At 35.9% G+C, this 57,671-nt stretch carries 60 protein-coding genes, 1 tRNA gene and 1 riboswitch (1 of these 62 only partly in view); of the genes, 45 read left to right on the top strand and 16 right to left on the bottom strand.

The window, feature by feature from the left end:
- The 5 genes from ACFX40_RS14205 to ACFX40_RS14185 all read left to right on the top strand — a co-directional run.
- Positions 1-980: the 3' portion of an SIS domain-containing protein gene (locus ACFX40_RS14205; protein WP_098658376.1), read on the top strand. Its footprint begins 7 nt before the window's first position; 980 of the gene's 987 nt are visible here — the last part of the coding sequence; its start codon lies beyond the left edge, outside the window; its stop codon occupies positions 978-980.
- Positions 981-1,096: 116 nt separating this feature from the next.
- Entirely contained in the window at positions 1,097-2,383 is a 1,287-nt protein-coding gene (locus ACFX40_RS14200; protein WP_098333165.1) for an ABC transporter substrate-binding protein, read from the top strand.
- Positions 2,384-2,398: 15 nt separating this feature from the next.
- On the top strand, positions 2,399-3,280 hold the full coding sequence (locus tag ACFX40_RS14195; RefSeq protein WP_043982525.1) for a carbohydrate ABC transporter permease: 882 nt from the start codon (positions 2,399-2,401) through the stop codon (positions 3,278-3,280).
- Positions 3,280-4,164: a carbohydrate ABC transporter permease gene (locus ACFX40_RS14190; RefSeq protein WP_098249697.1), complete on the top strand. Its 885-nt coding sequence runs from the start codon at positions 3,280-3,282 to the stop codon at positions 4,162-4,164. Before ACFX40_RS14195 ends, ACFX40_RS14190 begins: the two co-directional genes overlap by 1 nt.
- 15 nt (positions 4,165-4,179) lie before the next feature.
- Entirely contained in the window at positions 4,180-5,022 is an 843-nt protein-coding gene (locus tag ACFX40_RS14185; protein WP_098249696.1) for a fructoselysine 6-kinase, read from the top strand.
- A gap of 41 nt (positions 5,023-5,063) precedes the next feature.
- Here ACFX40_RS14185 and ACFX40_RS14180 read toward each other — a convergent pair whose 3' ends face one another.
- Positions 5,064-5,795, bottom strand: a complete 732-nt coding sequence (locus ACFX40_RS14180; protein WP_028408486.1) for a GntR family transcriptional regulator — start codon at positions 5,793-5,795, stop codon at positions 5,064-5,066.
- A gap of 294 nt (positions 5,796-6,089) precedes the next feature.
- Here ACFX40_RS14180 and ACFX40_RS14175 point away from each other — a divergent pair, with 294 nt between their 5' ends.
- The 4 genes from ACFX40_RS14175 to ACFX40_RS14160 all read left to right on the top strand — a co-directional run bounded on the left by ACFX40_RS14175 (position 6,090) and on the right by ACFX40_RS14160 (position 9,026).
- Positions 6,090-7,109, top strand: a complete 1,020-nt coding sequence (locus tag ACFX40_RS14175) for an STAS domain-containing protein (protein ID WP_025751876.1) — start codon at positions 6,090-6,092, stop codon at positions 7,107-7,109.
- 188 nt (positions 7,110-7,297) lie between these two features.
- Positions 7,298-7,726, top strand: a complete 429-nt coding sequence (locus tag ACFX40_RS14170) for an SRPBCC family protein (RefSeq protein WP_028408484.1) — start codon at positions 7,298-7,300, stop codon at positions 7,724-7,726.
- Positions 7,727-8,062, top strand: a complete 336-nt coding sequence (locus ACFX40_RS14165) for an ArsR/SmtB family transcription factor (RefSeq protein ID WP_060745603.1) — start codon at positions 7,727-7,729, stop codon at positions 8,060-8,062. It abuts the gene before it with no gap.
- A gap of 184 nt (positions 8,063-8,246) precedes the next feature.
- Entirely contained in the window at positions 8,247-9,026 is a 780-nt protein-coding gene (locus ACFX40_RS14160) for an MBL fold metallo-hydrolase (RefSeq protein WP_028408482.1), read from the top strand.
- Between the two features lie 76 nt (positions 9,027-9,102).
- Here the strand turns inward: ACFX40_RS14160 and ACFX40_RS14155 are convergent, their stop codons facing one another.
- Positions 9,103-9,906, bottom strand: coding sequence for an alpha/beta fold hydrolase (locus ACFX40_RS14155; protein ID WP_176526441.1), 804 nt, complete (start codon positions 9,904-9,906; stop codon positions 9,103-9,105).
- 334 nt (positions 9,907-10,240) lie between these two features.
- Between ACFX40_RS14155 and trhO the strand changes: the two genes are divergently transcribed.
- The 6 genes from trhO (at position 10,241) to ACFX40_RS14125 (ending at position 16,009) form a co-directional block, all read left to right on the top strand.
- Positions 10,241-11,209 carry an oxygen-dependent tRNA uridine(34) hydroxylase TrhO gene (gene trhO, locus ACFX40_RS14150; RefSeq protein WP_028408480.1) on the top strand — a complete coding sequence of 323 codons (969 nt, stop codon included), beginning with the start codon at positions 10,241-10,243 and terminating at the stop codon, positions 11,207-11,209.
- 207 nt (positions 11,210-11,416) lie between these two features.
- Entirely contained in the window at positions 11,417-12,274 is an 858-nt protein-coding gene (locus tag ACFX40_RS14145) for an SMP-30/gluconolactonase/LRE family protein (protein WP_025751869.1), read from the top strand.
- Positions 12,275-12,498: 224 nt separating this feature from the next.
- Complete coding sequence (locus ACFX40_RS14140; protein WP_081085230.1) at positions 12,499-12,861, top strand: group I truncated hemoglobin; 363 nt, start codon at positions 12,499-12,501, stop codon at positions 12,859-12,861.
- A 140-nt stretch (positions 12,862-13,001) separates the two neighbouring features.
- Positions 13,002-14,438 (top strand): 4-hydroxyphenylacetate 3-monooxygenase, oxygenase component, encoded by a 1,437-nt coding sequence (gene hpaB / locus ACFX40_RS14135; RefSeq protein WP_377255318.1) that lies wholly within the window; start codon positions 13,002-13,004, stop codon positions 14,436-14,438.
- Positions 14,439-14,586: 148 nt separating this feature from the next.
- Positions 14,587-15,393, top strand: a complete 807-nt coding sequence (locus tag ACFX40_RS14130; RefSeq protein ID WP_377255316.1) for a DUF817 domain-containing protein — start codon at positions 14,587-14,589, stop codon at positions 15,391-15,393.
- Positions 15,394-15,448: 55 nt separating this feature from the next.
- The gene (locus ACFX40_RS14125; protein WP_377255314.1) at positions 15,449-16,009 is read left to right on the top strand and encodes a tubby C-terminal domain-like protein; all 561 of its coding nucleotides are present in this window, start codon (positions 15,449-15,451) and stop codon (positions 16,007-16,009) included.
- Positions 16,010-16,039: 30 nt separating this feature from the next.
- Here ACFX40_RS14125 and htpG read toward each other — a convergent pair whose 3' ends face one another.
- Positions 16,040-17,917: a molecular chaperone HtpG gene (gene htpG, locus ACFX40_RS14120; protein ID WP_377255311.1), complete on the bottom strand. Its 1,878-nt coding sequence runs from the start codon at positions 17,915-17,917 to the stop codon at positions 16,040-16,042.
- Between the two features lie 211 nt (positions 17,918-18,128).
- A riboswitch (ZMP/ZTP riboswitch) is annotated at positions 18,129-18,207 on the top strand.
- Between the two features lie 167 nt (positions 18,208-18,374).
- On the opposite strand from htpG, the gene ACFX40_RS14115 reads away from it, so the two are divergent.
- The 4 genes from ACFX40_RS14115 to ACFX40_RS14100 all read left to right on the top strand — a co-directional run bounded on the left by ACFX40_RS14115 (position 18,375) and on the right by ACFX40_RS14100 (position 21,939).
- The gene (locus tag ACFX40_RS14115; RefSeq protein ID WP_057243561.1) at positions 18,375-19,574 is read left to right on the top strand and encodes a phosphoglycerate dehydrogenase; all 1,200 of its coding nucleotides are present in this window, start codon (positions 18,375-18,377) and stop codon (positions 19,572-19,574) included.
- Positions 19,575-19,707: 133 nt separating this feature from the next.
- Positions 19,708-20,160, top strand: a complete 453-nt coding sequence (locus ACFX40_RS14110; RefSeq protein WP_028408473.1) for a hypothetical protein — start codon at positions 19,708-19,710, stop codon at positions 20,158-20,160.
- 278 nt (positions 20,161-20,438) lie between these two features.
- On the top strand, positions 20,439-20,981 hold the full coding sequence (locus tag ACFX40_RS14105) for a DUF6143 family protein (protein ID WP_050688904.1): 543 nt from the start codon (positions 20,439-20,441) through the stop codon (positions 20,979-20,981).
- Between the two features lie 808 nt (positions 20,982-21,789).
- Positions 21,790-21,939, top strand: coding sequence for a hypothetical protein (locus tag ACFX40_RS14100; RefSeq protein WP_013057122.1), 150 nt, complete (start codon positions 21,790-21,792; stop codon positions 21,937-21,939).
- A gap of 117 nt (positions 21,940-22,056) precedes the next feature.
- On the opposite strand, the gene ACFX40_RS14095 is transcribed toward ACFX40_RS14100, so the two are convergent.
- Positions 22,057-22,128, bottom strand: a tRNA-Ala gene (locus tag ACFX40_RS14095).
- A 106-nt stretch (positions 22,129-22,234) separates the two neighbouring features.
- Positions 22,235-22,783: an HD domain-containing protein gene (locus tag ACFX40_RS14090; protein ID WP_060745598.1), complete on the bottom strand. Its 549-nt coding sequence runs from the start codon at positions 22,781-22,783 to the stop codon at positions 22,235-22,237.
- A 225-nt stretch (positions 22,784-23,008) separates the two neighbouring features.
- Between ACFX40_RS14090 and ACFX40_RS14085 the strand changes: the two genes are divergently transcribed.
- Both ACFX40_RS14085 and ACFX40_RS14080 read left to right on the top strand, forming a co-directional pair.
- Entirely contained in the window at positions 23,009-24,310 is a 1,302-nt protein-coding gene (locus ACFX40_RS14085; protein ID WP_098331725.1) for a GH25 family lysozyme, read from the top strand.
- 181 nt (positions 24,311-24,491) lie between these two features.
- Positions 24,492-24,722, top strand: a complete 231-nt coding sequence (locus tag ACFX40_RS14080) for a hypothetical protein (protein ID WP_016764194.1) — start codon at positions 24,492-24,494, stop codon at positions 24,720-24,722.
- 157 nt (positions 24,723-24,879) lie between these two features.
- On the opposite strand, the gene ACFX40_RS14075 is transcribed toward ACFX40_RS14080, so the two are convergent.
- A complete protein-coding gene (locus tag ACFX40_RS14075; protein WP_098525035.1) occupies positions 24,880-25,779 on the bottom strand; it encodes a DMT family transporter in 900 nt (299 codons plus the stop codon).
- A gap of 136 nt (positions 25,780-25,915) precedes the next feature.
- Between ACFX40_RS14075 and pdxR the strand changes: the two genes are divergently transcribed.
- The 5 genes from pdxR (at position 25,916) to ACFX40_RS14050 (ending at position 32,071) form a co-directional block, all read left to right on the top strand.
- Complete coding sequence (pdxR, locus tag ACFX40_RS14070; protein ID WP_377255307.1) at positions 25,916-27,349, top strand: MocR-like pyridoxine biosynthesis transcription factor PdxR; 1,434 nt, start codon at positions 25,916-25,918, stop codon at positions 27,347-27,349.
- A 512-nt stretch (positions 27,350-27,861) separates the two neighbouring features.
- Entirely contained in the window at positions 27,862-28,494 is a 633-nt protein-coding gene (locus ACFX40_RS14065) for a hypothetical protein (protein WP_098331728.1), read from the top strand.
- A 138-nt stretch (positions 28,495-28,632) separates the two neighbouring features.
- On the top strand, positions 28,633-29,478 hold the full coding sequence (locus tag ACFX40_RS14060) for a DUF2971 domain-containing protein (RefSeq protein WP_098331729.1): 846 nt from the start codon (positions 28,633-28,635) through the stop codon (positions 29,476-29,478).
- 65 nt (positions 29,479-29,543) lie between these two features.
- Positions 29,544-29,741 (top strand): ChaB family protein, encoded by a 198-nt coding sequence (locus tag ACFX40_RS14055; protein WP_013083246.1) that lies wholly within the window; start codon positions 29,544-29,546, stop codon positions 29,739-29,741.
- Positions 29,742-30,136: 395 nt separating this feature from the next.
- Positions 30,137-32,071 carry an alkyl/aryl-sulfatase gene (locus ACFX40_RS14050; RefSeq protein ID WP_377255305.1) on the top strand — a complete coding sequence of 645 codons (1,935 nt, stop codon included), beginning with the start codon at positions 30,137-30,139 and terminating at the stop codon, positions 32,069-32,071.
- Between the two features lie 9 nt (positions 32,072-32,080).
- On the opposite strand, the gene ACFX40_RS14045 is transcribed toward ACFX40_RS14050, so the two are convergent.
- A complete protein-coding gene (locus ACFX40_RS14045) occupies positions 32,081-32,236 on the bottom strand; it encodes a hypothetical protein (RefSeq protein ID WP_169305162.1) in 156 nt (51 codons plus the stop codon).
- A gap of 198 nt (positions 32,237-32,434) precedes the next feature.
- Between ACFX40_RS14045 and ACFX40_RS14040 the strand changes: the two genes are divergently transcribed.
- Positions 32,435-33,727, top strand: a complete 1,293-nt coding sequence (locus ACFX40_RS14040; protein ID WP_102812744.1) for a Glu/Leu/Phe/Val family dehydrogenase — start codon at positions 32,435-32,437, stop codon at positions 33,725-33,727.
- Between the two features lie 236 nt (positions 33,728-33,963).
- A complete protein-coding gene (locus tag ACFX40_RS14035) occupies positions 33,964-34,524 on the top strand; it encodes a nitroreductase family protein (RefSeq protein WP_377255302.1) in 561 nt (186 codons plus the stop codon).
- 300 nt (positions 34,525-34,824) lie between these two features.
- Here ACFX40_RS14035 and ACFX40_RS14030 read toward each other — a convergent pair whose 3' ends face one another.
- Together ACFX40_RS14030 and ACFX40_RS14025 are read right to left on the bottom strand one after the other, a co-directional pair.
- On the bottom strand, positions 34,825-35,310 hold the full coding sequence (locus tag ACFX40_RS14030; RefSeq protein ID WP_063247971.1) for a hypothetical protein: 486 nt from the start codon (positions 35,308-35,310) through the stop codon (positions 34,825-34,827).
- A gap of 21 nt (positions 35,311-35,331) precedes the next feature.
- Positions 35,332-35,745, bottom strand: a complete 414-nt coding sequence (locus ACFX40_RS14025) for a thiol-disulfide oxidoreductase DCC family protein (protein ID WP_060745590.1) — start codon at positions 35,743-35,745, stop codon at positions 35,332-35,334.
- 365 nt (positions 35,746-36,110) lie between these two features.
- Between ACFX40_RS14025 and ACFX40_RS14020 the strand changes: the two genes are divergently transcribed.
- Together ACFX40_RS14020 and ACFX40_RS14015 are read left to right on the top strand one after the other, a co-directional pair.
- Positions 36,111-36,878: an ABC transporter ATP-binding protein gene (locus ACFX40_RS14020; RefSeq protein ID WP_377255299.1), complete on the top strand. Its 768-nt coding sequence runs from the start codon at positions 36,111-36,113 to the stop codon at positions 36,876-36,878.
- Positions 36,875-39,382: an ABC transporter permease gene (locus ACFX40_RS14015; protein WP_377255296.1), complete on the top strand. Its 2,508-nt coding sequence runs from the start codon at positions 36,875-36,877 to the stop codon at positions 39,380-39,382. Before ACFX40_RS14020 ends, ACFX40_RS14015 begins: the two co-directional genes overlap by 4 nt.
- 135 nt (positions 39,383-39,517) lie before the next feature.
- Here the strand turns inward: ACFX40_RS14015 and ACFX40_RS14010 are convergent, their stop codons facing one another.
- Together ACFX40_RS14010 and ACFX40_RS14005 are read right to left on the bottom strand one after the other, a co-directional pair.
- The gene (locus ACFX40_RS14010) at positions 39,518-39,982 is read right to left on the bottom strand and encodes a hypothetical protein (protein WP_098525030.1); all 465 of its coding nucleotides are present in this window, start codon (positions 39,980-39,982) and stop codon (positions 39,518-39,520) included.
- Between the two features lie 38 nt (positions 39,983-40,020).
- The gene (locus ACFX40_RS14005; protein ID WP_060745586.1) at positions 40,021-40,521 is read right to left on the bottom strand and encodes a hypothetical protein; all 501 of its coding nucleotides are present in this window, start codon (positions 40,519-40,521) and stop codon (positions 40,021-40,023) included.
- A gap of 123 nt (positions 40,522-40,644) precedes the next feature.
- Here ACFX40_RS14005 and ACFX40_RS14000 point away from each other — a divergent pair, with 123 nt between their 5' ends.
- On the top strand, positions 40,645-41,451 hold the full coding sequence (locus tag ACFX40_RS14000; protein ID WP_377255293.1) for a hypothetical protein: 807 nt from the start codon (positions 40,645-40,647) through the stop codon (positions 41,449-41,451).
- A 163-nt stretch (positions 41,452-41,614) separates the two neighbouring features.
- Here the strand turns inward: ACFX40_RS14000 and ACFX40_RS13995 are convergent, their stop codons facing one another.
- The gene (locus ACFX40_RS13995) at positions 41,615-41,839 is read right to left on the bottom strand and encodes a hypothetical protein (protein WP_255257657.1); all 225 of its coding nucleotides are present in this window, start codon (positions 41,837-41,839) and stop codon (positions 41,615-41,617) included.
- Positions 41,840-42,690: 851 nt separating this feature from the next.
- Between ACFX40_RS13995 and ACFX40_RS13990 the strand changes: the two genes are divergently transcribed.
- From ACFX40_RS13990 to ACFX40_RS13935, 12 genes are all read left to right on the top strand, one after another.
- Positions 42,691-43,104 carry a GRAM domain-containing protein gene (locus tag ACFX40_RS13990; RefSeq protein ID WP_098792225.1) on the top strand — a complete coding sequence of 138 codons (414 nt, stop codon included), beginning with the start codon at positions 42,691-42,693 and terminating at the stop codon, positions 43,102-43,104.
- Positions 43,105-43,450: 346 nt separating this feature from the next.
- Entirely contained in the window at positions 43,451-43,642 is a 192-nt protein-coding gene (locus tag ACFX40_RS13985) for a hypothetical protein (protein ID WP_098333143.1), read from the top strand.
- Positions 43,643-44,070: 428 nt separating this feature from the next.
- Positions 44,071-44,400, top strand: a complete 330-nt coding sequence (locus ACFX40_RS13980; protein ID WP_098331740.1) for a hypothetical protein — start codon at positions 44,071-44,073, stop codon at positions 44,398-44,400.
- A 129-nt stretch (positions 44,401-44,529) separates the two neighbouring features.
- The gene (locus ACFX40_RS13975; protein WP_098249669.1) at positions 44,530-45,345 is read left to right on the top strand and encodes a protein-glutamine gamma-glutamyltransferase; all 816 of its coding nucleotides are present in this window, start codon (positions 44,530-44,532) and stop codon (positions 45,343-45,345) included.
- A 433-nt stretch (positions 45,346-45,778) separates the two neighbouring features.
- Positions 45,779-46,252 (top strand): DinB family protein, encoded by a 474-nt coding sequence (locus tag ACFX40_RS13970; protein WP_098249668.1) that lies wholly within the window; start codon positions 45,779-45,781, stop codon positions 46,250-46,252.
- A 133-nt stretch (positions 46,253-46,385) separates the two neighbouring features.
- Positions 46,386-46,601 (top strand): DUF378 domain-containing protein, encoded by a 216-nt coding sequence (locus tag ACFX40_RS13965; RefSeq protein WP_013057146.1) that lies wholly within the window; start codon positions 46,386-46,388, stop codon positions 46,599-46,601.
- A 134-nt stretch (positions 46,602-46,735) separates the two neighbouring features.
- Positions 46,736-46,921: a hypothetical protein gene (locus tag ACFX40_RS13960; RefSeq protein WP_013083262.1), complete on the top strand. Its 186-nt coding sequence runs from the start codon at positions 46,736-46,738 to the stop codon at positions 46,919-46,921.
- A 15-nt stretch (positions 46,922-46,936) separates the two neighbouring features.
- Complete coding sequence (locus tag ACFX40_RS13955) at positions 46,937-47,215, top strand: hypothetical protein (RefSeq protein ID WP_060745577.1); 279 nt, start codon at positions 46,937-46,939, stop codon at positions 47,213-47,215.
- Positions 47,216-47,312: 97 nt separating this feature from the next.
- Positions 47,313-48,119, top strand: a complete 807-nt coding sequence (locus ACFX40_RS13950) for a cobalamin-binding protein (protein ID WP_098525023.1) — start codon at positions 47,313-47,315, stop codon at positions 48,117-48,119.
- 18 nt (positions 48,120-48,137) lie between these two features.
- Positions 48,138-48,563, top strand: coding sequence for a 3-hydroxyacyl-ACP dehydratase FabZ (gene fabZ / locus ACFX40_RS13945; RefSeq protein ID WP_028408452.1), 426 nt, complete (start codon positions 48,138-48,140; stop codon positions 48,561-48,563).
- Between the two features lie 136 nt (positions 48,564-48,699).
- Positions 48,700-48,975: a hypothetical protein gene (locus ACFX40_RS13940; RefSeq protein WP_016764214.1), complete on the top strand. Its 276-nt coding sequence runs from the start codon at positions 48,700-48,702 to the stop codon at positions 48,973-48,975.
- 176 nt (positions 48,976-49,151) lie between these two features.
- On the top strand, positions 49,152-49,772 hold the full coding sequence (locus ACFX40_RS13935; protein ID WP_098249664.1) for an NUDIX hydrolase: 621 nt from the start codon (positions 49,152-49,154) through the stop codon (positions 49,770-49,772).
- Positions 49,773-49,807: 35 nt separating this feature from the next.
- Here ACFX40_RS13935 and ACFX40_RS13930 read toward each other — a convergent pair whose 3' ends face one another.
- Positions 49,808-50,452, bottom strand: coding sequence for an SDR family oxidoreductase (locus ACFX40_RS13930; protein ID WP_013057153.1), 645 nt, complete (start codon positions 50,450-50,452; stop codon positions 49,808-49,810).
- Positions 50,453-50,863: 411 nt separating this feature from the next.
- Here ACFX40_RS13930 and ACFX40_RS13925 point away from each other — a divergent pair, with 411 nt between their 5' ends.
- Complete coding sequence (locus ACFX40_RS13925; protein WP_377255290.1) at positions 50,864-52,375, top strand: class I adenylate-forming enzyme family protein; 1,512 nt, start codon at positions 50,864-50,866, stop codon at positions 52,373-52,375.
- A gap of 35 nt (positions 52,376-52,410) precedes the next feature.
- On the opposite strand, the gene ACFX40_RS13920 is transcribed toward ACFX40_RS13925, so the two are convergent.
- Positions 52,411-52,869: a MarR family winged helix-turn-helix transcriptional regulator gene (locus ACFX40_RS13920; RefSeq protein ID WP_013057155.1), complete on the bottom strand. Its 459-nt coding sequence runs from the start codon at positions 52,867-52,869 to the stop codon at positions 52,411-52,413.
- Between the two features lie 398 nt (positions 52,870-53,267).
- On the opposite strand from ACFX40_RS13920, the gene ACFX40_RS13915 reads away from it, so the two are divergent.
- Positions 53,268-54,230 (top strand): VanW family protein, encoded by a 963-nt coding sequence (locus ACFX40_RS13915; RefSeq protein ID WP_377255287.1) that lies wholly within the window; start codon positions 53,268-53,270, stop codon positions 54,228-54,230.
- A gap of 43 nt (positions 54,231-54,273) precedes the next feature.
- On the opposite strand, the gene mbcS is transcribed toward ACFX40_RS13915, so the two are convergent.
- Together mbcS and ACFX40_RS13905 are read right to left on the bottom strand one after the other, a co-directional pair.
- On the bottom strand, positions 54,274-55,854 hold the full coding sequence (gene mbcS, locus ACFX40_RS13910; protein WP_377255285.1) for an acyl-CoA synthetase MbcS: 1,581 nt from the start codon (positions 55,852-55,854) through the stop codon (positions 54,274-54,276).
- Positions 55,855-56,008: 154 nt separating this feature from the next.
- A complete protein-coding gene (locus ACFX40_RS13905; RefSeq protein ID WP_043982576.1) occupies positions 56,009-56,707 on the bottom strand; it encodes a hypothetical protein in 699 nt (232 codons plus the stop codon).
- Positions 56,708-57,671: the final 964 nt, after the last annotated feature.

Raw genomic sequence — 57,671 nt, 5'->3', positions numbered from 1 at the left:
GAACAGTAGTGAATGTAAAAAGTGATGTGCAAGCCGTATTAAACGAATTAAAAAGCAAGCAAATTCGTAATGTGTTTTTCGTCGCATGTGGAGGATCTTCTGCGATCATGTATCCAGCTAAGTATGTACTAGATCGAGAAGCTCAACATATTACATCCGATTTGTATAGCTCGAACGAATTTATCCACCGCAATCCGCAGCAGCTAGGAAAAGACTCCTTAGTTATTCTATGTTCCATGTCAGGAACAACTCCTGAGACTACAGAAGCAGCTAAGTTCGCTATAAGCAAAGGCGCTTATGCTGTAGCCTTAACAAATGAACCTACTTCACCTTTAGCACACAGCGCAGATATTTTTATTAAGTATGAGTGGGGCAATGACATCGATGCTTTTGAAACAAACTTAGGCGTTTTATATCAGCTTGTATTTGGTCTCTTATACGTAGCAGAAAAAAATGATAAATTTGCAAAGTTAGTTACTAGCTTAGAAAATCTACAGTCTGTTTATGAAAAAGCTCTAGAATACGAAGCGAGCAACGCAAGAAAATTTGCTGAATCACATAAGTCTGAACCGGTTATTTATACAATGGCCAGCGGTTCGAACTATGGAGCAGCCTATTCATTCAGCATCTGTATCTTGATGGAAATGCAATGGATTCATTCTCACGCTATTCACGCTGGAGAGTATTTCCACGGTCCATTCGAAATTATTGATGAAAACGTACCGTTTATCATCCTAGCTGGACTAGATGAAACAAGACCTTTAGAAGAACGCGCCTTATCATTCTCTAAACGATATGGAAAGAAATTAACTGTTCTAGATGCAAAAGCATATGACTTCGAAGGAATTGATAAAGATGTGCAAGGGTATATCGCTCCTCTTGTATTAAATCGTGTACTGCGTCAGTATGCCGAAGAATTAGCCGAAGCACGCAATCACCCTTTAAGTAAAAGACGCTACATGTGGAAAGTAGAATATTAATAATCTCCTAATAAAGATAGAAATCTGTATATTTTCCTTACGAGTTATACTATAATGTTATAAAACATTATAGTATAACTTATATATGAAAGCACTTACAATAAGGGGGTTTCTATATGAAAAAGACAAATTTAATCTTAGCCTCACTTTTAAGTTGTTCTTTAATGCTCGGGGGGTGTGCTGGAAAACAAACGTCTTCAGACTCAGACACAGGAAAGACAACATTAACATTCTTTCACAGATGGCCAAAAGAACCTGAAAAAAGCTACTTTGAAGAAGTTGTAAAAGAATTTGAAAAACAGCACCCTGATATTGATATTAAAACAGAAGCCGTCTTAAACGATTCATATAAAGACAAAATTAAAGTTATGACAGGCACTAATACCCCTCCTGATGTGTACTTTTCTTGGAGCGACGAGTTTGCTAGACAATTTGTCAGAGGAAACAAAGCCTTAGATTTAACCTCTTATTATAAGAAGGATTCAGCGTGGTCTTCCAAGCTTGTTCAATCTCAAATTAAACCATATACCGTTAATAAGAAAATTTACGGTGTTCCTGTCACAATGGACGGGAAAATGTTTTTTTACAACAAAGATATCTTCGATAAATTAGGATTAAAAGCGCCTACAAACTGGAACGAGCTACTAAATATTTTAAGCGTGTTAAAAAAGAAGCATTATACAGCTTTAGAATTTGGAAGCCAGGATACGTGGACCATTTCTCACTACGTAGGAACCTTAAATCAGCGCATGGTAAAGCCCGACGTTCTTTCAAAAGACTATAATTCAAAAACTGGGACATTCACGGATAAAGGCTATGTAAAAGCTCTAGAAAAATTAGAAGAATTAGTTCCTTACTTTAATAAAAATACAAACTCGATTGATCATGAATATGCAAGACAACAATTTTCAAATGGAAAAGCAGCTATGTTTTATGCTGAAACTGCTGAAATTAAGCTTTTCGGTCCAACGAAATTTAAGATTGGCATGTTTAATTTTCCTAAAGTGGAGGATGGAAAAGGAAATGCTACTAATTTAACTGGATCACCTGAAGGGTTTATGATTTCTTCTAAAACCAAGCATCCAAAAGAAGCGATGGAATTTCTTGAATTTTTAACATCAAAACAAATGGGTGAAAAGCTAGTAAAAGAAGTAGGGAAATACAGTGCAGTAAATGATACAGCGAACAGCATTAATTCAACACCGGAGCAATTAGAAGCAGTAGATAATATTTTACAAGCCAAAGAGATGGCTCCATGGTTTGATATGGCAATCGATGCTCGAATTGCAGATGCTTATTTAACAGGGGCTCAGCTGATGCTAAATGGTGATAAAACACCTAAAGAAGTAATGAAAGATGTGCAAAAAGCTGCAGCGAGTGTTCGTGCTGAATCTAAAAAGTAAGGAAGTGAAAAAGCGATGTTAAAACGCAATAAGCTAACCCCTTATTTATATCTTCTTCCTGCTTTTGCTTTTTTACTACTCGTGTACATCCCTATTTTTCAGAATATTTGGGATAGTCTTTATGAGTGGAGCACATTTTCACCAGACAAAGTTTTTGTAGGAATAGATAATTATGTGCACTTATTTAAAGACCCTGTCTTTTATCAGGCACTCAAAAATAATATTCTTTATGCGGTCATTTCAATTATTTTTCAAGTGGGTGGCGGTCTAATTGTGGCTGCCGTTTTAGAAGATAAACTTATTCGAAGGTTTTCTCCTTTTTTTCGAACGGTTTATTTTTTACCAGTAGTCGTTTCGATGACCGTTATTGCCTTGTTGTTTACTTTTTTTTACAATCCTGAAGTAGGGCTTTTAAATCAAATGCTCAAAATGATCGGATTAGACTCATTGGCAAAACCTTGGCTAGGAGATAGTAATACGGCTATTTATGCAGTTATTGCTGTATCTCAGTGGCAATCTATCGGCTATATCGCCATGCTGTATATTGTAGCGATACAAAAAATCTCACCTGAATTGTATGAAGCAGCTGAAATAGACGGCGCTAATAAATTTAAAATGTTCTTTCATATTACTGTACCGCAAACAAAAGAAATGACATTTGTTGCTGTTATTTTAACGCTTACTGGTGCTTTTACAGTATTTAATGAACCTTATATTTTAACAGGAGGCGGACCGGGTACATCATCTGAAGTACTAAGTACGTATTTATACAAAACAGCCTTTTCGAAAGATATGATGGGCTACGCTTCCTCAATTGCTACTGTCATTTTAATTATTACACTGCTGATTTCTCTTGTTCAAATGAAAGCATTTAAAACAGGAAAGGAAGACGCTTGATGCAGATGCCTAAAACAAATGTCACCTTACCTAATGTTGTCAATACAGCCACTAGAGAAAGAAAAAAGAAGAGGTACACAGGTGTAACGATAGTATATGTCGGATTGATCGTCTATTTTATCGTCATTGCGTATCCTTTGCTTTGGATGATTATAAGTTCTTTTAAAAGCACGGATGAAATCTTTACTCACAGCTGGTCTATGCCGCATACTTGGCTAATTGAAAATTACGTGACAGCGTGGAAAAGTGGAATATCTTCTTACTTTTTAAACAGTGTGATCGTCACGGGCGCGTCTTGTTTTTTGACGGTCCTGGTCAGTGCATTAGGAGCTTATGGACTATCACGCTTTGAGTTTCAAGGAAAAGCTTTTGTCCTCATTATATGTCTCGGAGGGCTTATGCTTTCTCCTCAGGTAAGTTTAATTCCTTTGTATAGCATTATTCAAAAACTTGGAATCTATAATACACACTTGGCACTGATTCTGCCTTATGTTGCTTATCGAATTCCTTTAACCATCTTGTTAATTCGAGCTTATTTTCTTTCGATTCCAAAAGAACTGGAGGAAGCGGCTCGGTTAGATGGATGTACAAGCTTGGGGATTTTATTTCGAATTTTCATTCCAATGAGCACGCCCATTTTATTAACAACGACAATTTTGACAGCTTACTACACATGGAATGAATTTATGTTTGCCATTATCTTTATCGACGATGACAGTTTGCGTACAATCCCAGCAGGATTAATGCAATTTAGAGACGCTTTGCAAACAGATTGGGGGGTATTACTAGCTGGACTGACCATTTCAGCAGCACCGATTGTTATGTTGTTTTTGTTTATGCAAAAATATTTTATCCGTGGCATTGCTAACGGAAGTGTTAAATAATAGGAGGACAAGCAGATGAAACTAATTGGAGTAGGGGATAATGTAGTAGATTACTATAAAGATCAAGGAAAGATCTATCCAGGCGGCAACGCGCTAAATGTGGCCGTATTTTGTAATAGATTGAGTCATAATCAGTCTTCCTATATGGGAATCGTAGGGAATGACGAATCGGCAGAACATGTAGTAAATACTCTGCAGCAAGAAAAGATGGAGATTAGCAGAGTAAGAAGAGCTGTAGGAGAGAATGGAATGGCGGTTGTAACACTTGATGAACAAGGTGATCGAATTTTTGTAGGATCAAATAAAGGGGGCGTTCAATCTAGATTAAAACTAATGCTGAATGAATCGGATTTAACCTATATCCGCCAGCACGATCTTCTTCATACGAGCGTTTTTAGTCATTTAGAATCTGACCTTCCGTTGCTACATAAAATCATTGATATTTCCTTTGATTTTTCTACAAGATACGATGAGGAATATTTACAGCAAGTATGTCCATATATCAGCTATGCATTTTTCTCAGGAAGCAGCCTGCCAGAAGAAGAGTGTATGGATTTAATAAAGCGAGTACACCTGTTAGGAACCAGTGTCGTATGCGTGACAAGAGGAGAAGATGGAGCTTTATTATCAGTCGAAAACCAATTATTTAAACAGCCTATAATCTCTACAAAAGTGGTCGATACATTGGGTGCTGGAGATTCTTTCATCGCCGGTTTTCTTTCTTCTTATCTACTAGAAAAAAACATAGCAAAAGCTCTCCATAATGGAGCATTAGTGGCATCACAAACTTGTCAAAATTACGGAGCTTTTGGATATGGAAAAGAATATCATACAGACTGTGCGATGGTTTTAAAATGAATAAAATAGCGCCTTTGCTTTTGAAGCAAGGCGCTATTTTATTAAGAATTAGAACTGTCTATAGTGAACGTAACGCGATTCGCAGGATAGTGTAGAAAAGATGAATGAATCGGTCTTTTTTGTGCATCATACGCCACTTTTTCCACTTTAAACAGCGGCTCTCCGACTTCACATTCTAAATGTTTTGCTTCATCCACATTTGCAAATACCATGTTCAATAATTTTTTATTATGAACCGGAGCAATATTGTACTTGTTTTTTATAGTATCGTACATTGAAACTGAATTATGGACGTGCTGATCTAAGTGTGGTAACAATTCTAAGGAGTAGTGAGAAATTTCTAAGGTAAGAGGCTGGTCGTCATAATACAGGATGCGCTGCAGTTCAAGGATTTCACTTTCTGGAGGGATGGATAACATCTTTGCCACATGAGCTTTTACAGGTTTTATACCAAAAGACAAAATTTTAGTCTGCGGTACTTTCCCTAATTCCGACATATACTCTGTATGTCCATTAACGGCAAACAGCTCTCTCTTAGCTTTTGGATATTGAACAAAAGTTCCTTTTCCTTGCTGACGTATCAGAAGGCCTTCTTCTACTAAATCTAATACGGCTTTTCTTACCGTAATCCGACTTACTCCGTATATATCGCACAAATCCGTTTCAATTGGAAGTTTTTCACCCGGAGTATAAACTCCTTTATTAATATCTTCTGTAATAGCCTGTTTTAACTGCATATATAAAGGCGTAGAGCTATGAGTATTTAGCTTCATCTTTTTCCTCCTCTTTCCTAAATACTTTCTTTTGAATATAATTATATTATAACGTAATGTGATGTTATATTACAATTTGCTTTTCTTCCTTTTTATCATGTATGTTTGATACAAAAGAAAGAAAAGTTGGCGAATTCAAAGTTCTATAGCATTCACCTTTCTTTTCTATTAATTGAAAACATGGGTAATGGTTAGACAAGCAATAGAAAATATGCAACAATTTTTATTACCAGCTTCTTCAACATAAGATAAAATATAAAGAAGGTAAGAACTTTATAAAAAGGAGATTCCGCCATGGGTGAAAAAAAGAATATTGATATAGGTGGTCTTAGTTTTGCTTGGGATTTAGAAAAAGGACAATTTAGCTTTGAAGGAGAAGATGCGATCCTTTTTTGGATTTCTTCTGCGATGAAAACATTGTTTGACACAATCGAAGAAATATCTGGAGAAGAGGCAGCTTCTGTAGTACTGGAAACCACTGGTTTCCGACAGGGATTAGTAGTAGGAGAGTACTTTCAGAATATGAAAGGCGTAACGGTTTTTGAAGCGGCTGAGTTAATTACCAATACATACGCTTCGGCTGGATGGGGAAAAACTACTATCAAATATTTAAATCCTGAAAGTAAAACTCTATCTGCTGAATTAAAAGACAGTTGGGAACATAAAATTAACGTCGCGCAAAAGAAAACAAAGGGAGGAAATTTTCTTCCGGCCCATTATGCAGGGATTTTTACAGGACTATTCGGAACAAATATTTGGTACAAGGTGATTCAACATCAAATAGAAGGGCATGAATGCACTACAGTAGAATACTTCCCTTCTAACATTGATATCACTCAAAATATTCATCAATTAGCCAGAAGAAAAGAAGCGCAGAAAATAGAACATTTGCAAAACATTGTAGCAGAAAAAACAGCAGAGTTAAAAGATCTTATTAAAAAGCTTTCTTCTCCTATTATTCCGGTTTTGGAAGGCATAGTCGTCGTTCCTTTGATTGGCAAATACGACGAGGATCGAACGGAAGATTTGATTGTCAATACATTAAATAACCTTCCAAAACATCAGGCTAATTATCTTGTGCTGGATTTAACCGGATTGGATAAAGAACTTACTGAATATACGGCAAGTCTTATTGAAAAATTAGGTGCAGCAGCGTCCCTGATTGGTACGAAAACAATTTTAGTAGGGATTTCTGCCGACTTAGGCTTAGTTATATCAGAGACCCATATTGATTTATCAAAATATGATTGTTTTCAAACATTGCAGCACGGCATTCACTATGCGTTGGCACAAAGCGGACGAAGCATCGTTTAAAAGATATATTTGAAATATAACAAAATGCACTCATTCAGCATCATAACAAATCTCTTTATCAAAGACTGGAAATGTATTGAAGGATTTCATTTTTTAAAAGAGGAATTGACATAACACTAAAAGGTGTTATATTATTTTTATATAAAACCTTTTAGTGTTATTTTTTAAAAAGGAGAATGAAGATAACGATGAATGATAAAAGTGTAGTAGAAGATGTAAAACAGACGATAATATTTAACGCGCCGATTCAAAAAGTTTGGGATAAAGTAGCAACCGCAGAAGGGCTCCAACAATGGTTCATGCCTAATGATTTTCAGCCTCAGGTAGGATATGAATTTCATTTACAATCGCCTTTTGGACCATCTCCGTGTAAAGTATTAGAAATAGATGCACCAAACTATCTTTCTTTCTCTTGGGATAAGGATGGATGGGTCGTTTCGTTTACCTTAAAAGAAATGGGTAATCAAACTGAATTTACGCTTATTCATAGCGGGTGGAAAGAAGCTGAAACACTTCTTGAAAAAGCAAACGAAAAGAGTTCAGTGGTACGAGATAGAATGAGCTACGGGTGGATTAGTCTCGTAAATGAAAAACTTCGAAAGGTTGTTGAAAACTAAATGACTTCATCAGCTGCCAAGCATGATATCTTTCAAGCCATTGCTGATCCTACTCGAAGAAAAGTACTTGAGCTGCTTTCTGAAAAAGAATTGCCTATATCAGAAATAACGTCTCATTTTTCAATAAGCCGTACCGCTATTGTCAAGCATCTTCATATACTTTCAGAAGCAGACTTAGTCCATGGACAAAAAAAAGGCAGAGAAAAAGTGTATCATCTTCAGCCAGAGCCTTTAAAAGAAGTACAAGATTGGCTTTCTTACTACGAGCAATTTTGGACGAACAAATTATCTATTCTTCAGCATATTGTTGAAAGAGATGAAGAAAGAAATCAATAGAAAAAGCATAAAAACGTTTTTTATAGGGAATATAGCAAAGCCAGTCGTTAAAAAGACTGGCTGTTTTACATAAAAGCTGGTTTTATTCTAGAAGGACAAATAAAAGAACGATGCAGAACAACATAGGACATTTCTTGAAATAAAAAGATAGACCTTTAGAAGAAAAAAAGGGGGAAACAGAGCAATGAACAAGCTTTTATTTTACGGGACGAGCGATGCTCAAGGAGTGCCTCGATTATTATGTGACTGTAAAGTATGTACACAAAAAGATCAATTAAATCAGCGCACAAGGCCCAGTGCACAGTTTACAATGGACGGTAACGTGTTTTTGATTGACGTATCACCTGATTTTAAACATCAATTTCATTTATACAATAACAAAAAAATCCCTTCTACTGTATTTATTACGCATCCTCACAATGATCATGTGGCTGGTTTAGGAGATTTAGCTGACTTATGCTATTGGAATAATGTAAATACAGAAGTCGTAGGAGCGCCTGAAGTCATCAGCGAGTTAACCGAAAGATTTCCTTATCTCGCAAAAAGAAAAGGGCTTACCTTTAAAGGAACGTTAAAATGGGATAGTGGAGAAACAACGATTACGTTTCATAAAGTAAATCACGGATTTAACGGTCATTCCTACGGCATTGTAGTTCATCAAAAACAAGGTGAACGCTGGGCGTATGTATCCGATTCTTTTAATGTGACCAAAGAACAGTGGCAGCCCTTTTACCACTTAGATTTACTGATATTTGGTACATCTTTTTGGAAAGAATATCTTCAAAAAGAAAAAAGATCCGTATATGACGTGACAGAGGCAATGGAGATTAAAGCGAAGCTGCAGGCCAAAAACATGGTATTTACTCATTTATCACATGATATCGATATCCGAAAGCACGCCGAGATGCTCTCAGATGAAAACGTAAGCTTTGCCTATGACGGACGCGAGATTTTATTACCCTAAAGCAATACATAAACGCATAAAAGGTTTCATTTAAAGAAGCAGCGTAGCTAAAGCGCTGCTTCTTTAAGTTTGTAAATTAGATATGTTCGATAAAGTTGCTCACAACTTTGTTAAATCGATCGCTTTCTTCAAGAAAAGGGCAGTGGCAGCTGTTCTCAAAAACTTCAAGTACAGAACCTGAAACCAGCTTTTGAATATGTCTTCCAGCTGCTACCGGAATGAGCTTTTCATCTTTTCCAAAGCACAGTAAGGTAGGGATTGTAATAAACGGGAGAAAATCTCGATAGTCCACAATGGATTGATCAAACAAAATAGCACTGGCTATCGACTCAGGCATTTTCGTTACTTCTTTCATAATCCAATGTTTATCTTCTTCAGTTAATTCATCCTTAAACATAAGCGGAATAAAATTTTCTAATGTACTTGCTCGATCAAGTTGAATACCCTGCATAAGCGAAATAAGCGCAGGTAAATCAAATGCACCGATCGGAAAATCTGGCCATTTAAAGTCTGAAGCCATTTCATCTACAATAACATTCCCTTTTACATTTTCTTGACCAAATTGTTTCAAATATTCCCACACAACAAAAGCACCCATTGACCAGCCTACTAATATGACGTCTTTTAATTGATGAGTGGTTATAAACTCATGCACATCACGAGCATAAGTGGAAATTGTATGGCCGTATGGAGTATGACTTGAATTTCCATGTCCTCTTAAATCCAAAAGAATAGTTTGATACTGTTTCGAAAAAAAAGAAAGCTGGTTGTGAAAAAAACGACTGCTCATCCAAACTCCGTGAATGAAAATAATAGGTGTTCCTTCCCCTTGTTGTTCATAGTACAAAGTTGCACTGTCTTTTAATGTATAAAAAGGCATTATTTTCGCCCCCAATTTCAAAGATTTATATCTCATCATGTATGCGCGGGAAAATTCAGGTAGAACGTATCGCGTCAATAAAATTTTTATTGAAGAACAAATCCTAGAAGTGGACGCTTTGATATGTTATACTATTACAGGCTTAAATACTGTATGTTTTTGAAACAATCATTCACTGTAATACTTTTTAGATAGAAGCATCCTCATAAAAAGGATGTTGTTTTTGTCGTAATGTACCTTTAAGTAATGAATTGTTACCATCAATTCGGTTCACAATAACCGACCTACATGCATTATATCTTGCAAATATAAACAGATAGGTGGAAGAAGCAACATGACTGAAAGAAAACCATATCAAGTACTACTATATTATTTGTACACTCCAATTGAAAATCCTGAAGAGTTCACAGCTCAGCACTTGGCATTTTGTAAAGAGCTTGAATTAAAAGGACGCATTTTAATTGCGGCTGAAGGGATCAATGGAACGGTATCAGGAACAGTTGAACAAACAGATAAATACATGGAAACGATGAAAAATGATCCTCGTTTTGAAGGTATTGTATTTAAAATAGACGAAGCAGATGAACATGCGTTCAAAAAAATGCACGTGCGTCACCGCAAAGAATTAGTAACTCTTCGATTAGAAGAAGATGTGAATCCTCTTCGGGTAACGGGTAATTACTTAAGCCCAAAAGAATTTCATCAAGCGATGCAAGATGAGAATACGGTCGTAATTGATGCACGAAACGATTATGAATACGATTTAGGTCATTTCCGAGGAGCTGTTCGTCCGGATATTCGAAACTTCCGTGAGCTTCCTGAATGGATTCGCGACAACAAAGATCAGTTTGAAGATAAAAAAATCTTAACTTATTGCACAGGCGGTATTCGTTGTGAAAAATTCTCTGGGTGGCTTCTTGAAGAAGGTTTTGAAGACGTAAGCCAGCTTCACGGAGGTATTGTCACATACGGAAAAGATCCTGAAGTACAAGGTGAACTATGGGACGGTCAGTGCTATGTGTTTGATGAGCGCATCAGCGTACCAGTTAACCAAAAAGAGCATGTGATTGTCGGAAAAGACCACTTTACCGGCGAGCCTTGTGAACGCTATGTTAACTGTGCAAACCCAGAATGCAATAAGAAAATCTTAGCTTCTGAAGAAAATGAACACAAATATTTACGTGCTTGCTCACATGAATGCCGAGTGAGCCCTCGTAACCGCTATGTAAAAGAACATGGTTTAACAGAAGAAGAGTTTGCAGCACGTGTTAAAGAGCTTGAAAAAGAACACGTAACTTTATAATAAAAAAAAGCAGCACGCTATACAAAGCGTGCTGCTTTTTTATGAAAAGATTCTCTTAGAACCTGGTGTTTAAAGAATGTCATACAACGGGTATTTATGAAAAAGGAAAGATATTCCTAACTTTTTCTATTTGTTTAAAAGAATGTTTTTTTGAGAAAGCGATTATAAAAAAATGATTGTACATAAAAACGAAAAAGGAGCTTGAAAATGGAAGCAAAAATTGAAAAAAAGTACGATGGCCGTTTGCTTGAAGGACCCCTATGGGATGAAGAAAATCAAAAATTAGTGTTAGTAGACATCTTAGATAAAAAGCTTCTTACGTACGATCCAAAAACGACAACCTTAGAAGATATTGCTCTTCCTTCAGTCGTTACAAGCGTTTCTAAAACCAATCATTCAAAATTGATTGTCTCTACCCGTAATCAGCTGCTTTTAGTTGATAAAAACAAAAAGAATCATGAAGAGTATATCCGTTTAGATACTCTTGAAAAAACCATGCGTTTTAATGACGGGAAATGTGATCCATATAATCGCTTTTGGATTGGAACGATGAGTGAAGAAGATGAAGAAGGAAAAGCCCAGCTTTACGTAGTAGATGAAAAAGGTGTCATTAAGAGCGCTAAAGAAGGATTAAGCGTGTCAAACGGGCTAGCTTGGAATCGAACAGGAGACAAATTCTTTCTGGTTGATTCACCGAAAAATAAAATTATGTCTTATTCATTTTCGAAAGAAACAACAAGGCTCGAAGATGAAAAAGTGGTGATTGACCTTTCGGACATGGACGGGTTTCCTGATGGAATGACAATTGATGAACACGATCGATTATGGGTAGCGCTTTGGGGAGGTTCGAAAGTCATTTGTGTAGATCCAGATAAAGGAGAAATTATAGAATCTATTCACCTTCCTGTTTCCAATGTAACCTGCTGTACATTTGGAGGAGACGATTTACAAACCTTATTTATCACCACAGCTAAGGAAGAAGAAAAATACGAAGAAGCCGCCGGCTCTCTTTTTTCATGCCGAGTAGGAGTAAAAGGCGTCCCTGCTTATACTTACGTATATTAGATAAGCGCTTGGAAAAATGTAATGATTCCTAAAGCCAAGTAACGAGAGATGTTACATACAGCTTCTACAATTCCTTTACGTTGTGTTCACTTCTTTACATTTTATTCTTTATGAGGAAGAGGAATAAAATATGGGGACAACGAATTTCCATAAAGAAGCCTTTTAAAGAATATGAACACTTCTATTAGGTAATAATGGGAAAAGGTACAAAAGGAGGAATTGTTTTGGAACAAACATTGTATGAAAAAGTGGGCGGACAAGAAGCTATTGACAAAGTAGTTGATTATTTTTATTCTGAACTCGTGTTAAAAGACGAAACGGTCAGTCACTTTTTCGAGCATACGGACATGGATAAACAGCGTCGACACCAAGCCAAGTTTATAAGTTTTGCCTTAGGTGGACCGAATCAATATTCAGGAAAGTCGATGGCCAAAGCACATGCAAATATGAATATTCAACCCGAACATTTTAATGCAATTGCTAAGCATCTTCACGATGCACTTGCTCACTTTAATGTTGAAGAGCCTGATATTGACCAAGCATTAAGTAAAGTTGAATCCCTAAGAAATGATATTCAATATAAATAAATCATAAAAAAGAAGGTTACTGTGACCTTCTTTTTTTTATGCTCAAAGCTGTGATGTATGAAGGAAACATGGAAAAGATATCGTAATATGATAAAAATGCAATAGGTGAAAATATTTATTGAAAGTCTGGGAGTGGGAGTATGTCAGCAATTAATGGGAAGCAATACGTAGAGAGAATTAATCAATTAAAAGCAAATGTATGGGTTGATGGCAAGCTCGTAACAGGCGATATATCAGAACATCCGGCTTTTAAAGGAGCCATTAACAGTCAAGCTAAGCTTTATGATCTTCAGCATGACAAAAAAATTAAAGATATCATGACATATCAATCTCCGGCTTCTAAAGAATTTGTTGGTACATCTTATTTACAGCCTAAAACAAAAGAAGAGTTAAAAAAAAGACGAGAGATGACCCAGCAATGGGCGCAATTAACCCATGGTATGATGGGAAGAAGTCCAGATTATATGAATACCGTATTAATGGCTTTTGCATCCTCTGCAGAACTCCTGAGAGGAACAGAAAACTGCTTTCCTGAAAACATCCTTTCTTATTATGAATATGTGAGAGAGCACGATTTATCGCTCACTCATACATTCATCGATCCTCAAGTCAATCGAATCCAATTTTATTATGAGCAAAACGACGAACCGATAGCAGCAAAAATAGTTGATAAAAACAATGAGGGAATCGTTATCCAAGGCGCGAAACTGCTTGCTACACAGGGCGGAATGACGGATGAGCTGCTCGTACTGTCTTCAGCGGGCATTCAAGGAAAAGAAAAAGGATTTGCTTTTTCGATTCCAAGTAATACAAAAGGAATTAAATTTATTTGTAGAGAATCATTTGCAGGAAAAGAATCGACGTTTGATTATCCATTAAGTTCTAGATTTGAAGAAATGGATACAGTTGTTGTTTTTGACCATGTATTAGTACCGTGGAACCGCGTTTTTTTCTATGAAAATGTAGACGTATCAAATACATTCCTTGCTTCTAGTTCCTTTTCAGCTTTTGCTCTGCATCAGGTAACTTCAAGGAGAGTTGTCAAAACAGAGTTTGTATTAGGGATTGTACAATCTCTGATTGAAACCATTAACATTACGGATTATCCGCATGTGCGAGAAAAAGCAACGGAGCTTATTATTGCTTTAGAAACAATGAAAGCTCTCGTGATGAAAGCAGAAGAAGAAGCGGAAATTGATCCATGGGGATACATGCGTCCGAATGAAACTACACTTCGTATTGCCGCAAATATATTTTCAAAAACATATCCTACCTTTACAGAGATTATCCAGCTTTTAGGTGCAAGCGGACTAATGGTAATACCAACAGAAAATACGTGCCGCTCATTGGTTAAAGAAGATATTACGCGTTATTTACAAGCTAAATCGAGAGGGGCAGAAGATCGAATTAAGCTTTTTCGACTAGCGTGGGATTTAACTATGAGTCCGTTTGGCACAAGAGAAACACTGTATGAACGTTTTTTCTTTGGAGAGCCTGTACAGTTAACCAGTTATCTGTACTTATCTTATGATAAAGAGCGCTATGTACAGAGAGTAACCGATTTTTTGAAAAGTTAACGGAGAAAACGAATCTCCGCTGGGTATGATAGTTTAGTTACCAAAACAGCGGAGATGCTTATTGAATAAATTTTAAAAATCTGCAATAATTTTCAAGGAATCATTTCTGTGAAAATACTAAGGAATACTATAAAGGTAGGATGTGACAATGAAGCAATTAATCTATTTTGGTTTAGAACAAGCAAAATCTTGTGTTTTTCCTATTATCATTTTTCTTACGTTGGCTATGACAAAAATAATTGAAGTACCGTTTATTTCTAGATATGACCTTATTCTATTAGTCTGTCTAGGAACTCAAGTTTTAATGGTAATGTTTAAACGAGAAACGCTTGATGAAGTAAAAGTCATCGCAGTATTTCATTTAATTGGACTAGCGTTAGAACTCTACAAAGTTCATATGGGCTCATGGAGCTATCCGGAAAAAGCTTTCACTAAAGTCTGGGGAGTTCCGCTGTACAGCGGATTTATGTATGCTAGTGTAGCCAGCTACATGTGCCAAGTGTGGAGAAGGCTTGAATTAAAGCTTACGAACTGGCCTTCTACATGGGTTGTCAGTATACTAAGTGCGGCTATTTACCTTAACTTTTTCACGCATCATTTTATTTACGACTTCCGCTGGTTTTTAAAACTTTTTACTTTACTTATTTTCTATCGAACTTTTGTATATTTTACAGTTAACAAACGTACATATCGCATGCCTTTAGTATTGTCTTTTGTACTGATTGGCTTTTTCATTTGGATCGCTGAAAATATCGCAACATTTTTCGGAGCATGGCAGTATCCAGATCAACAGCAGCAGTGGACAATGGTTCATATAAGTAAAATTAGCTCTTGGCTTCTTCTTGTGATTGTTAGTTTCTTGATTGTTGCTTTACTAAAGCATTTAAAAGAAAATCAAAGCCAATTTAAACAAAGAAAGAAATCAAAAGAAACAAACGAAATATATGAAAGATAGAAACATAACTATGTACACGCTGTTAATATGAAGTGCAGAACCTTTGGAGGCTTATATGCAAGAATATATTTTTTATCTTCCCTATTTTAAATCAGCGGGGAAGACCATAGCAGTTACAAATGAAAATGGAGAAAACGTCGGACAGCTTAAGAGAATGCATAAAAATATGTGGACGAAAAGTATTGATTTTTTAACTCGTGATGGACTTCCAGTGTTAGATTCTATTTCTTGGTTTCCTATCTTTTCCTGCGGCTTAAAGGTACATTTACAAGTTCAATGGGAAGGAAGAACGGTGTTTATTGATCACGTAAAAAAACACCGGTGGGTGATAAAAGAAAATGGAAAAACAGTGGGAGATCTATTAGGTAAAGGAATAATTAACAACGAAGGAGCACAAGAAATTAGATGGGAAAATAACGTCTACATGTTAAGCAGTCATGAAGCTGTAGAGGAAGCGTGTATTTTTAATCAAAAAAGAGAAAAAGTCGCAGAGTTTAAATCAGACCTTTTTCATTTTAAAGAAGGCAAACACTCAATAAGAGTAACAGAAGAACTGCCCGTACCCATTTTTATCGCTTCTTACTATATAACTACTTTTATTATGCCATACATATAATCAGGCGCAGAATCATTCTGCGCCTGATTTTTATATCATGATTTTACAAATATCATTTGTGAATTCAACGGGATCACTAATAGATAAACCTTCAATTAGAAGAGCTTGGTTATATAATAAATTTGTATAAAGGTCTAATTTCCCTTTATCATTTTCAAATGCATCTTTTAAAGAAGCGAATACATCATGATGTACGTTAATTTCTAACACTTTTTCTGCTTTTACATGCTGATTATCAGGCATAGCACTTAAAATTTTCTCCATTTCAATCGTTACTTCACCATCAGCTGATAAGCAAACGGGATGTGTTTTTAAACGTTTAGACGCGCGCACATCTCCTACTTTTCCCGCCAAAGCTTTTTTCATATAGTCAAATAGCTCTTTATTTTCTCTTTCCTCAGATTCATTGAGCTCTTCTTCTTCTGCTTCAATCCCTAAGTCACTGCTTGAAACAGATTTAAATTCTTTTTCTTCGTACGTCATTAACATTTTAATTGCAAATTCATCGATATCTTCTGTAAAATACAGAATTTCGTACCCTTTATCTGCAACCAATTCTGCTTGAGGAAGCTTTTCAATTCGGTCATACGATTCACCTGATGCATAATAGATATACTTTTGATCTTCAGGCATGCGCGATACATACTCATCTAGTGTTACGAGCTTTTTCTCTGTAGAAGAATAGAATAAAAGCAGGTCTTTTAATACGTCTTTGTTGCTGCCAAAGTCACTGTAAACGCCGTACTTCAACTGGCGGCCAAATGATTCATAAAACTTCTCGTACTTTTCACGTTCGTTTTTAAGCAAGCTTTTTAATTCATTTTTGATTTTCTTGCCGATGTTTTTGGCAATCAGCTGAAGCTGGCGGTCTTGCTGCAAAATTTCACGTGAAATATTAAGAGATAAATCTTCAGAATCTACCATACCTTTTACAAAGCTAAAGTAATCTGGAAGAAGATCTGCACATTTATTCATAATTAAGACGCCGTTTGAATACAGTTCAAGCCCTTTTTCAAATTCTTTTGAGTAGTAGTCAAACGGACTATTTTCTGGGATAAATAAAATGGCATTGTAGCGAATCGTTCCATCCACATTAATATGAAGGTGAGTGAGCGGTTTATCAAATCCGTAGCGCTTTTCTGAATAAAACTGCTCATAGTCTTCTGAAGTCAATTCATTTTTATTTTTCTTCCAGATCGGTACCATACTGTTGATAACTTGCTCTTCTGTATAATCTTCTAGCTCGTTATCAGCACCTTCTTTAGGACGTTTTTCCGTTATGTCCATTTTAATCGGGTAGCGGATAAAGTCTGAATACTTTTTAATGATCTCTTTTAAACGATACTCTTCTAGATACTCATCATATGTTTCATCTTCTGTATTTTCTTTAATTTTTAAAATAATTTGAGTCCCAACCGTTTCTTTTTCGCAAGGTTCGATTGTATAACCATCAGCACCGGTAGATTCCCATTTATAGGCTTCATCACTGCCTAACGCTTTACTAATCACCGTCACGACATCTGCCACCATGAACGCTGCGTAAAACCCAACGCCGAATTGGCCAATAATCGTGTGCCCGTCCTTTGTTTCATTTTCGTTTTTAAACGCAAGGGAACCACTTCGCGCAATTGTGCCCAAGCTGCTTTCAAGCTCTTCTTGCGTCATGCCAATTCCAGTATCCGTAATGGTTAAGGTACGGTTAGTTTTATGTGGTGTTACTTTTATGTAATAGCTTTCTTTGTTAAAACGCAAGGAGTCGTCTGTTAAGGCTTTGTAATAAATTTTATCGATTGCATCGCTTGAATTTGATAGAAGTTCTCTCAAAAATACTTCTTTTTGAGAATAGATGGAATTAATCATCATCTCTAATAATCGCTTTGATTCGGCTTTGAATTCTTTTTTTGACATAAGAAGTTCTCCTTTCCAAATAGGGCTTATAAAATAATTAGCACTTGAGTGGATAGAGTGCTAATCACTCTTTTTATTTAACATGTATTAGGATATTTGTCAATATATTAGGAGATTCGCTAAAGAGATTAAAAATTAGACTGAAAAAAGCAAACTTTTAAAAAAAAGGTTGAACGTTCTGAAAGAGTTTGCTAGAATATACTTAATTTCAAAGACTATATGTGACTGGCGAAACGCGGATAACCGTGAGGAAGCATATAGTGACGTAGCCGTTCGCCTGGGCAGAGGTAAGGGATTAATACATATCTCTTACCTCTTTCTGTTTAGGGGGAGAGGATATAGAAGTTATCACACATGTAGGTTGAAAAACCAGACTTTTTAAAAAATTAAAATTAAGTTCCTTTATCCAAAGGTAAAAACATGTAAAACTACGATGATAATCAGAGGAGAGTACAAAATGAGCACATTAACATTAGAAAAAGTACAAACAATCAAAACATTAAACAACATTGCACAAAAAGGTCTAAATGTTTTTAATCAAGAAGGTTATCAAATTGACAACGACAGCGAAAATCCAGATGCGATTGTCGTGCGTAGCTTTAACATGCACAGCATGACATTTGACCAAAATTTAAAAGCTATTGCACGAGCTGGAGCAGGGGTTAATAATATACCGGTGGACGCTTGCACGGAGCAAGGTATCGTTGTATTTAATACGCCAGGAGCTAATGCAAACGCAGTAAAAGAAATGGTTTTAACTACAATTATGGCTTCTTCTCGTAACTTATTTGCTGGAGTTGAATGGACAAAAGGATTAGATGGCCAAGGTGATCAAATTCCTAAATTAGTTGAAGCAGGTAAAAAACAGTTTGTTGGAAAAGAAATCAAAGGTAAAACGTTAGGCGTTATTGGTTTAGGTGCAATTGGTGCTCTTGTAGCAAACGATGCGCTTGATTTAGATATGGACGTAATTGGTTTTGATCCATTCATTTCTGTTAATACAGCTTGGAATTTGTCTCGCAACGTACAGCGTGCAATGTCTCTAGAAGAACTATTTGCAGCATCTGACTATATTACGGTTCACGTTCCATTAACGGACGATACAAAAGGTGTTTTCAATAAAGAAACGTTTAGCATCATGAAACCTGATGTTCATATTTTGAACTTCTCACGCGGTGAGCTTGTAAACGAAGAAGATATGAAAGCTGCTCTTGAAAGTGGAAAAGTTGGACGATACATTACAGATTTCCCAAATCAAAATGTCTTGAACATGAAAAATGTTGTGCCAATTCCTCATCTAGGGGCATCAACTCAAGAATCAGAAGAAAACTGTGCGGTAATGGCAGCACGTCAAGTGAAAAATTTCTTAGAAACTGGAAACGTTAAAAACTCAGTGAACTTCCCGAATGCATCTCTTCCTTACACTGGGAAAAAACGCGTAGCTGCTTTCCATCACAACGTGCCGAATATGGTAGGACAACTTACGCAAGTATTCTCAAACTACAATTTAAACATCGCAGATATGGTGAACAGAAGCCGCGGTGAATATGCGTATACAATGATCGATATTGACAATCAAGTAAGTGACGAGATTGTGCCTGAGCTAGAAGAAAAAATTGGTCAAATTGAAGGAATTATTACAAGTCGTATTATCTAATTTGGTTACCATCATATTCTAGTGTTGCAGCCCTAACTTAGAAAAGTTAGGGCTGTTTTTACATAGTGTTTATCTTCATATCATTTCCTTCATTCCCATAGCATATATAAATACCTTTAAAGAGGTGAACGTTTTGTCAGGAGAACTGATCGGAATTTTGATAGGGTCGCTCATCGCGCTGGCAGGAACATTCATTACGTCTGTCGTAGCCATAGTGATGTCGAAAGAGCAATACAAGCAAGAGCTTCGCAAAGCATTTATCCAAAAGAAAGTTGATGCCTATACCCATGTGTGTCAAGTTATTCTAGCTATAAAAAACGATTTACTTACAAAAACTGTTTCTTCAGCCGGATTAAACTGGACGGCTCAATCTATTAACAAACTAGCAGATGTGTGTATTACGGAAGGGCTATGGATCGATGAAGAAGACAGCAAAAAGCTGGAGGTTCTGCAGAAGCAGCTTTCAAAATTTGTATTTGATGAAATAGAACTGTCTAGACATGATATTCTCACAGTCTGTTATGAAATTATTGAATATTGTGAAAAAAAGGTAAGGATTCTTCATTTTATGACTACAAAAGAATAGGTGATTACTACTTTAAGAAGTGATAGTAGAAGTATTAAAATAGCATCGAAGTATAAAGTCAAAAAAACAATCCGTTTATACACCAGCAGTCAACGAGGGCATTAGGAAGGTAAAGGCCAAGAGGGAATTTTATTTTGTAAAAGCGATAGGAAAAGATAGGCTCAGTACCGGGTCTATCTTTTTGCGTTTATATAAAGAGTAAATATATTTATATATGCATGTGTCCAAGCATTTATAGAAAAACCTCATAAAATATAGTACAGAAAGGAGATGATTGTATGTCAAATTACGAGTCGAGTAAACCTTATATTAAAGCTGTTAATATACCTAATCCTTTATATCAATCTTTAAAAGGAGACTATTTTGTTGGACAAACTGAGCCTATTCGTTTTGGTGGAAATAGAAATGCTTGGGGCGGGTTAGTTAACCCTTCCGGCTCCGGAGTAGATTTATTTGTGAATGCTTTTACTATCACTAACTATTCCAACGAACCTTTTACTGCTGAAATTTGGTTTAACTCTATCCCGCCTGGAAAAGGAACAACTTCAGATAATGTGAGTCCAGCAAATACTACAATACGTTCAAAACCAAAAGGGAAAATTAAATTTGCAGAAATGGTAAAAGGCTTTCCTACTAAAGGGGTAAACGTATTTAACCGTGTTGTTCCGCCGAAAAGTACATTAGTAAGTGATGAAGACGGCAAATTTATCTTTCCAAACAACGGTTCATACGTTATTTTCTTAGTTTCTCCGGGAAACAAAGAAATTGAAGCTGAAATTGCATATGGATGGTTCGAGAAAAAACGTAAAAAGGACTGTTAACTAAATAGGTCTTAACGATTGTATAAGCAGTGTATGAGCTATTTCATATTTCATACAGTTCTTAACAAACAGTAAGTGTCTATGAAAAGAACTTTGCAGCAAAATACAAAGTTCTTTTTTTATAGCTTGCGTTTTTTCGTTCAATTGTGGATATAACTAAAGAAAAACAAAGCAAGCAAAAGGATAATTCCAACTACACAAGCCATTTGAATGGTATTTAAGGATGTTGATAACTAAGGGATTAAAGCGATAATACATAAAACTAAGCTACCTAGTACAATGGCAAAACGAATAACAAAAACGACTGTTATAGAACGAATGCCACATACAGCTGATATACTAATCACTTCTTTGTAGAATTAAGTAACCTTTTCGTCCAGGGTATAAGCATGCTTAACATCTCACGTTAATGTCTACATTCACATTATCTTAAGTTTCAATTCATACTGGCTTCATATAAATTAATCATACTGAATGTATTAATAAAAGATATGAGGTGGGACAATGTTAAACAAGCTTTTTAAACTATTTACAACAGAAACCGAGATATCTAAAGATAAAGAAGTAGATCTCCACGAAGAGAACGATTTTACCGAAGTTTGTGATGATTATTTCATTATAGATGAGTACTAGAAACCCTATAAAACGCTGCAAAATTGAAAGAATTGATTGAGTATATCTGTATAACCAGTAATTGTACAAGGGTCGTAAAGGTATACTTTTACGGCGAATTAATATTGATGAATTGCTTTTTACGTGAAACAATGTGAAAAAAATGGGCATCCTAGAAGCAAAAGGAGGGGATAGAATGGGCAAAGAACCAAATGATGAAACAAGTGAAGGGCTGAATCAGCTTTTTGAAATCATCAATGCAAAAGGCGACGAGGGCGAACTTAGAGAAATTGTAAGCAGGAGCAGTGAAAAAAATAATCATAAAAACCATGAGGATCAATCGTAAAAAGAAAATAAAAAACCTCTTCATGGAAATCATGAAGAGGTCAGATGAAATAGTATTGCAACCATTCCATTCTGCAGAGTTTTAAAGTGTTTTAAACTCTTGATGCGACTGGTTTTATGGAACTGATGGGATTCGAACCCACGACCCCTTGTCTGCCAGACAAGTATTCTCCCACTGAACTACAGTCCCGATTATGTAGAGTCTTTATTGCGTGTTGACTCTACTATATTTTAATACGTATGCCGCGCGTTCGCAATAGTTATTTTCAGTGTTTTCTAATTTCTTCATATGAATATTAACTTCTAAAAAAATCATTTACTTCTTGTTTGTACGTATAAAAAAAACTTGGAATTTGGCTTGGTTCCAATCCTTTTGCAGCGTATTTGCTGATGGATTCGTAGTACCATTTCTGCTTTTCGAATCCTCTTTTAAAGCTATTCCAAATCGTATCTCCTTGCTGATCGTAGCTTTCTTTTAAAGACCGTAAATTGTCTAATTTATCTGCTACAATTAAAGATTTCACTTCAAGAGAACCAGTTTTCACAATTTGAATTGTATGCTGTTTACGTTCTTCCCAGCTTTTTGATTTATTTTCTGTATGAGCTTCAACAATCCCCGCTACCTCTAAACCAAATCTTTGTACAATTTCTTCGAGTGTTACACTTGTATCTTCTACAGCATCATGCAGATAAGCTGCTGCAATTACTTCTTCACTAAAACCCGCTTTTTCTAAAATATTACCTACGTTAATAGGGTGAACAATATAAGGTTTATCGGACAGTTTGCGCATTTGGCCGCTATGAGCGTGTTCTGCATATCTACGTGCTTCTTTTATTAAAGACATCATATTCCTCCACTTTTTATTCAGTATATCTTCATATTATTAGTATAAACGAATATAGCTTTCCTCACTTTATAAAATTGCACAAATTCATTTCTTATAATAAGGGAAGGCTACCAAAATCCCTTCATATTGTAGTTTTTTTATAAAGCCTAATATCTATTTAATAGGCCTGTATCAGTTGCCATTTCCTTTTTTATTCATAGTTTGTATGAAGGAGTGATAGCAATGCAAAACCGTAATAATCAAAATATTAAGGTCATTGATGTTTCTCATCACAACGGAACAATTGATTGGGCAAAAGTGGCGTCGGATGGTGTAAAAGGCGCGTATATTAAATTAACAGAAGGTACAACCTTCTTAGATAAAAAATCATATGATAATTATATAGGTGCAAAAAATGCAGGTCTACGTGTAGGCTTTTATCACTTTGCTCATGCTGATAATGATCCCATTGCAGAAGTTAATTTCTTTTTAAATAAATTAGGCAGCATGAAGGTTGATTTGCCTCATTGCTTAGATTTGGAAGAAAATAAAGGGAAAACAAAAGCGCAGGTCACAGCCTTTGCAGTTAGATGGATGGAGTATATTGAAAGGAAAACAAGCATTACGCCTATTCTTTACACGGGGTATAGTTTTATTAAATCCAATTTTACAAGCGCTGTGGCAAGATATCCGCTATGGATAGCTCGTTACAGTGGAAGTAACCGCTCTAAGGGATTTGCTAACCCAGGTGATACGGCGATTTGGGATAGATGGTCTATGTTTCAATATACAGATCAAGGAAAAGTAAACGGGATTAAAGGCAATGTTGATATCAATGAAATGGACCTGGATTTCTTTAATAGTATTAATACGGGCGTGACGGTGGTGGAAAATAATAAGCCATCAGCACAATTGCAGCAAGGTGATAGCGGACTAGCTGTAAAAGAACTGCAGCAAAACTTAATTAAATTAGGATTTGAACTTTCCCAGCAAGGAACCGATGGTCAATATGGCAGCGAAACTGTTGCAGCTGTTAAAGCTCTTCAAGAAAAGTATGGATTAACGTCAACTGGAAAAGCTGATGAGAAAACATTAGCTAAAATAATGGAATTGCTTAAGGGTGTAAGCAATTCTGTCGAAGAATCATTACCAAAGGTTACTTCACTCGGAGATAAATATTCTTTTCAAGTAAAAGCGAAGAAGGATATTGGAGTCTACAAATATGCGAATATAACAGAGAATTTTAGAACTATAAAAAAAGGCACGGTATTTAGTGTATATGGCTATACGAATGCAGCATGGGCTGTTCCAGGCGGATTTGTGCAAATGAAAGACGTAGAACCTATCCCAATTACAATTAAAACAGGCGGATTAAGTAAAAATATGGAAACAGAGTTTCGTGCTTTCTTAAAAAATGAAGGAATCGACAGTGAATTACACGTACATGCAATAGGTAATCCGTCCGCTGAACTTACCGCAGCTGGGCTAGATTTTGTAAAAGTTAAACAGTTTTTAGATAAAAAAGGCTGGTACTACAAGCAATAAACTCCCGCTCCGAAGAGCGGGGGTTTATTTTGGTATTTTGTAAAAAAAGAATAGCAGAGATGAATTAAGTAATTAAAATATGTTCTAAATAACAAAGTAGGTGATAACAAAAAAGTTTCTATGTATAGTTCACCTCTAACAGTCATATTTTTAGTCAACGGCTCATGGAGGGTGAATGAATATGAAAAATACGCAGATTCGAATTGAAACACTATCCTATCACTATGAAAGTATTATGGTGAATGATGAAGTAGAGCGTGCGATAAAAAGTATCGAAGTGACGTATCGAGCATATAAACATAACCACGTTTTAAACGGACATGTAGTACTTTCAGGAGAAGAGATTTACGATCTTCAGCAGCTGACTCACGCAGTGGCTGGGAAAATAAAAGCGGAATTAGAAACTACATAAAAAAGCGCCTTTCTTTAATCTTGGTTTAAGATTTAAAGAAAGGCGCTTTTTTATTAATTGTTAATTAAACTGCAAAAAGAAGAAATTAAAGTATGTTCTAAATAAAATATATAAATAAAAAACATAGCCTCTAAGACAATTCCTTAAAGCATACACATTATCTTTGCATTGTGAACTTTGTCTCTTTTACCACTACTTTTCTTTTACTATGTGTAAGCAACACGCCGCATAACGTAATGATGCTTCCCACAATGGAAGCTGCACTCGGGATATCTTTTAAAAGCAGCCACGCTAAGAAAAAGGACAGCGCAGGAGTTAAGTAAAGAGAAATGGCAGCCTCAGCAGAACCTATACGCGATGTCAGATAAGCGAGTACCATATAGGGAATAACGGTTGGAAATAATCCTAAATATGTCACGCTTATCGCTGATCTGACAGAGATATGTGCAAGTTCTGTTTCTAACCCAGGTAAAAAAACAAGCATAGAAATTGTAGCCCCCCAAATACTGTACGTCACAAAAGAAAGAAAACCATACTTTTTTAATAAATTTTTTTGACATACTATATAGATGCTTTCTGCAAGGGCAGCTAGCAGAATCAGTAAGATTCCATTAATTGAGTGTACAAAGTTCTCTTTGCTGAAGGTTAAAAGTGCAATACCTGCAAAGCTTACTGCAGATCCAATCCATTTTCTTTTTCCGAACTCCTCCTGAAAAAGAAAAATAGCTAAAAGCGAAGAAAAAATAGGAGTAGTCGAGACCAGTAAACTCGCAATACCCGCACTCACCGTTTTTTCTCCAATGTTTAATGCCGTGTGATATACGGTAAAACCTAAAAAACCGAGTGCTAAAAGAAGTGGAATATCTTTTATATCAGGCAAGCGCATGCGTGTACCTATTGCAATAACTAACAGTACTAAAGAAGCAATACTTAACCGAACAAAAGCAAGGTGCTGAGGAGAAAACGATTCCAGCCCTATTTGAATAACTGGAAATGCTGAAGCCCATAAGCTAATCATCAGTATATGTAAGAACACCAGACTAAACGTTAATTTCATGCCTATTCATCTCCATTTTTCATTTTGAATCCAACCAGTATCTATTGTGGTTCCCATGTTAATAAACATTTGATAAAATGTCTTCAACCAGTTTAAAAGCAATTAACCCAACCACTTTAAAAACAGGAGTAAATGTATGAATCAAGGAAACAGTTCAAGTTATCCAAAATACAAACACATCATTGATTTTATGAAAGAGAAAATTGCGCGTGGAGAATGGCCGATTGGAAGTAAAATTCCTAGTCAGCGAAAGCTTGCTGCTATGTTCGATGTTAACCGAAGTACGGTCATCACGGCATTAGAGGAATTAACAGCGGACGGTTTAATTGAAGGTAAGATGGGAAAGGGAACAATCGTTATAAATAATACATGGACACTTTTGGCTACGACTCCGCCCGATTGGAATGTTCATGTGAAATCAGGTATGCATCGTCCGAGTCAAGCAATGGTACAAGATATTAATGAATCCGAATTTAACTCAAACCTTATTCAATTAAGCAAAGGAGAGCTTTCACCTGACATATTCCCTAAAGATAAAATGAAATACGCTATGGAAAAAGTAGCAAAAAACATGGAGGTTCTGGGATACGAAGAACCAAAGGGATATTTTCCTTTACGAAAAGAGTTAAGTGCGTATATGAAAACAATGGGTATTGAATCTTCTCCAGATTCTATTTTAATTGTTTCCGGCGCTCTTCAAGCTCTTCAGCTTATTTCAATTGGACTGCTGCAAAAGAACTCTTCGGTTTTGCTAGAAAAACCTTCTTATCTATACTCCTTACATGTATTTCAATCAGCGGGAATGAAACTCAAAGGTCTTTCTATGGATGAGGAAGGAATAAAAGTAACAGCTATAAAACGCGCCGACCCTCAAGAAGGGCAAGCTATTTTATATACAAATCCATGTTTTCATAACCCAACGGGAACATTAATGTCACAAAAAAGGCGTTACGATTTGCTGAAAGAATGTGAGGAACATCAGCTTCCTATTATTGAAGATGATTTATACCGCGAATTATGGCTAAATAAACAGCCTCCGTTGCCATTAAAGGCTTTAGATAGAAATGGACACGTGTTATATGTTAGCAGTCTTTCTAAAACATTAAGCCCGGGATTACGTATCGGATGGATAGTCGGCCCAGAACCAGTCATTGAGCGTTTGGCGGATATTAAAATGCAAACGGATTATGGATCTAGCTCATTGTCTCAAAGAGTGGCAGCAGAATGGTTTAAAAATGGCTTATATCAACAGCATATGGAAACGGTACGAACCGAATTGCGAACAAGAAGAAAAGTTATGCTGAATGCTTTAGAAACATATGCAGGAGATGTAGCGACATGGACGAATCCTGAAGGAGGCTTTTTTATATGGGTGCATATTCAACCTTCTATTTCAATGAAATCTTTATACTCTCGTGCTTTAAAAAGAGGGATATTGCTTAATTCCGGAAGTATCTATGCACAAGAAACCGGCAGTTATCTCCGGCTTTCTTACGCCTATGCCTCTTTACCAGATATCGATAGAAGCATTAAAATTCTTGCTGAACTTATTCGGGAATTGCAAGTATAGTAAAAAAAGGAGTAGTGGATTACCCACTATTCCTTTTTGCTTGTATCAAACTCTTCTTCCTATAAAAAACTCCAAGTAACAACTGACTATATATTACCGTCTATAAATCCATGTTATTTTTTATGATAAAAATAAGTTAAGAAGACTTTTAATTTGCTTTCTGTACGTTTTACATGTAAATCGTGAATGGTTTTAACTACGTAATCATTATCAAACATTTCCAACACCTCAATTATCGTTAAGTTTCCTGTTTGTTATAGTTTATGAAATAATCAGACGCATATCATCCGCCATCAGCTGTAACTTTGCGGTTCATCTTTTACAACTAAAGGCTGAAACGTACGCTCATAATTGAACGCACGAATAACAGGATATGCAAAAAAATGAAAAGTGTGCACGTTTTGTTTAAAAAAGGCTATATCTAAAAAAAAGAAAATTGTCACACACATTTATGAATATGTATCTACTAAGTAAGAAGACTTTTTTAGTTGGTGGGATTGAAGGTGAAAAAGATGGATGAATTATTTAAAGATCTTGATGTGTACAGAACGCAAGAAGAAATGAAGCAGTATTTTGAACATACGCAGCAAATGATTCATCAAAACAGAGAATATATAAAATTAGCCCGACTTAAAAAAGGGCGTTTCAAAAAGTTTTTTGAAGAGTTTTATCCGCTTTATTGCTTCAGCCAATCTTCCTATTGTCCGAGGAATTCAAAATTGAAGCTTATTATTGGAAGTCAAGGATACGACGGATTAATTCTTCAGCCGGATGGTACTGAAAAACGAATTGAAATTACTTCTTACAAAGATGGGAAACTGGAATTTGAAGATGCACAGAGGGTCAATTCAGGAAATTTTGCTCTACCCCGTATCCAGACGGAAGGTTCTGTAGAAGAGTATATAGAAAAAGTGCTAGAAAACATCCAAAAAAAGAGCAAAAAAGATTACAGTGGAGCATCCATTCTATTTGTTGTACACACATTTCATTATTTTGAAGCCTGCGGAAAAAGTTCAGCTGCCTTTATTCGTACCTTAAAAAAAGAAATGAAGAATACTGATTTTCGAGCGGATAAAATTTATTTATTGGAATTAAATCAGCCAGAAAGTGAAAGTGTTAAGCAAAACATTCATTTCATTAAATAAGAAGACACGCTGCAGATGTTGAGGCGTGTCTTCTTTTCTGATAACAGAACTCTCTTAATACAGGTGGATAATTTTGAAAATTACAACAATTAAGTGCTATAATTCAAGTATGAATATGCATTCAGAGGAGGAAAACCAATGGATTTAGCTTATAGAGATAAAGCTTACGAATATGCCAAAAGATTCGAATCTAGCTATGACGATTATGATGAACGCTATAAGGTGCACAATAATCCGACGGTGTGGCGATTTATGCCGCTGTCTGATTTTCAAGATTTACTGGAAACCAATGCGCTTTTTTTCGCAAAACCTGATGCATTTTCGGACCCTCTTGAAGGATGCTCTTCAATGTGGAACATAGAAGAGTTAAGAAAAAAAGGCGAACGTCATAACCGTACCTCTAGAACCTATATAAGAAAAATCCATGAATTTTCTGCTGTTTCATCCTGGCATATCAATGATTACGAAGCCGCTGGAATGTGGGATCTATATTTAAAGGGGAATGATGGCGTAGCTATTAAAACCACCTATGAAAATTTATTGTGCAGTATTAAAGATTTACGCTATAAAATCTTCTCTGGAAAAGTGCAGTACATAGACTTCCAAAAAGAAATGGTCAGTCATTCTGTATATGACACGTTATTTTACAAGCGCAAATCCTATCAGCATGAAAATGAATTGAGGCTTGTTATTGTAGCAAGTCGCATACACGCTTGGAAGCTGCAAAAGCTATTCGAAATTCAAGGTATTTCCGCAAATCAATGGCAAAAACGAATGGATATCCTTGAAAAAAGATCGTATGATTTTTCTCACGAGCATGGTAACCTCCTTACATGTAATTTACATCAGCTGATCAATGAAATTTACGTATCACCAAGAAGTGCTCAAAGCTGCGTAGATGAAGTAAAAGCCCTTGCTAAAAAACACGGACTCGCTTATAAAAAGGTCACTCAGTCCGACTTGTATAAGGACTATATTTATTAAATGTTTATGTTATTTGAAAACAGGTAAATCAGTAGTAAAAGATGTTTTCAAGGAGGAATACTATCATGCCTTACAATTCATTAAAAGAACTGCCGGATGGAGTAAGAGATAATCTTCCTCATCATGCTCAGGAAATTTATAAAGAAGCATTCAATTCGGCAAGTGATGAATACAAAGAAGAAGCTACCGCTCACAAAGTCGCTTGGAACGCGGTGAAAACGAAGTACAAAAAAGATGATAATGACAACTGGGTGAAAAAATAGAGACAAAAGAACCTAACCATAATGGATTTATTATTTTTTGAAAAAATCTCCCAATTAGGTTTCAATTATTTTTTCGAGGGTACACACTCTATGTAAGGCCAATACAAGAAAGGAGAGACTGTACACATGCATTGTTTTACAGCGACTTCAAGAAACGTATTGAGCACCTTAGAAGGAAGATTTGTTTTGATTACAAAAGGCACATTGGTAAACAATCGTTATACTAAGTGCTAGGCTGTCTAATTCAGACAGAATACTCGACTATTCAAACATAACATTCAGTATAAAAAAGAAGATGCGTGCTAAGCGCATCTTCTTTTTTGTTAACTCTATTTTCCCTCCTTTTTTGTACTTCGTCTCATTTTTACGCATAAAGTAATAAAAAGGAGGGGGTTATGCTGTGTGATTATGAACAGGAGTTAACGATTCACCGAAAAGATGCTACTCAAAAGACTGCAGCGACTAATGCTGATACTTATAAAAACATAGACTGGGAACAAGTGAAATTAGAACAAAATCTTGCGGATTACCAGGCTCTTGTACGCGTACCTTTCCCTCTGATTTTCAAAAAAAATCAGCTGTATCCTGTATGGGATTTAAGAAAGTACGCTTTTTTATTTGAACAATCTACACCTGCTACTGTCCACCCTAAACTGTGGGAACAAGGAAAATTAAATGTACAAGCCGGCTTATATCAAGTAACTGAAAATATCTTTCAAGTCAGAGGCTTTGATATGGCTAATATTACATTTGTTAAAGGAAAAACGGGATGGATTGTTATTGATTGCTTGACGTCAAAAGAAACAGCAGAAGAAGCACTTAAACTAGTAAACCAGCACTGCGGGAAGCGTCCTGTTAGAGCCGTTATCTTCTCACATTCACATATAGACCATTACGGTGGAGTTTTAGGAGTATTACCTGACTCAACACAAAATAAAACTAGTAAAGTTTATGCTCCTGCTGGGTTTATGGATGCGGTTATCGATGAAAACGTCACGGCAGCCACAGCAATGACACGAAGAAGTCAATATATGTACGGTATTCAACTGCGACGCGATGAAAAAGGCCTAATTGACAACGGTATCGGAAAAGAAATTTCATTTGGAACAATCACGCTTATTAAAGGAATAGAAGAAATTCGTCCTTCCGAACCTCATTCTTATGTAAGTAAGAAAATTGACGGCGTCTCATTTCGGTTTCAGCTTACGCCAGGAACGGAAGCGCCTGCTGAAATGAACATCTATATTCCTAGTGAAAATTCTCTGTGTATTGCAGAAAACTGTACGGCCACTCAGCACAACCTCTATACGCTCAGAGGAGCAAAAGTAAGAGACGCAGCAGCATGGTCAAGATACTTGCAGCAAGCAATCGATTTATTTGGCCAAGAGCTAACAACTGTATTTGGGGTACATAATTGGCCAAGGTTCGGAAACGAGTCGTGTATTACCTATATCGAAAACCAACGAGATGTTTATCAATATATTCATGATCAGACATTAAGGCTCATGAATCAAGGATATACCATTGATCACGTCGGCCGAATGATGAAGCTGCCAGAAATCCTATCTCACGAGTGGTATACCAACGGTTTTTATGGAACGGTTAACCACAACGCAAAAGCGGTTTATCAGCGCTATATGGGCTGGTATAACAGCAATCCTGTAGATTTAAATAAACTGTTTCCTGAAGAGTCAGCTAAGAAGTATGTAGAGTATATGGGCGGAGCGGACAACATTGTCAAAAAAGCGCAGTGCTGTTTTCAACAAGGCGACTACCAATGGGTAGCTGAAGTGACCAAACAAGTTATTTATGCTGATCCTCACCATGTGAAGGCAAAACTTTTATGTGCAGACGCGCTTGAACAGTTAGGGTATACAGCTGAATCTGGCCCTTGGCGAAATGAATATTTAACAGGAGCCAAAGAACTTCGTTTAGGTAATATACCGCTTCCTGCCAACATTATCACAAAAGAAGTATGGGATACACTTCCTTTAAAAAATATTTTAGAACTATTTAGCATTCGCGTAGATGGATTAAAAGCAGGTGCATGTAACTATCGTATATTGTTTGTGATACCCGATCGTAATGAAGTAGCTCTTACAGAACTTAAGCATGGAATCTTTAGGTATCTTGGAGATACGCGAAGGAAAGCTGAGGTGACGGTAACGATGTGGCAAGATACCTTATATCGACTCACAACTACAAATGATCACTCTTATAGCTCGGTCCTATTTGTTCAAGGAGATAAATCGAAATGGGATTTCTTTTTGTCTTGTCAGGATTCTATCGATCCAAACTTTAATATTGTGACACCTGTTTCTAAAAAATAAAGTACCTGATTACAGCTCAGAAAGCACATCGTTGATTTTCTGTTCAAAGCAGCTGTCGCATGTGAAGATTTCTTTTTCTTGAAAAGATGTTAGCCTTTCTCCGCAGATGGAACAGCATTCTATACAGTGATTGTTTGGTTCTTGTTCTTTTCTTTCATGTAACATAGCACTTTCCTCCTTTGTAGTATAAATAGTTTGTCTTATTTCTTTAAGTATATACTAATATCAGCCTATGCAGGGAATATAAGGCTTGCTAATGCAGATTATTTATAATATAAAAGCGTTGTAAAGGAGCGGAAATTGGCACAGGAATTGCATGTTAAATCGTTGAGGAAATTCAATGATTAATATGGGGTGAACAGAATGTCTATTACAAAAACAGCTAGTGAATTAAAAAAAGAACAGCAGCAAGAACAGGAATCACTTAATTTATTTTTATCTACTCAAACAGTTATTCAAGAAGCGCTTCAAAAGCTGGGCTATGGTGAAGAAGTGTACCATTTATTGAAAGAACCGCTGCGCATGATGACGGTTCGCATTCCGGTTAAAATGGATAACGGATCGGTAAAAGTCTTCACTGGCTACCGCTCTCAGCATAATGATGCTGTTGGGCCTACTAAAGGAGGCGTACGCTTTCATCCTGAAGTAAATGAAGAGGAAGTGAAGGCATTATCCATTTGGATGAGTTTAAAATGCGGGATTGTCGACCTTCCGTACGGCGGCGGTAAAGGCGGAATTGTATGTGATCCAAGAAACATGTCTTTTGGTGAACTAGAACGACTCAGCCGCGGCTATGTAAGAGCCATCAGTCAAATAGTTGGGCCTACTAAAGATATTCCTGCACCGGATGTCTATACAAATTCTCAAATCATGGCGTGGATGATGGATGAATACAGCCGACTGCGTGAGTTCGATTCTCCTGGTTTTATTACCGGAAAACCTATCGTACTCGGAGGATCTCAAGGACGCGAAACTGCAACGGCTAAAGGAGTAACCATTTGTATAGAAGAAGCTGTTAAAAAGAAAAACCTTAACTTGCAAGAAGCACGGATTATTATTCAAGGCTTCGGAAATGCCGGCAGTTTTCTTGCTAAGTTCATGCATGATGCAGGAGCAAAAGTAATTGGCATTTCAGATGCATACGGAGCTCTTTATGATCCGCTTGGTCTTGATATTGATTACCTGCTTGATCGACGCGATAGTTTTGGTACGGTAACGAATTTATTTACCAATGTGATGACAAACGAAGAGCTATTAGAAAAAGAATGTGATATTTTAGTGCCCGCAGCCATTTCGAATCAAATTACGGTTCGCAACGCTCATCGCATTAAAGCTTCTATTGTAGTAGAAGCAGCGAACGGACCGACTACGCTTGAAGCTACGCGCATTTTAGATGAAAAAGGCGTACTTTTAGTGCCAGATATTTTAGCGAGTGCTGGAGGCGTAACGGTTTCATACTTCGAATGGGTGCAAAATAATCAAGGCTACTACTGGTCTGAAGAAGAAGTGGCTTACAAGTTACGCAAGGTAATGGTGGATTCATTTGAAACGGTCTATCAAATCTCTCAAGAAAATAACGTAGACATGAGACTTGCTGCTTACATGGCAGGAATCAAAAAATCAGCTGAAGCTTCCCGTTTCCGCGGCTGGGTATAAGATAAAAAAACGATTTGGGCTCTATATTCCAAATCGTTTTTTTTATCTGCTGTAACTGCCAAATAATTAAAAGAAAACCTGCTAAAAAAACAAACACGCTTAAAAAATTGGCATATTTATCGCGACCCGAATAAGGGCAAAACAATTGACAGTGAGAATGATTTTCAATTATTCTATATATAAGATATATACATACCTATACTAATAAATTAAATGTAGAAAAGGAGACAGAAAGCATGAGCGTATTAGATATTATTAAAGCTAGAAGAACGATTGGGGCCATGCAAGACAAAGACGTATCAGAAGATGCTATTAACCTTATGTTAGAAGCCGGCACTTGGGCTCCTAATCATAAAAAGACAGAGCCTTGGAAGTTCCGCGTGTTTACAGGGGATTCACGCGTTCATTTAGGAGACGAAATGGAACGTATTATGAAGCAAAAAACTGCTCACTTAAGTGAAGAAGAAGCGTTGAAAAAAACAACAAAAGCAAAAAAAGGACCGCTTCGCGCTCCTGTCATTATTGCTGTAGCAGTAAGCCCTTCTGGAAAAGTGCCTGAAATTGAAGAAATCTCTGCCGTAGCGGCAAGCATACAAAATATGCTATTAGTAGCGGAAGAACAAGGTCTGGCTACAATTTGGAGAACCGGTGAAATTGTCTATCAGTCAGAACTGAATGACTTTTTATCTCTAGAAGACGGAGATAAGCTCTTAGGCTTAATTTACGTCGGCCACCCTAATAAAGAAGCTTCATCAAAACGTATTCCATATCAAGATAAAACGATTTGGTATCGTTAAAAGGTTATTCCCATGTTTCTATAAATAAAAGGCAGCAGCTCAACTTATGAGCTGCTGCCTTTTTTATTGTTTTTGAAAAGTGGCATAAAGAAATTTAATGCCACCATGCAGCGGCATCAATTTGCACTTTTATGGGTTTACCTGCAGCAGTTCTTTTTAGTATCTTATCGCGAACTTCTCTGGTTTCCGTAACTACTAGTCAAAGCAAAATAGGAATTGTCTGTGTTCAGTCTTCTTTGCGAAGACCAAAATAATAAGTACACGCCAAACCGAAGATAATGGGCGGCAAAAGAAAGACGATCATTTAACGGTCACCTTCCTTTCGGATGATTGAACGTCTACTTTCTGCGTTGGGGTAGCAGTGTTGACAAAGAAGATGCCTTTTAACTTTGAGTATTCCATCAATACTAATAGCAAACTCATCGCAAGAAGCGGAACACACACCACTTTGGCAGGAATGTTGAAACAATAGTTAAGGACGGTGATGTTGGCAATAATGGGGAGAAAAATAATGTTCCCTAGTGTCGCGGTACGCGGAATCACCAATAACAACGCAGCTAATAATTCGCCAGTGGCAATAAAATAGTTGTAGAAATCAGAATACCCAAAGAAATACCACGCCAGTTTCATCGCAGAATCTTTTGTTGAATCAAACACGAAATCGCCTGTTATAAATTGTCCTGGGTAGATTTTGGCCATTCCATAAATAAGAAACGTAATAGCCATGGTCCACCTTAGGGTCGCAAGAATACTTAAACGAAATTTCTCTTTTGTTGATAAACGCATTGTTTTCCTCCATTTGTATGCTTAGTCCAAAAATCGCATTTTGGCTTCAGGGGTCGGCAACATACATGACGTTTGTTTTCCAAACCACTTATACCGATTACGTGCAATGAAACGATAGAGCAGGTTTCGAATGAACGAGGGAACCACTTGGAAACACGCCATTAGTTGAATGGGTCCTCGAAGCTGGCGGACAATATGTAGGATAGCTGTAGACTCTGTGTAAAGATTCCCGTTCATAAGAAGAATAACCGAGTGAAGTGGTGGATGCTCATGGTTATGCTTACGCAGCAAGGTTCCCGCAGTATCAGATTGAAGCGACGCAAAACGAAATAGAGCACGTGGATCTCGTTTGATAACAAACTGTACCCATCCGTTGCAAAGGTTGCAAACACCATCAAATAGAATAATAGGATGGTGTGATGGATTTGGCGGCATGACGTTTCTCTCCTTCCTTTTTTATGAATATTTACTAAAATAAGTATAATTGTTTACGTGTGGGACTACAAGACATAAGGGTAAAAGTAGAAATGTTTTATGTGAGTTCAAGTGAATTTAAGCAAGAAAACAGAGTCAAATACAACACTGTTTTTGTTTGAATTTGAATGTAGCAGCTTATCTAATAAACTTCTACTTTTTTGTGTTTCTTATAAACAACTAAAAATTTTTCCTTTTTTAACAAAATGTAAAACTATTCCTGTTTTGAAACGTACTAGATATAGTGGGGATTTACGAGGTAGATGTAATAAAAGCGTGAACTACCTTTGCTACTACAAAAAAGAAACTTACTTCGAGGTGAAGACGTGAAAAATAAACATATTTTAGAGGTGAAAAATTTAACTAAAGTTTATAAAGGAGAGGGCTATGAAGTTACTGCACTAAATGATATATCCTTTCAGTTAAGGGTAGGTGAAATGGTTGCTGTTATGGGAACAAGTGGTTCAGGAAAAAGCACACTGCTGAACATTTTAGGAGCACTGGATGAACCAACTAGTGGAACGATTAAATTAAAAGGAATGCTTTCAAAAGATATGTTCCAAGAACCTCAAGCTTCAGCGTACAGAAGAGATAATATTGGATTTATCTTTCAATCATTCCACTTATTAAAGGATTTATCTGTAGAAGAAAACATAGCTCTGCCGCTCGTTTTAAAGGGACTTACATCGGATGTAATTGATTTAAAAGTAAATAACGTTGTCGAGCTCTTGGGCTTAACAGCTTGGAAAAAACACCGTCCTGTACAACTGTCAGGTGGACAACAGCAGCGCGTAGCTATAGGAAGAGCAATTATAACTGAACCACCTATTATTCTGGCAGACGAGCCTACAGGTAACCTTGATTTTAATACTTCCGAAGTCATACTACACACACTAGTAACTACAAAAAATGAACTTAGCCAAAGCATACTTCTTGTTACTCACGACCCTAATGTAGCTACTTATGCAGATCGCGTTCTATTCTTTCATGATGGCTCTATTGTCGATACATATATCTGTAGCGGAAATAGTGATTTGGATCATATACTAGAGAAGTTTAAGATTATTACAAAAGTCGAGAGTCCTAAGATATGAAAACACTACAAGGTTTAGCTTTTCGTTTATTTAAGTCCAATAAATTTATAGTGTTTTCATCTATTGTAAGTATAGCTATTTCTACGATGCTTGTACTTAGTATGGTTTTATTCTCTTTTAATGCGCAGGACACATTAAAAAGTCAATTAAAACAGACTTACGGTGAGATGGATTTGTCTGTAGGGTTTGAGATGGATCAAGGCAAAATTTTGACATCGACTTTAGTGGAAGAAATTCACCAGGATAAAATGGTAGATAAGGTATCAAAAGTATCTATTGCTCATTTGAATCTAAATAAACTAAATACCTCTATCTATACAGTAGGTGTCGAAAATGATTATTTAGCTAAAAGTCGGTATCACTTTTCCAAACCGTTGAATAAGAATTCTGTCGCAATGAACAAAGGACTAGCTAAAGATTTACACGCAAAAGTAGGAGATAAAGTTCTTATAGAAAACAAAACATATACATTAGCAGAAACGGTAAAAGATTTATCCGCTACTGGGGTAGCTCCAGATATGCTAATACTTAATCAAAAAAACGTAAAAGACTATATTCAAGCAAAAGAAAAAAGCAGCGCAGAAGCAACTTATTTATTAATAAAGGCACACAAGAATGAGAGCGCCTTAAAGTTGGCCGATCGTATAAAATCTTATAACAAGAACTTACGTATTGATATAGCTGAACAAGATGCAGGCGTGCAAAATAATTTACAATCCTTACATACATTTATTATTGTTTTATCGGCATTGGTGTTAATTATCACGTCTCTTATTCTCATTTCAAACTTTGAGATTTTGCTTTACAAGATGAGGAATCAGTTCGCCATTATGCGTTCAATAGGAGCCAGTGCTAAACAGATTAGCAAGATTATCATACTTCAAAGCACCGTTATAAACACCGTAGGTACAGGTGTAGGATTTTTGCTAACCTTTTGTAGTCAAAGGTACTTATATAGCTGGTTAGGAAAAGTGTCAGAAATATCTTCCTTTCCATCTGACTTTAACGTAGGTACTGCTGTTACCCTTACAGTTGTAATGTTTGTTATTATTCAATTCTTTTTACTCGTTCCAGCTTATCGAAGTACAAAAGTATTGCCCCTAAAAACAATGCAGACGAACGAGAAAATTAACTATGGTTTTTCCAAGACAAGAGTAGTAGTTTTTAAGGTACTATTAGCACTGTCCTTATTTTTAGTTATAGGAAGCCAAGTATTTCCTACAAGAGGCACATACGGACCTGGGATGTTGCTAATTACAGTTATTTTAGTTTTGCTTGCCTTTATACTAATCTTTCCTATCATAGTGACTAAAGGATTAAAATGGTTTTTGCCATATGGACAAAAAATATTTGGCAAAGAATTTTATATTGCGGTAAAAAACCTAATTCCCCAAGTTAAAAAAAACACAATGATTATCTTAATAATATGCGGATTAATGATCATTACTGTATTTGGGTCAATTACATTTAGAACCATACAAATTAATGGACTAACCTACTTAAAAAAAGAATATGTAATGCCTATTATTGTGGAAACTCGCCTTGATGATTCAAAAATAGATGTAGAAGAACTAACTAGAAAGGCTGAACAATTACCTAACGTAAAAAGCGTTAGCAACATGAGTAATCAGGGCTTAGGAGAGATTTTAAATTCAAAAAAGGTTGCGGATATTCGTTACAACGTGGTTGACTTGAAAAGATTGCAGAAGCAAGGACTTCTAGAGCACTTCTCGTATGTAAAAGGAAGTAATAAAGAGAATAGTATAATAGTGTCTGAAAAATTTGCTGAAAGTCATGATTTAAAAGTAGGTCAGGTACTCCATTTAGGTATGTATGTTGAAAATCAAGATGAATCAATGGTAGAGAGAAATATAATACCTAAGGGAGATTATGTGGTAACAGCTATACCTAATCACCTTCTTGACAATAATGAAGCATTTTTAGATTGGAAAAGCAACAAGTTTAAAGATGTAGATTTTTACCGCCTATACATAGATGCTACGGATGTAAAGGCCGCTGTAAAAGAAATTGAAGGTTTAAAAAGCCAGTATCCCGAATTAAAGGTAAGCAGCTATGATCAATCTGTTAAAGAAGCAAACGAAATGTTTTATCAGCGCTGGGGAATTTTTATAGTTGTTATTGCCACGTTGGTTGTTTCTACCATGGTAGGAGTATTTAATTCATTGGCAAATAATATTTATTCAAAACGAAAAGAATTTGCTATTTTACGCGCGATGGGCATGACGCCAAAATCCATTCGTAAAGTCATTCTTTCACAGGTGAATTTATATATTACGATTGGAGTAATATGTGGAATTGTAATGGGACTTTTAGTGACATTAATTCTGCTATTAATGGATCCAGGGAATTTTGTTATAGCTTATAAAACGATTCTTTCTGTAGTAGTATCAATGCTTGTAGTTAGCACTTTTTTATTCTCATACGTAAGTCGAAAAATATCTGGACAAGATCTTTCTATAGAGCTTACTAATGATAATAGGTGACTTCTCATGTAGATATATTATAATATTAATAAGACCCAATCTCTTTGTAGAGATTGGGTTTTATTTAGATATATTATAATATTAATAAGACCCAATCTCTTTGTAGAGATTGGGTTTTATTAGTTTCTATGTTATTTATTTAACAACAACGTTCCCTACATATTGTGCGTAGCCTCTATCAGTTTGAAGTTCTAGCACATAAACATAATTCCCTTTTTTCTTTGGGAACGTAAAAGTTCTATCTTGTTCGTTTATACTAATATCTTGCTTCGAATTACTAGTGCTTATTGTATAAGAACTAATGTCATTAACAAGAAAATCTTCGCTGTCAAACCTTAAATTTCCTGGTGTTTCAGGGGCTACAGCTAGCTGTTGCTGCTTTTTAGCTCTATTTATACCATTCCTTGTATTTGTTTCCTTTCTGTACTGTTTTCCTTCTTCGCCTCGCCAATCTACATTAGTTTCTTTCAGTTCAACATCCAAAACATCATTGGCCGATAATGTAACCGTAGGGGGAGAGAAGTCATATTCTTCGCCTATACACCCTGATAATCCAACGATAATAAACGTAAACAGAGATAATTTTATAAACCCTTTCATATATAATGTCCCCCTTAACTAGTAAAAAAAATTGCTGCTTAATTTCTCGGAACAGGGGAGAGGTAATAATAAATATCATATTCTTTATCAATATGAGGGACTACTTCAGTATCGGTACGGGTTTCAATTGTCATATTTGATTTTGTTGGGGTACCGGCATAAAAATCGTACTTTACACCTTTTGGAGTCGTTATTTCACTAGTGATATCTGTATTTCCCTTTGATTGTTTGATAATAGCTGGATTCCCATTAAAATACCAACGGATTTTTTGATCCTTTTGAGTTAATGTAGCTGTTCCTACACCTACATTCGATTTTTCTTTAATTGTATAGATAACAATCTTTTCGTTATCTACATATTTGCTTTCACCGATAATATCTTGTATTCCTGTAGACTCTTTTTTTGCATTTTCAAAGGCTTCATCTTCACTAGAATAGAATTCCACGTCTTTTTTACTGTGTACGTTCGTTGCTGAACAAGCCGTTAGTATACTGGCTGACAGTAGAGATGCGAGTAATGCAGAATATACCTTTTTCATACAAACCTCCATTTTATTAATTTCTTTAATTTTAATCTTAATATAAATAGTTAAAATAATCCATTTATGTGATATAGTTGTTCAGTATGTAAAAGTTAAACAACAAAGAAATGGAGTTTCACAATGAAGAATTCAAGAAAGATAGCAGCAGGAGTAGCTGTTCTAATTGTTGCTTTTAGTTTAATGGGATGTACCTCAAAAGAATCAATTAGCAAAAGTACAAAACAAGAAGAAGCCCAAAAAGAAATGAAAATAGAGTTAACGTTTCTCCAAAATGAATGTGATCGTCTTATTAATAAAGATGAGGATGTAGAAAAAACGTTTCAAAGTTATAAAAATGATTTTAATTTGTTATCTGTGTCCGTTAACAGTACTGCAAAGGTTAATAAAATGAATAATGACGAGTTAGAGGTAAGTATCAATAACCTTGAAAAAGATGTGAACAAACTAAATGGAGAAGAGGCTTTAAAAGCTTATACGAAATACACTTCCCCTAAAACAATATATAAAGTGACAATGATGGACAATATGCGTTCTGTTGTAGATGCCACCGATCGAAACGATAAAAGTATAGACTTCTTCTATGATCACCTTCACTCTTCGCAAAAAGAAACTAACAGGGATATAAAACCTACGGTTAATGACATAAAGAATGGACCGGTATACAAACTGAGTATAGTGCAAGATGAATTACAAAAGCATCGAGATGATTTTAGTAAAGAACAGCTTGAACAGTTGGAAACAGCAACGAAAGGTTTTGATTATTCTTTGGATGCTCAATTAAAAACCCTCAGATCATATAAAAACATTGTTAACAATCCGTACACAAGTAATAATTATGACTATGAAGAAGAAGAGAAATATAACGGAGCCCGCACGTACCTTACTGATTTTGAATCGAATTTAGGTGTTGCTAAGCCTGAGTATTAAAAACGTATGAAATGGAGGACAACTATGAAAAAGCATAAAAAAATGTTAATTGCATTTTAATGTTTTTTAAGTCTTTCGATGTTGTAATTCAGCCCATTCAAGAAATAAAAAAGCTGAGACCTAGTGTAAATAGGAGCTCAGCTTTTTTAGTATAAACTAATATTTATATCTTCTTTCGTCTGACCAAAATGAAATGTCCTGCAACCGCTAAAGCAATAGCTAATGCAATATTCTTTACAGCTAACAGGATAATCCTTGGATACAACTGCATATCTATAGAGAATGACATTACGTTATATATCGGAATGTCCCTAGTCGTCCAATATTTGACCGCTATATATGTTAATAAAATAAATAGCGGAATAGCAATGTTTCGTGATAATACCATAAGGAAAAATCCTAAGTAACAGTACAACACAGTTTGAGGAACATAAATAATAGTTAAATTAAATAATGATATGTAAGGATAAGGGTACCTTAATGTAATAGAAATCAGTAATACAAAAAATGCCGCTAGAAAAATAAGAAAGAAAGATGTCACTCTAATAAGGCCGTAAGATAAAATAGGTTTCGAGGAGTTAGGTGTTAACTCAGCTGTTTTATCTTTATCAGCAGAGTGATTTAAAAATAAGTATACGGACCACCAACCGGCTATAGGACATACAACAAATTCTATTATTCTTGATATATATTGAAGACTTTCTAGATCAGGGGAAAAGCATGTATAAAGTATTACAATTAAAATAATTAAAAAAGGTACATAGAAGTCTATACCCATTGATTTAGCTTCGGACGAGATGTTTATTTTTTTAACGAAGGCCATTAGCATTTTCCTTTCTCTTAATTATAAGAGCGTAGTTACAGAAATAACCAAGTGTAACTGGTAGAGTTCTTACGCATCAAATTAAGAAGTTACTAGTGTATAATTAAAACATATTTAGAAAAAAAAGTAAAATAAAAATGTGATAATTTGTTAATATAAAAATTGAAGAAGATTACGCGTTTAGTAAACCTCCCCAAACTCCAAAAACGTATCCTTCCTATAAAGTTTTTGAAGTTTGGGGAGATTAACAAAAAGTGCTTGTGTATTTAAATATCCAAGCACTTTTTTGTATGAATTATTTTAACTAGAAAGATTAATCAGGTGGCAGATACCTAAAATTTACAAAAAAGTGTAATTATTATAAAATTTAGTTAGCTGTAATTTAAAAAGAAGTGATTTCTATAGGGGGAGAGAGTATGAGTTTAAAAGAAAGAGCAACTAAAGAGTTTAAAGAAAAGATAGATAGCGACGAAGAAATTAGAGAATCTATTTTAACTTACTATGAATGTGAAAGTGGATTTTCGGGACTTGTAGGTGTACCAAATGGAAATTCTGTACCTATTCGAGGTGTTTTAGCTTATACAGAAAAAAGCCTACTTTTTTACGGAGAAGTTTTCTCTAAGTTGCCTATTATATTACATATCCCATTCAATAAAATCAGAGAAATAAAAACTGGAAAGCAAATCCTTACAATTTTCAAATCAACTCTTACGATGGTTGTTGTTCATAATGATCAAGAAATTTTCTCTACACGGGGAAACAAGGAGGACTTTTCTAGGTTGAAGTCGTTTTTTGAAAATGTGAATGAAGAAGTATTTCTTGCTAAATAGGTAGTACCAAGATAAGCCTAGACTTAAAAATTAGGCTTATCTTGGTATGGCGTTCGCTAATAACGTACTTTTTAAGAAAGGATTTGGTTGTGTATATAGAAAGTACGTTAGACGTTAGGATGCTATTTCAGTTCACAGAGAGGTGGTAATTATGAGTAAAAGAGATAAAGGGTTTTGGATAACTTACCTTGTGTTTGCAATTATTATGCTATTAATCTACAAATATATACCGGCTGAAAACGGATTTCTCGTTATTGTTTTGTTTCCTCTAATTTATTGGTTCATCTACGAATTTATATTAAGGTCTAAGAAAAGAAGAAGCAATGGTTAAGGAGGGGCGATTTGCTTGTTTTGGAATTATCTTAACATGTCAACAGGACTTATAATAGCTTTAGCAAACATTTTTAATTCTGCATTCCAAGGAAGTATGCGTTGGATTATGGTTGGGTGTGGTTTGTTAATTTTTATATACAATTTAATAGTAACTTTTGATCAAAAACAAAATGGAGCGGTTAATCAAAATAAAGAACAGAACTAACTAAAAGGCTCGTGGAGAACAAGTTCATTTTAAGCAAAATTTAATGAAGAGGGACATTTCGAAAAGAAGTATAAACATTTACCTAGTAGATTGCCAAGAAATTTTAGCTTCTAAATTCTATATAAGTAAAAGGGCTATCGAGATTGAAAGGAAGAGAGTGAAATAAAAATTAAAAAAACAAAGTTATTAAACATATTAGGACTTTTATTAATAATGAGCGCTACGCTTTATCCAGCTGGCTACATAAAATCACTTTATACTTTCATAGCGCTATATGGTGTAGGTATGACTGTAATTTTAACTGTAGGAATTGTATCTAGAAAAAGGCGTTAATTGTTTTAGGGAGTTTAAAGTACTTAAATTCACTTTTTTTATAGGTGAGGTAACGAAGATTCTGGAGTGAAAATTTTATAGGAAAGAGGGAAGTAATGGACGTTCAAAAGGTAGCAAACTTATTTTTGATTTTTGTCTTAATTGCAGCAGGCATTTCATTGGTAATTGGCTTTGTTGTTGCTGTGAGAAGTACAAACTATAAGAAGGGATACATAAGTACTTTTATATCCAGTGTTTTCTTTTTAATACTTATTGTGAACTGGTATGATAAAGCATCTTCAAACGTTTTTATGGGGACAATACCTTGGATTTTAAATGTTATTGCCGTCATTATTGTGTTACCACTGTACGTGTTAGTTGCTCGCTTTATATTTAAAAAGGTTACAAAAGGACAAAAAGGAACAAAAGAAAAGATTATTGGTTAAATTACTTTCTTTCATCGTTTTTTTTAATCTTCACGATTTTAAATAAATGAAGATACACAAAATCTTTTTTTATCAATATCCTGTTAGAGAAAGTGATTGATATCATTTTCTGTAAAGGAGAGAACGTCTATGATTAAAGTTAACCAACAAATTGTGAAAATAAGTGATCTAAATAATAGTTCGTTAACGAAAGAAAAAGCAGACATTTTAAAACAGATGGATGCCTATAGGGAAGTGTATGAGTATGCTACATTTGACCAGCTTGATTTTGATGTATCTGTTAAATTACAAATTATTGAATCGTCTGTATTGCTGCGTAAAAGCGGCGCCAGGTTTGCTACATTTGCACGTTCTAGGTGTAACGAAAAGTATTGGAAACGAACCGATAACGGAGGGTTTCAGCTACTGCCTACCGTTTCTCCTCATCAGGCCATCGATGATATTTTTTACAATGGACACGAATATGCGTTTGAGTGTGCGACGGCTGTTATTATCATCTTTTACAAAGCTGTATTAAATAATATTGGAAAAGCAAACTTTAACAGGCTTTTTGCTGATCTTTACTTACACGATTGGCAATACGATGAAGATCTTGAGCTCCATGGTTATAAAGGATCTGACTACTTGCCTGGAGACTGTGCGTATTTTAAAAACCCTGATTATAATCCTGAGACTCCTCAGTGGAAAGGTGAAAACACAATTGTATTAGATGAAACTTTATATTTTGGTCATGGAATTGGAATTACAACGCGGGAAAGAATTATTGAAGTGTTAAATTTAAAGAGAAAAGACAACGCAAAGCAATCAGCTTACCTGTCAGATGAAATTGTCAGGCTTCACACCGCTCACCTCAGTTATTTTGCAGTTAGATACGAACCTGTTGTTTGGTACGACAGAAACAGCGCTATTATTTCCACCATTGGGTCGATTACGTATGTAGCTTGATTGATCAAGGTTTTGATACTTTGGTCTTTTTTTTGTAAAAAGGAAAGAATTACATGAAGGTAAATTTAAGAATTCAAAAGGATTTTATGTATAAAAGAAGAATCCATTTAATACACAGGTCTTAAAACTAAAAGGAAAGGAGGAGATTACCATTAAAAATCGTGATAAAAGACGCAAGAGAAAACGCGGCGCATTAAAAGATTATCTAAAAAATAAGCTAGGTCAGCTAAAACCGAAGCCAAATAAAGGACCTGTCTCAAATTTGAAGTCTTCTGCTTAAAACATCCCCCTAGTTTTTATATAGGGGGATGTTTCTTTTGAATTTTCTTTTATTTTAAGGTTTAAATGTTATGAGTGGCATTTAAGGGATAATTTGTGCACAATAGACATTGAATAGTTTATCTAATACGACAACGTAAGGAGAGATTAGACGATGGAAAACATGATTTTAAAACATATGGACGTTGTAAGAGGAATTACGATTAGTATCCTTGAAAAAACAACAGAAGAGGCAGCGGACATCACACCAAAAGGATTCAATAACAATATCCGCTGGAATCTTGGACACATTGCCTTTATTCAAGAAAAACTTGTGTTTGGCTTAGCTGGTGAACCGATGCAAACGCCAGAGAGTTATGAAAGCTTTTTCGGCGCAGGAACAAAACCTGCAGATTGGACGGAGGCTGCTCCTTCTCTTGAAGAAATTGCGAATGTGTTGAAAGATCAAGCACATCGTATTAAAGAGTTCATGCCCCAGCAGTTTGATAAGCAGTTAATCACACCTTTTACAAACAAAGCCGGCATCAACTTTACAACAGTTGGTGAAACGTTTTTATTCAGCTTCTATCACGAAGCGATGCATGTAGAAACGATTAAACAAATCGGGAAAGCTGCAGCTGCACAATAAGAAAATAAAAAAGAATAAATCACATATTCTTTATAACTATTTTACATAGCGCCTATGCATATACTGATCTATACAGCGCATAAGATGTAACATGAGCTGCTTTTCCTAATGCAGTTCGCAAGGAGGTGACAACGTGAAATTTCTTTCAGGTTTAACGACTCTTCTTGTGATTTTAGGCGGTTTAAATTGGTTAGCTGTAGCATTAGGCGTGAATGTAGTAGAAGAGCTATTTGGCTCTTGGGATTGGTTAGTAACAACGATTTATTGGTTAGTTGGCCTGTCTGCTCTTTATCAAATTTTTGATAAGTTCTTCGGAACGGGAGCGAGTGTCAAAAGCAAAGCGCTATAATAAATATTATTTTTTATTATCTCTTTAGGGAGTTTGAATGTATATTCAAACTCCCTTTTTCATGGATAAAAGACGTGACAACTTTACAAAATACGGTAAAATAAGGTAATAACCAAAAAAATAGGAGGGATGAGATGGAGCTTTGGGGTGTAGTACCTATCTTAGTGTTTGGAGTTCTTTATATAGGAATCATTGCTGGTATTATAGCTGTTATCGTTATAGTGTTAAAGCGAATGAAAGAGAGAAATCAATATTTACGTGAAATACGGGATGAACTGAGAAATCAAAACAGAGCAACTATAGCAGAAAATAAAGAATAGAAGAGGGTTTAATAGATGAAGAAAAGTGTACTTCCCATATTTTTTATCGTAAATCTTTTTTTTATTTACTGTTTATTATTTAATCAAGGATACATCTTTCAGCTAAAGAATCTACCTTACATATGGGCTATTTATTTACTTCTTGGCACCTGTTTAGCTTTTTATTATATGCTGCGATATAAACCAAAAAAAGACGGACAGGTGTTGCTTTCAATCGGCATTTTAACTACAAGTATTAGTTCACTTGGCTGTTTAGGTTTCTTTTACTTCTTTTATCACGCGATGGGCGGATAAAGAGCACGAAAAGCAGGGACTTCAGTGAAAGTCTCTGCTTTTTATATTTGGATCTATTGTATAATAGAAAAAAAGAAATGAATGCAGGAGGGGAACTATGCGAATTGTTTCGCTTTGTCCAAGCAATACAGAACTAATAGCGTATTTAAAATGTGAGCATTTGCTCGTAGCAATTGATGATTATTCCGATTGGCCGCAGTCTATTCAAGGTCTGCCGCGTTTAGGTCCCGATTTATCTATTAATATGGATGCGGTGGAAGAAGCTAAACCCGATTTAGTCCTAGCATCACTAAGCGTTCCTGGAATGGAGCGAAATATTGAAGAACTTAAAAAACGAAAGCTTCCTTATGTCGTATATAATCCTAATTCGCTAGAAGATATCCGTCAAAATCTACAGGATTTAGGTCAGCGATTAAACATTGCAACAAAAGCAGCTGAACTGTTAAAGCGTTATGATCAGTTTCTTTCTACATATAAAGGGATTGCAAATCAAATTGATGAAAAAGCCACTGTATACTGGGAATGGTGGCCAAAACCTGTCTTTACTCCTGGCAAAGCAAACTGGCTGACTGAAATTAGTGAGTTAGCGGGAGGAGAAAATATATTTGCTGATCATAAAGAAGCAAATGTACAGAGTAATTGGGAAGAAGTGTTCAAACGAAATCCACAACATATTTGTCTGGCTTGGGTAGGCGTGCAGACAAACAAAGTAAATCCGACTATTTTACATAAAAGACCCGATTGGTCCGATATGTGTGCCATTAAAGAACATCGCGTACATGTACTAGAAGAATGGCTGTATTGTCGTCCTTCACCTAGGCTGCTGTTAGGGTTAAAAAAACTCGCGGCGCTTCTTCATCCAGATACGTTTCCTGCATTTGACGGCAAGGACCCCTTATTATAAGAAAAAGGAGCGATACATATGAAAGATATAAAACAAATAAAACATACCATTCAACACCGCTATCCTTTTTTACTTGTTGATCGCATCTTAGAGCAAGAAGAAGGAAAGCTTGCGATAGGGATTAAACAAGTAACAGCAAATGAACCTTTTTTCCAAGGCCACTTCCCGGACTATATGGTAATGCCAGGGGTACTTATTGTCGAAGCTCTTGCCCAGCTCGGTGGGTTTGCTATGGCTGCGGATGACCAACAAAAAGGAAGACTTGCCTTTTTAGCGGGAATAGACGAATGTCGTTTTAAGCGTCAAGTAAGGCCAGGAGATACACTGCGTTTAGAATTTGAGGTTCTCAAGCAGCGCGGAAAGATTGTAAGAGGAAAAGGAAAAGCATTTGTAGACAGCGAGTTAGCTTGTGAAGCGGTCATTACCTTTGCTCTTGATATATAATACAAACCAGGATAAAGCGTATTGAAGGAAACCGCCTTATGCTATAAGGCGGTTTTTTGTAAATACCTTAGTCAAACTTCCTTTTGATGAAAGAAGAAACGGGGTATAGAAGAAAAAAGGGAGAGGGGAGAATGCGGTGAGAACATTAACGGAAGTTGTTGTATTACTCACACTATTGGGTACGTATATAGGCATCTCACTACTTGTTTACAAACGGAAAAGAACGAATCCGTTTTTCTACAGCATTTACTTTTATTTAGCTACTAGCGTCATTTTGATTTGCTTGGTTATCTTTTGGCTTCAGCTTCGTTTTGGACTCACTGATAAGCAAGTAGGAGGATTGCTTATCAGTGTGGTTGCATTCTTTTTACTTATTTATGGGTTGTTAAAGACAAAACAAAAAGACAGGTAGCCGGTGCTATCTGTTTTTATTTATATCTATGTTATATATTTTTATCAATTGCAGTGTCAATTAAATGGATCTCTTCATATACTAAAGATAACAGCTTTCTTTTGCAGGTTAGTTGACATCGTAGCTTATAACTCGCTATTCTTTTGATAATTCATTTTGTGAAAGGAAGTGGACGTATGGATGCATCCCGTATTATAGCTAAGTTAGAAAATCGGATACCGACAATTCTTGGAATGGAGCAGTTTTCTCGCTTCGGTATTCTTGTTCCGCTTATTGAAAAAAAAGGGGAACTACATGTTTTATTTGAGGTAAGAGCGCTCGATTTACGAAGACAGCCCGGAGAAATTTGTTTTCCAGGAGGGCGTGTCGAGAAGACGGATGCAGACGAAAAAGAAACAGCTATCCGTGAAACATCTGAGGAGTTAGGGATTACGCCTGAATCTATTCAGCAAGTACAAGCTTTAGATTATATCGTTTCTCAATTCGGAACAATCATTTATCCTTATGTAGGTTTTATTGATGAGTCGCTTGAACTTCGACCGAATCCTTCGGAAGTAGCAGAAGTATTTACCGTGCCTCTTTCTTTTTTTCAGCGTACCGAACCTGATATACACAATATCCATTTTAGAGTAGAACCTGAACATAATTTTCCTTATGACGCGATTATTGGTGGTGAAAATTATAATTGGCAAACAAGAGAGATGGAAGAACATTTTTATTACTATGAAGATCGAGTCATATGGGGACTGACAGCAAAAGTGATTTATCATTTAATACATGTACTAAATGATAAATAAAAAGCAGCGAATACGGATTCGCTGCTTTTTTTATATTAAATAGATTGAATAGCCTCTGCGATAGGCGTATCGCCTGAAACTAAATCAAAAGAACGTCCGAATGTATGATCTTCACTTAGCGTTTCCACTACTACACGCGCTACATCTTCGCGAGGAATGGATCCGCGCTCTTTGTTCTCCCCAGCATCTACACGTCCTGTTCCTGGTTCGTTTAACAATCCGCCTGGTCGAACAATTGTATATGTTAATCCGCTTGCTTCTAAGATTTTATCTGCATAATGTTTGGCTACATAGTAAGGAATTAGTGAAGTATTCCAGTTTTCACGGTGATGTGCTTGAAGTGCGCTTACCATCACAAATCGTTTAATACCTAAATCTTCTGCGGCTTCCATCGCTTTTACCGCACCGTCTAAATCAATTAAAAGTGTCTTATCATGGCCTGTATTTCCGCCTGATCCTGCACTAAAGATAACGGCGTCACAGCCTTTCATCACTTCCTTAATTTCATGTACAGTGCCTTCTAAGCTTGCAAAAGCCGTTTCGATACCTCTTGCCTCAAGTTCTTTTGCTTGTTCTTCTTTACGAACCATCGCACGTACAGTGTGCACATCACTTTCATTCAAAATGTTTACAATATGTTTGCCTACCTGACCATTCGCACCAATTACAAGAACTTTCATGTCTAAATTTGCTCCTTTCAAATCCAAATGCTTATATATTATTGTTTCATATTCACCGTTTTCATTCAATAAATGAGCTCAAAATCCGGTGAATAAGGGGAAAGTAAGAAAATATATTAAAAAAATGAAAAACAAGAAATAAAAACTAATTTACAAACAAAAAAAGGAAAAAAATAGTTCATTAAACCCAGTGTCTGAACTGTTTAAATTTTGTAAAATTTTCTCAAACCCTTGGTAATACAACAGTTCTTAAAAACAGTATCTCTTTTAACATTTCCCGATACAACCTATATAAACACATTTTGATAATTTTAAACTTTTACTTCGGAAAATTTTTTTGTTATTATGTTTTAGTCATTAAAATATTTATGAACGAAATATTTAGTCCGAGCGGACAAAGGAGAGGATAAAATGAACACATTACAATACTTAGTCGCAGAACGTGCAGAGATTTCTCCTCAACATGAAGCACTAGTTGAACATAATGAACGTTATACATTTAATGAATTTCATGAAAAAGTGAATCAATTGTCTCATTACTTCTTAGAGAAAGGAATTCAAAAAGGAGATCGTATTGGTATTTTAGCTCATACAAGCATTGCTTACCCAGTCGTTACAATGGGGATTTTACAAGTGGGAGCAGTCGTTGTTCCATTAAGTAAGAGCATGACACCTTATGAACTTGATAGCATTATTACGAGCGGACAGTTAAAAGCGATTATCCACCACAACGAATTTACGTCTGTATTAGAAAAAGCGGAACAAACGGATGGACTTAGCTTTACGTTAAAAATTGAGAATGCAAAAGAATTTACAGCTCAATTCTCAGCGTATGATACAAACACACCAGAAGCACTTCCTGAAGTACTTCCTGAAGATCTAGCATTGATGATGTTCACATCTGGTACAACAGGTAAGTCAAAAGGATGTATGATTGCACACGGATCGGTAAGTGCCTTTTTAAATTCTGGCGGACAGGAAGAACGTGCAAATATTGATAAAAGCATGCGTTATTTGTTTGTTCATCCATTCTTCCACATGAGTTCGATGAGCATTTTATTTATGTGCATCAACACAGGAAACACAATGGTATGTTCTGAAGAAACAGATCCAGCTAAAGTAATTGAGGTAATTGAAAAAGAAAACATTAAAATGCTGTTTGCACTACCACCGGCATTAAAATACATTGTAGAAGAGCTTGAAAAAGGAGATCACTATGATTTCCCTCTAAAACTTGCTGTGTCAGGCGGAACAAAAGTATCTGAGTCTTTAATTGAACAATATGATCGTAACGGAATGATTTTAGCTCAAGGGTACGGAAGCACAGAAGCTTGGATTATCAGTTCATGGCATCCTCAAATGGGATGGAAGAAAGTAAGCTCTGCTGGAAAACCTGCTCCACATGTGGAAGTTAAAATTGTAGACCCCGAAACACGTCAAGAAGTTTCAACTGGAGAAAAAGGTGAAGTACTCGTACGAAGCCCTTATCTTTTCAAAGGCTACTGGCAAAACGAAGAAGCAACAAACGCTGTCTTACAAGATGGCTGGTTAGCGATGGGTGATGCAGGTCGATTAGATGAAGACGGATTTCTTTACATTGAAGGACGCTATAAAGATGTAATTGTATATGGAGGAGACAACATCTACCCAGATCAAGTAGAAGAAGTTGTCCTAGCAGCAGATGGTGTGTTAGAAGCGACAGTTGTCGGCATGCCTGATGATGTGTACGGCGAAGTTCCATATGCATTTGTTGTTAAACAAGAAGCATCTGCTTTAACTGAAGAAGATGTAGTGAACTTCTGTAAAGAACGATTAGCACCATACAAAGTGCCAACTGTTGTATTTGTTTCATCACTTCCTAAAAACAGCGTAGGAAAAGTGTTAAAAAACGAAGTGAAAAAACAAGCCTTAGCATACGCATAATAAAAAAGCGGCCTTTATAGCCGCTTTTTTTATATTTATTGCTGTAATTTTTGAGATATTTTTTTCATAATGTGAAAGTATTGATCTCTTTCTTCTTCTGATAAGTGTGAAAGTAAATCTGACCAAAAATCGACACGAGTAGCTTGCAATATTTCGACAACTTTTTCGCCTTTTTCTGTCAACTCTACCCACACGCTTCGGCGGTTTTGCTTTTTATAAATACGATTCACAAGCTCATCATCTTCTAATTGATTTAATACAATGGTGATAGCACCAGGTGAGAGCCCGAGTACTTTTGTGATATCGCTAACAATACAGCTTTTTTTATCGTGAATGGTCTTTAAGATTGCCTCTTTTGTTGAAGTTAAATGGTATGGAAGCAAATCATATTTCTCACCGATTACGGTGTTTTTATATTTTAAAAGAGCTTCTTTTACATGATCTATACTTTCTAGCTGATGACTAATCTCTTCTTTGCTATAACGTTCAGTCAAGCGTAAATCCTCCTCATAAAACAAATTCCATTTTTACCATTATACCATGTATAATGCCCATAGAAAAATGAACAACACCGCGAAAATTGTCAGAAAAATTTTAAAATAATTACCATAATTCGTTAAAAAATCCTTGTTTTCGTGCTATTATATATAAGAATAGTAATAATAGGAAACGCATACAACATTTGTTTCTATTGAGTTCATAAGAAAAAATGGGGTCTATGAACATCATTCCGCTTTACCTCGTGTGTTGAACAAAAAAAAAATATAAAAAATGGTGATTATTCACTTTGGCAGATCATCTTTTACAAGATGTTTGTATAAAATGAATGTATACATATTTTTATAGAAAAAACATATTGAGGTAAAGCCGAGATATGGGGGGATTCAATTACATGAAGAAAGTCTTAGGGGCGCTTTTGCTTGGCGCGACAATTGTTAGTGCGTTTATTGCGTACAGCATGTATACCAATCATTCTGCAAAGCAAACAGCTGCGATAGAACAAAAACAAGCGGCTAAAAAACCAGAAAAAAAGGCTGAGAAAAAGAAAAAGCCAGTCCTCAAAGTCGAAGAACTGACGTATCAGTTAAAAGATTCCCGTACAGGAGAAGTAATGAAAGAATTCAAGCCGGTTCATTACAAGGATAAAGGTGTATATGATCAAGAAATTAAACAGTTAGCGTCTGAACTGGCAAAAGGGATCGACACGCCTATGCAAAACATAAAAATGGATGCAAACGGATCGTTAACCGGCGGGTCCAAACAAATCATTTTAAAAGAAGCAGAGCTTGTTAAAAATCTGCAGAACTTAAATACGAAACAATTGGATGTAAAGGTTCCAATTTACGAAACCGCTCCAAATGTAACGGCAGCATCTGCTCAAGGGATCGCTGATGTATCGCTAGCTTCGTATTCTACACGGTTTCGTCCAAGTGATACAAGTCGAAACAGAAATGTTCAGCTATCCGCAGAAGCCATTAACAACGTTGTATTAGGTCCTGGAGATTCATTTTCTTATAATCAAACAGTTGGGGAGCGCACAGCAGAAAGAGGCTATCAGCCTGCTCCTGAAATCATCAACAAACAGCTGGTGATGGGAATTGGCGGAGGGATCTGCCAAACATCTTCTACGCTATTTAATGCTATTGACGGTGCTGGTCTCCAAGTGACAGCTAGGTCTCACCATTCAAAACATGTAGGTTATGTACCGGCAGGAAGAGATGCAACCGTATCGTGGGGAGGACCTGATTTTAAGTTCACAAATAACAAAGATTACCCTGTCATCATTAAAGCATATGCAAACGTAAATACGGGTGTTTTAACGGTAGATGTTCGTACTTCACAGCGTGCTATCTAATAAAAAAAGACGTATCCTAACAGATACGTCTTTTTTTCATTTATTATGCTTTTTGTTGCTCGCGTTCACGAAGTTCCACACGTCGAATTTTACCTGAATTAGTTTTTGGCAATTCATCAATAAATTCAATTACGCGAGGATACTTGTAAGGTGCAGTTAAAGTCTTTACGTGATTTTGCAGCTCTTTAATAAACCCTGCATCTGTTGTTTTTACATGATCGACAAGAACAACATATGCTTTTACAACATGGCCGCGATCAGCATCTGGGCTAGCTATAACGGCACATTCTTTCACCGCTGGATGCTTAATTAACGCATCTTCAACTTCAAATGGCCCAATTGTATAGCCGGAACTGATAATGATATCATCTCCGCGTCCTTGGAACCAGTAATAGTTATCTTCATCTTTAGAAGCGCGGTCACCTGTTAAATAGTAGTTTCCTTTATACGTTTTCTCAGTGCGCTCCATGTCTTTATAGTAGTGCTTGAAAAGAGAAGGGAGGTCTCTACGAACGGCAATGTCTCCAACTTCTCCAGGCTCACAAGGTTGGCCGTCTTCATTAATGATTTCTACAAACCCTTCAAGCATCGGTTTACCCATTGAACCAATCTTTGTTTTTACACCTTTTAATGTACCGATTAAAAGAGTATTCTCCGTTTGACCGTATCCATCACGTACTTGGATATTAAAATATTTTTTAAACACATTAATCACTTCTTCATTTAGCGGTTCTCCTGCAGATACAGCGCTATGAAGGTGAGACAGGTCAAAACGTTCAAGCTCATCAATTTTAGCCATAAAGCGGTACTCTGTTGGCGTGCAGCACAGTACGTTTACTTTTTCATCCTGTAAAATTTCTAAAAACTTTTTAGGTTCAAAACGTCCGTTATAGATAATGCCTGTTGCACCTTGTCCAAGTACAGATAAAAACGGAGTCCAAATCCATTTTTGCCAACCAGGACCTGCTGTTGCCCAGACCGTATCGCCTTTTTTAATATCTAACCATTCAGCAGCTGCGATACGAAGGTGAGCATAAGCCCATCCATGAGTATGAACAACGCCTTTTGGCTGTCCTGTTGTACCAGATGTATAAGGAAGGAATGCCGTATCATCCTTAGTTGTTTTAGCTGCTTGGAACTGTTCTGATGCAGCCGCTGTAAGTGACTCTAAGCGCGTCCATGACGTAACATCAGCACCAAACGTAATTTTATGTTGTAGAGAAGTAGGGAAGTTTTCAATCTTATCGATCTCATTGCAGAAAGGATGGTAAGAAATAATCGCTTTTGCTTCAGCGTGATGTAAACGATATTGGATATCTTTTGCGCGTAATAGTTCTGAAGAAGGAATTACAATAATACCTGCTTTTAAGCATGCTAAGTAAATAGCGTACGATTCAATAAGGCGAGGTGCAATAACCAAGACATGATCGCCTTTTGTTAAACCTAGCTCTGTTAACCCGTTTGCCACTTTATTGGCTTTTGCTAACAGCTGATTATATGTAATTTCTTCACGTGCACCGTCAGCGTCCTGCCACTTTAACGCAAGCTGATCGGATGCATGTTTTTCAATTTCCTCTGTTAAGTTGTAATGTTCACTTGGAACTAAATCTTTTAGTTGAATCATAAAAACGACTCCTTATATTATAGATATCAATGATTTTTATCATTACTATTATTATATTACTAACTATTAGTACTTGCTACTAATTTGTTTTGAGTTTTAGTAAAAAGCAAAAAAAGACCCGCTTATCTTATTAAGACAGCGGGTATAACGTATGTTATTTAAATAAGCTCCATTTTGTATGAATAGGTACTAGCTCTTCTTCAGACTCGTCCTCTTCGTATAAACCACGTTCTTTTAAATACTCCACAAAATATAAGTCTGCTTCCTTACGTTCATCATAAGGCTTGATCGATAAAACAAACCCTACTTTATGCTGATCTTCATTTTCAACGCCGGAGAGATACGCTTTTACATTATGCTGCAAGAACAGCTCTTTGGCAGGAATAATTAAATCTTTAACGAATTTCGACAGCAATTCCAGCTCAAAGTCGAAGGTGAACTTAGCAATTTTTTCTAGATCTGCAAATACCACGCCGATAAAACTCGTATTATGTATTTCGTAGTCTTTCGTTTTTTCATCCCACTCAATATGTCCGATTTCCTTTAAGTAATTAATAAAATACCCAATGCCTTCATTGCGGCCAAAAGGCTGTTTAGAAAGGACTAAACCAATCTTCTTGTACTTAGGAAGGTACACGCATGAGATAGCGGCTTCAACTTTATGCTGTTGAAATAAGTGCGTTGCCCCTTGAAGCAAGGCATCTAAGACATGATGGGTAATTTTCATTTGCTTACGAGGAAAGTGATATTCATTGCGTGCTAATTCATTTGTATCAGCAAACGTTGCTCCAATAAAGCCTGTATTGGATAGGGTAGGAGGGAGCTTCTTTCTTTTTCTTTTTCGTACCGTCATTCAAAAACACTCCTTGTGATCATCAATACGATAAAAATCAAACGAACATACGTTCTTATCTAATGATACAAAAAATGTGTCGAAAAGTAAAGATAAGTTAACGGAGAATTTGAAATTTTATAATAAAAGTAACTAAGGTTTGTAAAACGTAGCGGTTAGTAGAAATTAAAGAGGAGAGGGGGAGCAAAAAATAAAAGGCTGCAGATGAAAAGCATCCACAGCCTTTTATATATTCATTAACGAGCTTCTGTTAAAGCTACCATATCTTCATCATCTAAATCGATATCTACGTGACAATCCATTGTATGAATTGTTTTATCTTCATGATTTCCATAATAAATTGTAATGTTCATGAGTATCGCTCCTTTAAAACTGGATAATGACATCCAATTTATACCGTCATCTATTTGTTTAATATTATACCCGATGAAAAAGGAAACTACAACTAAAATCACTAAAAAGCTGATAAGAAAGGGGTTTTCAGTGATTTTAACAAGAAATCAGACAGAATAAAAATACTAATTTGTGTATTTTATTACAGGAAATACGAGGTTTTCACTTTTATAAATGAATAAAAATCCATTTAATACAAACATATGTACTGAATGAAAAATATACGTTCTGTAGCAAATAAATCCTTAAAAGATTAAACGTAAACAGATTTTATCAATTTGCAAAGAGTTTATTGAGAATACGATGAGAAAAAATAAATGAGTATAAAATCTAAATCCTACAAGTAAACTCATTTATTTTTCAAAATCTATAAATATAAATCGAACTGATCAAACCCAAAAACAATCTGGTGAAATCGATATGCATTCTATAAAATCATAGCAAGATTTGTTCTAATTGAACAAATCTTGCTGATAATTAGTTTAGTGAGTTAAATCATATAAACACAAACCCTATCTCATTTTTTAAATTCTGTCTCAATATCATAAGTATACTTTTATATTGAGACAGA

The organism is Priestia sp. YIM B13552, assembly GCF_042787775.1.
Taxonomy (GTDB): Bacteria; Bacillota; Bacilli; order Bacillales; family Bacillaceae_H; genus Priestia; species Priestia megaterium_E.
This window is presented reverse-complemented; position numbering and strand designations above follow the sequence as displayed.

Bases quoted from the DNA above. Each gene is read 5' to 3' on its own strand.
- ACFX40_RS14200 (WP_098333165.1), top strand. From the start codon at position 1,097: ATGAAAAAGACAAATTTAATCTTAGCCTCACTTTTAAGTTGTTCTTTA.
- ACFX40_RS14195 (WP_043982525.1), top strand. From the start codon at position 2,399: ATGTTAAAACGCAATAAGCTAACCCCTTATTTATATCTTCTTCCTGCT.
- ACFX40_RS14190 (WP_098249697.1), top strand. From the start codon at position 3,280: ATGCAGATGCCTAAAACAAATGTCACCTTACCTAATGTTGTCAATACA.
- ACFX40_RS14185 (WP_098249696.1), top strand. From the start codon at position 4,180: ATGAAACTAATTGGAGTAGGGGATAATGTAGTAGATTACTATAAAGAT.
- ACFX40_RS14180 (WP_028408486.1), bottom strand. From the start codon at position 5,795: ATGAAGCTAAATACTCATAGCTCTACGCCTTTATATATGCAGTTAAAA.
- ACFX40_RS14175 (WP_025751876.1), top strand. From the start codon at position 6,090: ATGGGTGAAAAAAAGAATATTGATATAGGTGGTCTTAGTTTTGCTTGG.
- ACFX40_RS14170 (WP_028408484.1), top strand. From the start codon at position 7,298: ATGAATGATAAAAGTGTAGTAGAAGATGTAAAACAGACGATAATATTT.
- ACFX40_RS14165 (WP_060745603.1), top strand. From the start codon at position 7,727: ATGACTTCATCAGCTGCCAAGCATGATATCTTTCAAGCCATTGCTGAT.
- ACFX40_RS14160 (WP_028408482.1), top strand. From the start codon at position 8,247: ATGAACAAGCTTTTATTTTACGGGACGAGCGATGCTCAAGGAGTGCCT.
- ACFX40_RS14155 (WP_176526441.1), bottom strand. From the start codon at position 9,906: ATGCCTTTTTATACATTAAAAGACAGTGCAACTTTGTACTATGAACAA.
- trhO (WP_028408480.1), top strand. From the start codon at position 10,241: ATGACTGAAAGAAAACCATATCAAGTACTACTATATTATTTGTACACT.
- ACFX40_RS14145 (WP_025751869.1), top strand. From the start codon at position 11,417: ATGGAAGCAAAAATTGAAAAAAAGTACGATGGCCGTTTGCTTGAAGGA.
- hpaB (WP_377255318.1), top strand. From the start codon at position 13,002: ATGTCAGCAATTAATGGGAAGCAATACGTAGAGAGAATTAATCAATTA.
- ACFX40_RS14130 (WP_377255316.1), top strand. From the start codon at position 14,587: ATGAAGCAATTAATCTATTTTGGTTTAGAACAAGCAAAATCTTGTGTT.
- ACFX40_RS14125 (WP_377255314.1), top strand. From the start codon at position 15,449: ATGCAAGAATATATTTTTTATCTTCCCTATTTTAAATCAGCGGGGAAG.
- htpG (WP_377255311.1), bottom strand. From the start codon at position 17,917: ATGTCAAAAAAAGAATTCAAAGCCGAATCAAAGCGATTATTAGAGATG.
- ACFX40_RS14115 (WP_057243561.1), top strand. From the start codon at position 18,375: ATGAGCACATTAACATTAGAAAAAGTACAAACAATCAAAACATTAAAC.
- ACFX40_RS14105 (WP_050688904.1), top strand. From the start codon at position 20,439: ATGTCAAATTACGAGTCGAGTAAACCTTATATTAAAGCTGTTAATATA.
- ACFX40_RS14100 (WP_013057122.1), top strand. From the start codon at position 21,790: ATGGGCAAAGAACCAAATGATGAAACAAGTGAAGGGCTGAATCAGCTT.
- ACFX40_RS14090 (WP_060745598.1), bottom strand. From the start codon at position 22,783: ATGTCTTTAATAAAAGAAGCACGTAGATATGCAGAACACGCTCATAGC.
- ACFX40_RS14085 (WP_098331725.1), top strand. From the start codon at position 23,009: ATGCAAAACCGTAATAATCAAAATATTAAGGTCATTGATGTTTCTCAT.
- ACFX40_RS14080 (WP_016764194.1), top strand. From the start codon at position 24,492: ATGAAAAATACGCAGATTCGAATTGAAACACTATCCTATCACTATGAA.
- ACFX40_RS14075 (WP_098525035.1), bottom strand. From the start codon at position 25,779: ATGAAATTAACGTTTAGTCTGGTGTTCTTACATATACTGATGATTAGC.
- pdxR (WP_377255307.1), top strand. From the start codon at position 25,916: ATGAATCAAGGAAACAGTTCAAGTTATCCAAAATACAAACACATCATT.
- ACFX40_RS14065 (WP_098331728.1), top strand. From the start codon at position 27,862: ATGGATGAATTATTTAAAGATCTTGATGTGTACAGAACGCAAGAAGAA.
- ACFX40_RS14060 (WP_098331729.1), top strand. From the start codon at position 28,633: ATGGATTTAGCTTATAGAGATAAAGCTTACGAATATGCCAAAAGATTC.
- ACFX40_RS14055 (WP_013083246.1), top strand. From the start codon at position 29,544: ATGCCTTACAATTCATTAAAAGAACTGCCGGATGGAGTAAGAGATAAT.
- ACFX40_RS14050 (WP_377255305.1), top strand. From the start codon at position 30,137: ATGCTGTGTGATTATGAACAGGAGTTAACGATTCACCGAAAAGATGCT.
- ACFX40_RS14045 (WP_169305162.1), bottom strand. From the start codon at position 32,236: ATGTTACATGAAAGAAAAGAACAAGAACCAAACAATCACTGTATAGAA.
- ACFX40_RS14040 (WP_102812744.1), top strand. From the start codon at position 32,435: ATGTCTATTACAAAAACAGCTAGTGAATTAAAAAAAGAACAGCAGCAA.
- ACFX40_RS14035 (WP_377255302.1), top strand. From the start codon at position 33,964: ATGAGCGTATTAGATATTATTAAAGCTAGAAGAACGATTGGGGCCATG.
- ACFX40_RS14030 (WP_063247971.1), bottom strand. From the start codon at position 35,310: ATGCGTTTATCAACAAAAGAGAAATTTCGTTTAAGTATTCTTGCGACC.
- ACFX40_RS14025 (WP_060745590.1), bottom strand. From the start codon at position 35,745: ATGCCGCCAAATCCATCACACCATCCTATTATTCTATTTGATGGTGTT.
- ACFX40_RS14015 (WP_377255296.1), top strand. From the start codon at position 36,875: ATGAAAACACTACAAGGTTTAGCTTTTCGTTTATTTAAGTCCAATAAA.
- ACFX40_RS14010 (WP_098525030.1), bottom strand. From the start codon at position 39,982: ATGAAAGGGTTTATAAAATTATCTCTGTTTACGTTTATTATCGTTGGA.
- ACFX40_RS14005 (WP_060745586.1), bottom strand. From the start codon at position 40,521: ATGAAAAAGGTATATTCTGCATTACTCGCATCTCTACTGTCAGCCAGT.
- ACFX40_RS14000 (WP_377255293.1), top strand. From the start codon at position 40,645: ATGAAGAATTCAAGAAAGATAGCAGCAGGAGTAGCTGTTCTAATTGTT.
- ACFX40_RS13995 (WP_255257657.1), bottom strand. From the start codon at position 41,839: ATGGTATTATCACGAAACATTGCTATTCCGCTATTTATTTTATTAACA.
- ACFX40_RS13990 (WP_098792225.1), top strand. From the start codon at position 42,691: ATGAGTTTAAAAGAAAGAGCAACTAAAGAGTTTAAAGAAAAGATAGAT.
- ACFX40_RS13980 (WP_098331740.1), top strand. From the start codon at position 44,071: ATGGACGTTCAAAAGGTAGCAAACTTATTTTTGATTTTTGTCTTAATT.
- ACFX40_RS13975 (WP_098249669.1), top strand. From the start codon at position 44,530: ATGATTAAAGTTAACCAACAAATTGTGAAAATAAGTGATCTAAATAAT.
- ACFX40_RS13970 (WP_098249668.1), top strand. From the start codon at position 45,779: ATGGAAAACATGATTTTAAAACATATGGACGTTGTAAGAGGAATTACG.
- ACFX40_RS13960 (WP_013083262.1), top strand. From the start codon at position 46,736: ATGGAGCTTTGGGGTGTAGTACCTATCTTAGTGTTTGGAGTTCTTTAT.
- ACFX40_RS13955 (WP_060745577.1), top strand. From the start codon at position 46,937: ATGAAGAAAAGTGTACTTCCCATATTTTTTATCGTAAATCTTTTTTTT.
- ACFX40_RS13950 (WP_098525023.1), top strand. From the start codon at position 47,313: ATGCGAATTGTTTCGCTTTGTCCAAGCAATACAGAACTAATAGCGTAT.
- fabZ (WP_028408452.1), top strand. From the start codon at position 48,138: ATGAAAGATATAAAACAAATAAAACATACCATTCAACACCGCTATCCT.
- ACFX40_RS13935 (WP_098249664.1), top strand. From the start codon at position 49,152: ATGGATGCATCCCGTATTATAGCTAAGTTAGAAAATCGGATACCGACA.
- ACFX40_RS13930 (WP_013057153.1), bottom strand. From the start codon at position 50,452: ATGAAAGTTCTTGTAATTGGTGCGAATGGTCAGGTAGGCAAACATATT.
- ACFX40_RS13925 (WP_377255290.1), top strand. From the start codon at position 50,864: ATGAACACATTACAATACTTAGTCGCAGAACGTGCAGAGATTTCTCCT.
- ACFX40_RS13915 (WP_377255287.1), top strand. From the start codon at position 53,268: ATGAAGAAAGTCTTAGGGGCGCTTTTGCTTGGCGCGACAATTGTTAGT.
- mbcS (WP_377255285.1), bottom strand. From the start codon at position 55,854: ATGATTCAACTAAAAGATTTAGTTCCAAGTGAACATTACAACTTAACA.
- ACFX40_RS13905 (WP_043982576.1), bottom strand. From the start codon at position 56,707: ATGACGGTACGAAAAAGAAAAAGAAAGAAGCTCCCTCCTACCCTATCC.